Annotated in this window: 66 protein-coding genes (1 of these 66 running past the window's edge); 25 read left to right on the top strand and 41 right to left on the bottom strand. The window is 68.5% G+C overall.

Annotation, left to right across the window (positions count from 1 at the left end):
- Positions 1–653, top strand: the 3' portion of a protein-coding gene (locus ACFVVM_RS32690) for a DUF4238 domain-containing protein (RefSeq protein WP_387626230.1). The gene continues 466 nt to the left of window position 1, outside the view; 653 of the gene's 1,119 nt are visible here — the last part of the coding sequence; the start codon falls outside the window, past its left edge; its stop codon occupies positions 651–653.
- Between the two features lie 13 nt (positions 654–666).
- Here ACFVVM_RS32690 and ACFVVM_RS32685 read toward each other — a convergent pair whose 3' ends face one another.
- From ACFVVM_RS32685 to ACFVVM_RS32540, 30 genes are all read right to left on the bottom strand, one after another.
- On the bottom strand, positions 667–1,407 hold the full coding sequence (locus ACFVVM_RS32685; RefSeq protein ID WP_387626228.1) for a Fic/DOC family protein: 741 nt from the start codon (positions 1,405–1,407) through the stop codon (positions 667–669).
- A gap of 69 nt (positions 1,408–1,476) precedes the next feature.
- On the bottom strand, positions 1,477–1,710 hold the full coding sequence (locus tag ACFVVM_RS32680; RefSeq protein WP_387626226.1) for a hypothetical protein: 234 nt from the start codon (positions 1,708–1,710) through the stop codon (positions 1,477–1,479).
- Between the two features lie 83 nt (positions 1,711–1,793).
- Entirely contained in the window at positions 1,794–2,513 is a 720-nt protein-coding gene (locus ACFVVM_RS32675; protein ID WP_387626224.1) for a hypothetical protein, read from the bottom strand.
- Positions 2,514–2,529: 16 nt separating this feature from the next.
- The gene (locus ACFVVM_RS32670) at positions 2,530–2,859 is read right to left on the bottom strand and encodes a hypothetical protein (protein ID WP_387626222.1); all 330 of its coding nucleotides are present in this window, start codon (positions 2,857–2,859) and stop codon (positions 2,530–2,532) included.
- Positions 2,856–3,083: a glutaredoxin-like protein NrdH gene (gene nrdH, locus ACFVVM_RS32665; protein ID WP_387626220.1), complete on the bottom strand. Its 228-nt coding sequence runs from the start codon at positions 3,081–3,083 to the stop codon at positions 2,856–2,858. The genes ACFVVM_RS32670 and nrdH overlap by 4 nt, the downstream gene beginning before the upstream one ends.
- A 242-nt stretch (positions 3,084–3,325) precedes the next feature.
- Entirely contained in the window at positions 3,326–4,414 is a 1,089-nt protein-coding gene (locus tag ACFVVM_RS32660; protein ID WP_387626218.1) for a DUF932 domain-containing protein, read from the bottom strand.
- 496 nt (positions 4,415–4,910) lie between these two features.
- Entirely contained in the window at positions 4,911–5,444 is a 534-nt protein-coding gene (locus tag ACFVVM_RS32655; protein WP_387626216.1) for a hypothetical protein, read from the bottom strand.
- A 485-nt stretch (positions 5,445–5,929) separates the two neighbouring features.
- Positions 5,930–6,577, bottom strand: a complete 648-nt coding sequence (locus ACFVVM_RS32650) for a hypothetical protein (protein WP_387626214.1) — start codon at positions 6,575–6,577, stop codon at positions 5,930–5,932.
- A gap of 42 nt (positions 6,578–6,619) precedes the next feature.
- Positions 6,620–7,162 carry a hypothetical protein gene (locus ACFVVM_RS32645; protein ID WP_387626212.1) on the bottom strand — a complete coding sequence of 181 codons (543 nt, stop codon included), beginning with the start codon at positions 7,160–7,162 and terminating at the stop codon, positions 6,620–6,622.
- Between the two features lie 330 nt (positions 7,163–7,492).
- Complete coding sequence (locus ACFVVM_RS32640) at positions 7,493–7,903, bottom strand: hypothetical protein (RefSeq protein WP_387626210.1); 411 nt, start codon at positions 7,901–7,903, stop codon at positions 7,493–7,495.
- Positions 7,903–8,250 carry a hypothetical protein gene (locus ACFVVM_RS32635; protein WP_387626208.1) on the bottom strand — a complete coding sequence of 116 codons (348 nt, stop codon included), beginning with the start codon at positions 8,248–8,250 and terminating at the stop codon, positions 7,903–7,905. Before ACFVVM_RS32635 ends, ACFVVM_RS32640 begins: the two co-directional genes overlap by 1 nt.
- 24 nt (positions 8,251–8,274) lie before the next feature.
- Positions 8,275–8,928 carry a hypothetical protein gene (locus tag ACFVVM_RS32630; protein WP_387626206.1) on the bottom strand — a complete coding sequence of 218 codons (654 nt, stop codon included), beginning with the start codon at positions 8,926–8,928 and terminating at the stop codon, positions 8,275–8,277.
- Entirely contained in the window at positions 8,925–9,341 is a 417-nt protein-coding gene (locus ACFVVM_RS32625) for a hypothetical protein (protein WP_387626203.1), read from the bottom strand. The genes ACFVVM_RS32630 and ACFVVM_RS32625 overlap by 4 nt, the downstream gene beginning before the upstream one ends.
- 2 nt (positions 9,342–9,343) lie before the next feature.
- Positions 9,344–9,565, bottom strand: coding sequence for a hypothetical protein (locus tag ACFVVM_RS32620; RefSeq protein ID WP_387626201.1), 222 nt, complete (start codon positions 9,563–9,565; stop codon positions 9,344–9,346).
- A 424-nt stretch (positions 9,566–9,989) separates the two neighbouring features.
- A complete protein-coding gene (locus tag ACFVVM_RS32615; RefSeq protein ID WP_387626199.1) occupies positions 9,990–10,487 on the bottom strand; it encodes a hypothetical protein in 498 nt (165 codons plus the stop codon).
- A 183-nt stretch (positions 10,488–10,670) separates the two neighbouring features.
- Positions 10,671–11,024, bottom strand: a complete 354-nt coding sequence (locus tag ACFVVM_RS32610; protein WP_387626197.1) for a hypothetical protein — start codon at positions 11,022–11,024, stop codon at positions 10,671–10,673.
- 57 nt (positions 11,025–11,081) lie between these two features.
- Positions 11,082–11,492 (bottom strand): hypothetical protein, encoded by a 411-nt coding sequence (locus ACFVVM_RS32605; protein WP_387626195.1) that lies wholly within the window; start codon positions 11,490–11,492, stop codon positions 11,082–11,084.
- 82 nt (positions 11,493–11,574) lie between these two features.
- On the bottom strand, positions 11,575–12,330 hold the full coding sequence (locus ACFVVM_RS32600) for a hypothetical protein (protein ID WP_387626193.1): 756 nt from the start codon (positions 12,328–12,330) through the stop codon (positions 11,575–11,577).
- A gap of 447 nt (positions 12,331–12,777) precedes the next feature.
- A complete protein-coding gene (locus ACFVVM_RS32595; RefSeq protein ID WP_387626191.1) occupies positions 12,778–13,428 on the bottom strand; it encodes a hypothetical protein in 651 nt (216 codons plus the stop codon).
- Between the two features lie 42 nt (positions 13,429–13,470).
- The gene (locus ACFVVM_RS32590) at positions 13,471–14,253 is read right to left on the bottom strand and encodes a PP2C family protein-serine/threonine phosphatase (RefSeq protein ID WP_387626189.1); all 783 of its coding nucleotides are present in this window, start codon (positions 14,251–14,253) and stop codon (positions 13,471–13,473) included.
- A gap of 59 nt (positions 14,254–14,312) precedes the next feature.
- Positions 14,313–14,579 (bottom strand): hypothetical protein, encoded by a 267-nt coding sequence (locus ACFVVM_RS32585; RefSeq protein WP_387626187.1) that lies wholly within the window; start codon positions 14,577–14,579, stop codon positions 14,313–14,315.
- 49 nt (positions 14,580–14,628) lie between these two features.
- Complete coding sequence (locus tag ACFVVM_RS32580) at positions 14,629–14,784, bottom strand: hypothetical protein (RefSeq protein WP_387626185.1); 156 nt, start codon at positions 14,782–14,784, stop codon at positions 14,629–14,631.
- Entirely contained in the window at positions 14,784–14,969 is a 186-nt protein-coding gene (locus ACFVVM_RS32575) for a hypothetical protein (protein WP_387626183.1), read from the bottom strand. Before ACFVVM_RS32575 ends, ACFVVM_RS32580 begins: the two co-directional genes overlap by 1 nt.
- A 590-nt stretch (positions 14,970–15,559) precedes the next feature.
- Positions 15,560–16,201 carry a hypothetical protein gene (locus ACFVVM_RS32570; RefSeq protein ID WP_387626181.1) on the bottom strand — a complete coding sequence of 214 codons (642 nt, stop codon included), beginning with the start codon at positions 16,199–16,201 and terminating at the stop codon, positions 15,560–15,562.
- Positions 16,202–16,756: 555 nt separating this feature from the next.
- Entirely contained in the window at positions 16,757–17,305 is a 549-nt protein-coding gene (locus ACFVVM_RS32565; RefSeq protein ID WP_387626179.1) for a hypothetical protein, read from the bottom strand.
- A 35-nt stretch (positions 17,306–17,340) separates the two neighbouring features.
- Positions 17,341–18,006: a hypothetical protein gene (locus ACFVVM_RS32560; RefSeq protein WP_387626177.1), complete on the bottom strand. Its 666-nt coding sequence runs from the start codon at positions 18,004–18,006 to the stop codon at positions 17,341–17,343.
- Positions 18,007–18,547: 541 nt separating this feature from the next.
- Positions 18,548–20,245, bottom strand: a complete 1,698-nt coding sequence (locus tag ACFVVM_RS32555; RefSeq protein ID WP_387626175.1) for a hypothetical protein — start codon at positions 20,243–20,245, stop codon at positions 18,548–18,550.
- A gap of 139 nt (positions 20,246–20,384) precedes the next feature.
- Positions 20,385–20,798 carry a DUF6573 family protein gene (locus tag ACFVVM_RS32550; protein WP_387626173.1) on the bottom strand — a complete coding sequence of 138 codons (414 nt, stop codon included), beginning with the start codon at positions 20,796–20,798 and terminating at the stop codon, positions 20,385–20,387.
- Between the two features lie 436 nt (positions 20,799–21,234).
- Positions 21,235–22,332 (bottom strand): hypothetical protein, encoded by a 1,098-nt coding sequence (locus ACFVVM_RS32545; protein ID WP_387626171.1) that lies wholly within the window; start codon positions 22,330–22,332, stop codon positions 21,235–21,237.
- Between the two features lie 354 nt (positions 22,333–22,686).
- The gene (locus ACFVVM_RS32540) at positions 22,687–22,965 is read right to left on the bottom strand and encodes a hypothetical protein (RefSeq protein WP_387626169.1); all 279 of its coding nucleotides are present in this window, start codon (positions 22,963–22,965) and stop codon (positions 22,687–22,689) included.
- A 682-nt stretch (positions 22,966–23,647) separates the two neighbouring features.
- Here ACFVVM_RS32540 and ACFVVM_RS32535 point away from each other — a divergent pair.
- Positions 23,648–24,229 (top strand): hypothetical protein, encoded by a 582-nt coding sequence (locus ACFVVM_RS32535; RefSeq protein ID WP_387626167.1) that lies wholly within the window; start codon positions 23,648–23,650, stop codon positions 24,227–24,229.
- 176 nt (positions 24,230–24,405) lie between these two features.
- On the opposite strand, the gene ACFVVM_RS32530 is transcribed toward ACFVVM_RS32535, so the two are convergent.
- From ACFVVM_RS32530 to ACFVVM_RS32510, 5 genes are all read right to left on the bottom strand, one after another.
- A complete protein-coding gene (locus ACFVVM_RS32530) occupies positions 24,406–24,750 on the bottom strand; it encodes a hypothetical protein (RefSeq protein ID WP_387626165.1) in 345 nt (114 codons plus the stop codon).
- A gap of 59 nt (positions 24,751–24,809) precedes the next feature.
- Complete coding sequence (locus ACFVVM_RS32525) at positions 24,810–24,992, bottom strand: hypothetical protein (protein WP_387626163.1); 183 nt, start codon at positions 24,990–24,992, stop codon at positions 24,810–24,812.
- 19 nt (positions 24,993–25,011) lie between these two features.
- A complete protein-coding gene (locus ACFVVM_RS32520) occupies positions 25,012–25,437 on the bottom strand; it encodes a DUF6884 domain-containing protein (RefSeq protein ID WP_387626161.1) in 426 nt (141 codons plus the stop codon).
- Entirely contained in the window at positions 25,434–25,613 is a 180-nt protein-coding gene (locus ACFVVM_RS32515) for a hypothetical protein (RefSeq protein ID WP_387626159.1), read from the bottom strand. The genes ACFVVM_RS32520 and ACFVVM_RS32515 overlap by 4 nt, the downstream gene beginning before the upstream one ends.
- Before the next feature lie 94 nt (positions 25,614–25,707).
- Complete coding sequence (locus ACFVVM_RS32510; protein WP_387626157.1) at positions 25,708–26,613, bottom strand: hypothetical protein; 906 nt, start codon at positions 26,611–26,613, stop codon at positions 25,708–25,710.
- A 225-nt stretch (positions 26,614–26,838) separates the two neighbouring features.
- Between ACFVVM_RS32510 and ACFVVM_RS32505 the strand changes: the two genes are divergently transcribed.
- From ACFVVM_RS32505 to ACFVVM_RS32470, 8 genes are all read left to right on the top strand, one after another.
- A complete protein-coding gene (locus ACFVVM_RS32505) occupies positions 26,839–27,201 on the top strand; it encodes a hypothetical protein (RefSeq protein ID WP_387626155.1) in 363 nt (120 codons plus the stop codon).
- Positions 27,202–27,220: 19 nt separating this feature from the next.
- On the top strand, positions 27,221–27,841 hold the full coding sequence (locus tag ACFVVM_RS32500; RefSeq protein WP_387626153.1) for a hypothetical protein: 621 nt from the start codon (positions 27,221–27,223) through the stop codon (positions 27,839–27,841).
- Between the two features lie 125 nt (positions 27,842–27,966).
- Entirely contained in the window at positions 27,967–28,194 is a 228-nt protein-coding gene (locus ACFVVM_RS32495) for a hypothetical protein (RefSeq protein ID WP_387626151.1), read from the top strand.
- A gap of 72 nt (positions 28,195–28,266) precedes the next feature.
- A complete protein-coding gene (locus tag ACFVVM_RS32490; RefSeq protein ID WP_387626149.1) occupies positions 28,267–28,584 on the top strand; it encodes a helix-turn-helix domain-containing protein in 318 nt (105 codons plus the stop codon).
- 416 nt (positions 28,585–29,000) lie between these two features.
- Positions 29,001–29,327 (top strand): hypothetical protein, encoded by a 327-nt coding sequence (locus ACFVVM_RS32485; RefSeq protein ID WP_387626147.1) that lies wholly within the window; start codon positions 29,001–29,003, stop codon positions 29,325–29,327.
- A 62-nt stretch (positions 29,328–29,389) separates the two neighbouring features.
- On the top strand, positions 29,390–30,751 hold the full coding sequence (locus ACFVVM_RS32480) for a hypothetical protein (protein ID WP_387626145.1): 1,362 nt from the start codon (positions 29,390–29,392) through the stop codon (positions 30,749–30,751).
- Positions 30,748–31,644: a hypothetical protein gene (locus ACFVVM_RS32475; RefSeq protein WP_387626143.1), complete on the top strand. Its 897-nt coding sequence runs from the start codon at positions 30,748–30,750 to the stop codon at positions 31,642–31,644. The genes ACFVVM_RS32480 and ACFVVM_RS32475 overlap by 4 nt, the downstream gene beginning before the upstream one ends.
- A 355-nt stretch (positions 31,645–31,999) precedes the next feature.
- Entirely contained in the window at positions 32,000–32,758 is a 759-nt protein-coding gene (locus tag ACFVVM_RS32470) for a hypothetical protein (RefSeq protein WP_387626141.1), read from the top strand.
- A gap of 493 nt (positions 32,759–33,251) precedes the next feature.
- On the opposite strand, the gene ACFVVM_RS32465 is transcribed toward ACFVVM_RS32470, so the two are convergent.
- The 3 genes from ACFVVM_RS32465 to ACFVVM_RS32455 all read right to left on the bottom strand — a co-directional run bounded on the left by ACFVVM_RS32465 (position 33,252) and on the right by ACFVVM_RS32455 (position 35,866).
- Positions 33,252–33,539: a hypothetical protein gene (locus ACFVVM_RS32465; RefSeq protein ID WP_387626139.1), complete on the bottom strand. Its 288-nt coding sequence runs from the start codon at positions 33,537–33,539 to the stop codon at positions 33,252–33,254.
- A gap of 96 nt (positions 33,540–33,635) precedes the next feature.
- Complete coding sequence (locus ACFVVM_RS32460; RefSeq protein WP_387626137.1) at positions 33,636–34,553, bottom strand: aminoglycoside phosphotransferase family protein; 918 nt, start codon at positions 34,551–34,553, stop codon at positions 33,636–33,638.
- On the bottom strand, positions 34,553–35,866 hold the full coding sequence (locus ACFVVM_RS32455) for a helix-turn-helix domain-containing protein (protein ID WP_387626135.1): 1,314 nt from the start codon (positions 35,864–35,866) through the stop codon (positions 34,553–34,555). Before ACFVVM_RS32455 ends, ACFVVM_RS32460 begins: the two co-directional genes overlap by 1 nt.
- A gap of 188 nt (positions 35,867–36,054) precedes the next feature.
- Here ACFVVM_RS32455 and ACFVVM_RS32450 point away from each other — a divergent pair, with 188 nt between their 5' ends.
- The 8 genes from ACFVVM_RS32450 (at position 36,055) to ACFVVM_RS32415 (ending at position 43,673) form a co-directional block, all read left to right on the top strand.
- A complete protein-coding gene (locus ACFVVM_RS32450) occupies positions 36,055–36,513 on the top strand; it encodes a DNA-directed RNA polymerase subunit beta (protein WP_387626133.1) in 459 nt (152 codons plus the stop codon).
- Positions 36,503–36,928: a hypothetical protein gene (locus tag ACFVVM_RS32445; protein WP_387626131.1), complete on the top strand. Its 426-nt coding sequence runs from the start codon at positions 36,503–36,505 to the stop codon at positions 36,926–36,928. Before ACFVVM_RS32450 ends, ACFVVM_RS32445 begins: the two co-directional genes overlap by 11 nt.
- Positions 36,925–37,437, top strand: coding sequence for a hypothetical protein (locus ACFVVM_RS32440; protein ID WP_387626129.1), 513 nt, complete (start codon positions 36,925–36,927; stop codon positions 37,435–37,437). Before ACFVVM_RS32445 ends, ACFVVM_RS32440 begins: the two co-directional genes overlap by 4 nt.
- 374 nt (positions 37,438–37,811) lie before the next feature.
- Positions 37,812–38,360 carry a hypothetical protein gene (locus tag ACFVVM_RS32435; RefSeq protein ID WP_387626127.1) on the top strand — a complete coding sequence of 183 codons (549 nt, stop codon included), beginning with the start codon at positions 37,812–37,814 and terminating at the stop codon, positions 38,358–38,360.
- 558 nt (positions 38,361–38,918) lie between these two features.
- Positions 38,919–40,451: a coproporphyrinogen-III oxidase family protein gene (locus ACFVVM_RS32430; RefSeq protein ID WP_387626125.1), complete on the top strand. Its 1,533-nt coding sequence runs from the start codon at positions 38,919–38,921 to the stop codon at positions 40,449–40,451.
- Entirely contained in the window at positions 40,448–41,593 is a 1,146-nt protein-coding gene (locus ACFVVM_RS32425; protein ID WP_387626123.1) for a pyridoxal phosphate-dependent aminotransferase, read from the top strand. The genes ACFVVM_RS32430 and ACFVVM_RS32425 overlap by 4 nt, the downstream gene beginning before the upstream one ends.
- Positions 41,593–42,642, top strand: coding sequence for a hypothetical protein (locus ACFVVM_RS32420; protein ID WP_387626391.1), 1,050 nt, complete (start codon positions 41,593–41,595; stop codon positions 42,640–42,642). Before ACFVVM_RS32425 ends, ACFVVM_RS32420 begins: the two co-directional genes overlap by 1 nt.
- On the top strand, positions 42,639–43,673 hold the full coding sequence (locus ACFVVM_RS32415) for a pyridoxal phosphate-dependent aminotransferase (protein ID WP_387626121.1): 1,035 nt from the start codon (positions 42,639–42,641) through the stop codon (positions 43,671–43,673). The genes ACFVVM_RS32420 and ACFVVM_RS32415 overlap by 4 nt, the downstream gene beginning before the upstream one ends.
- A gap of 26 nt (positions 43,674–43,699) precedes the next feature.
- On the opposite strand, the gene ACFVVM_RS32410 is transcribed toward ACFVVM_RS32415, so the two are convergent.
- Positions 43,700–44,398, bottom strand: a complete 699-nt coding sequence (locus ACFVVM_RS32410; protein ID WP_387626119.1) for a DNA alkylation repair protein — start codon at positions 44,396–44,398, stop codon at positions 43,700–43,702.
- A 47-nt stretch (positions 44,399–44,445) separates the two neighbouring features.
- Here ACFVVM_RS32410 and ACFVVM_RS32405 point away from each other — a divergent pair, with 47 nt between their 5' ends.
- From ACFVVM_RS32405 to ACFVVM_RS32390, 4 genes are read left to right on the top strand one after another with little or no spacing between them, the layout of a single operon-like run.
- Entirely contained in the window at positions 44,446–45,744 is a 1,299-nt protein-coding gene (locus ACFVVM_RS32405) for a hypothetical protein (protein ID WP_387626117.1), read from the top strand.
- 10 nt (positions 45,745–45,754) lie between these two features.
- The gene (locus ACFVVM_RS32400) at positions 45,755–46,156 is read left to right on the top strand and encodes a VOC family protein (protein ID WP_387626115.1); all 402 of its coding nucleotides are present in this window, start codon (positions 45,755–45,757) and stop codon (positions 46,154–46,156) included.
- Between the two features lie 50 nt (positions 46,157–46,206).
- Positions 46,207–47,445 carry a cation:proton antiporter gene (locus tag ACFVVM_RS32395; RefSeq protein ID WP_387626113.1) on the top strand — a complete coding sequence of 413 codons (1,239 nt, stop codon included), beginning with the start codon at positions 46,207–46,209 and terminating at the stop codon, positions 47,443–47,445.
- 43 nt (positions 47,446–47,488) lie between these two features.
- Positions 47,489–48,679, top strand: a complete 1,191-nt coding sequence (locus ACFVVM_RS32390) for a hypothetical protein (RefSeq protein ID WP_387626111.1) — start codon at positions 47,489–47,491, stop codon at positions 48,677–48,679.
- 330 nt (positions 48,680–49,009) lie between these two features.
- On the opposite strand, the gene ACFVVM_RS32385 is transcribed toward ACFVVM_RS32390, so the two are convergent.
- Complete coding sequence (locus ACFVVM_RS32385; protein ID WP_387626109.1) at positions 49,010–49,171, bottom strand: hypothetical protein; 162 nt, start codon at positions 49,169–49,171, stop codon at positions 49,010–49,012.
- 545 nt (positions 49,172–49,716) lie between these two features.
- Here ACFVVM_RS32385 and ACFVVM_RS32380 point away from each other — a divergent pair.
- From ACFVVM_RS32380 to ACFVVM_RS32370, 3 genes are all read left to right on the top strand, one after another.
- Complete coding sequence (locus ACFVVM_RS32380) at positions 49,717–49,965, top strand: hypothetical protein (protein WP_387626107.1); 249 nt, start codon at positions 49,717–49,719, stop codon at positions 49,963–49,965.
- Positions 49,962–50,309: an IS3 family transposase gene (locus ACFVVM_RS32375; protein WP_387626105.1), complete on the top strand. Its 348-nt coding sequence runs from the start codon at positions 49,962–49,964 to the stop codon at positions 50,307–50,309. Before ACFVVM_RS32380 ends, ACFVVM_RS32375 begins: the two co-directional genes overlap by 4 nt.
- A gap of 65 nt (positions 50,310–50,374) precedes the next feature.
- Positions 50,375–51,226 (top strand): hypothetical protein, encoded by an 852-nt coding sequence (locus tag ACFVVM_RS32370; protein WP_387626103.1) that lies wholly within the window; start codon positions 50,375–50,377, stop codon positions 51,224–51,226.
- Between the two features lie 210 nt (positions 51,227–51,436).
- Here ACFVVM_RS32370 and ACFVVM_RS32365 read toward each other — a convergent pair whose 3' ends face one another.
- Positions 51,437–53,074, bottom strand: coding sequence for a hypothetical protein (locus ACFVVM_RS32365; protein WP_387626101.1), 1,638 nt, complete (start codon positions 53,072–53,074; stop codon positions 51,437–51,439).
- Positions 53,075–53,507: the final 433 nt, after the last annotated feature.

Genomic DNA, 53,507 nt, shown 5'->3' with positions numbered 1-53,507 from the left:
GGACCTTGGAGTTCACGCCCCACCAGAACGAGCACATCGAGCAGATCGGCCCGCTGGCCGAGGCGGTGGCGCGCGACCTCCTCGAGCGGCCGGTCTGTCTGATCACCCTCGACCGGCCGATGCTGTTGATCGGCGACGAGATGGTCATCATGATCACTACCGGCGGGCCCATTTCTCATCTGCCGGAGTGCGCGATGACCGAGCAGGAATGGCAGCGCGAGTTCAAGCGCTCATCGAAGAAGAAGGGCCGTCGACGGCGCCCGGTCACCCGGACGGCGCATGTGGTCTCGACCCAACGCCGCGGGATCTCCACCGCGGTGGAGATCGCGATGCCGATCAGTCCGCGCACCGTGTTGCTGTTCGGCCCCAAAGGCGGCGATGACTGGGGCGGTGTGGTGGAGCGCGATCAGTTCGCCGGAGCCGAGGCTGAGGAACTGGCCGCCAGGATCAATCACCACATCGTCGAGGACTCCCTCGACATCGTCGTCGGTCGCCTCGACGACGATGAGTTCCGTGCGCTCCCGATTCCCGAGCGCCGCCCGTTGTTGACGGTCTGCGGGTCCAGCGGCGCGGCCAAGGAGGCGCTCATGGCGGTGCCGAGACGGCTGCGGCCGAGCCGGATGGACCGTCATGCCGAACAGGTCAAGCCGTGACTGTGTCGACGGGTCAGAGTTCGTAGCCAGTGTCGCGTTGGGGCATCGGCGGGGTCACCTCGATCGAGGGCACCTCGGGCGCGGATCCGGAGCGGGCCGAGCGCGGTGACTGCGCGCGCAGAGCGGCTTGGACGCGGGCGATGTCGGCGGCGAGCTGAGGATCGTCGTCGCGTTCGACCGTCGCCTGCTCGGCGCGGTCGACGGTGATCGCGTCGAACACCGGCACCAGCGGGCTGTGGCCGGTGGGCATCTTGTAGTCCAGGTGCATCGTCGCCCGCGACGCTTCGTTCCACACCGCGGCCTCGACGCGGCTGTAGTCGCACTCGAACCTCGCCTCGCCGGTGAGCCGGTCGAGAAAGGCTCGCGAGGACCGGCCGTTGCCCTCCCGGAACGGGTGCGCGAAGTTCAGCTTCATGTAGGTCGCGGCCGCGGCGTCGACGAACTGGGTGCGGTCGAGCCCGGACCAGTCGATCTCGCGGGTTTCCCGCAGCGCGTAGTGCAGGTAGGAATCCATCGCGGTCGAGTTGAGGAACCGTTCGCCGGACTTGTCGATCTCGACGTTGCGGTACTGCCCGGCCCACTCGAACACATCTTGGAAGATGTGCCGGTGGATCTCGCGCCATTCCGCGGCGTCGCCGGTACGCGCGATGTCGACCTCGCCGGCTCGCAGCTCGTCGAGGCGCAGCGCGGTCGCGGCGTACTCGAGATCGTTCAGCTCGTCGGGATCGTGGGTGCCGAACAGATTGCGAAGCATGGCCCCCGAACCGTCGTTCGAGGGCCACAGGTAGGCCTGCCACTCCGCAGAGTCAGCCGGGTTGGTCATTCAACCCGCGGCGCGGACAACTCGGTGCTTGGAGGCGGACCAGGCCTTGGCGCGGCGCAGGTACTCGGCCCGGTCGATCGTGCCGGTGCGCACCGCGACCAGGTTCGCCACGAACGTCTTGTCCGGGGTCAGGCCTTCGAGTGCGTGGCTGGCCAGCGTGCCCTCGAGCGCGCGGGCCTGCTCGTCGGTCAGCTTCTTGAACTCGGCGGGGAACTTCGCTGCCCAGGTGGCCATGGCGGCTCCTCTCCTTCTTGGATCGATCATAGACGCCCAGCTCAGCGACGTGGGAGACGTCGCGGTGGTGGCGTCGGGTCGGGTCAGTGGTCGTCTTCGGGAGCGGGTTCGTCACGGTGTTCGCCGTGATCGTCGGCCTCGGCCTCGACGTCCTCGGGCGCCGGCGCCGGGGTGTGGGCGTAGCGGGCCTTGATCGCGCGCAGGCGGTGCCAGTAGCCGCGCCATTCGAGGACCGCGGCCGCGGCGACCTGCTCGATGTCCTCGGTATCGGCGGGGTAGTCCGCCATCTGGGTCAGCCGCAGCCCGGCCATCCCGAACGCTCGGCGGTAGGCATCGTCGACGACCTGGTAGGCCGTTCCCCACACGTCGACGCCGATCCCGGTCGTGTAGCAGTCGGCAACGAACTTCGCGATCGTCTCGAACCGGTTGGGGACCTCGGTGACCACCGTGGTCTCACCGCCGGCACCGCGGTGATCGGGGTTGCGGATCGCGGCGACCACCGCGACCGGATCCGGCGTGCGGCCGCTGGCCACGAGCTTGCGGATCACGATCAAGATGGTGCGGGCCAACGGTCGTTCGATGTCGTCGTCACCGAGTACTTCGAGCACCTCGGCGACCTCGCCCGCGGGCATGGCCATGAGCGCGCCGATCAGGTTGGTCTCCGGATCCAGCCGGACCGCGACGGTGCGCCGCTCGATCTCGTCGGCGAGCTCGGAGACCAGATCGACGTCGACGTCGGTATCGAGTTCGGGAACCGGCCGCAGTTCACCCGCGGCGGCCGCGGATCGCGTGTTCCTGGCCATGACCTGCACCCCTTTCTCAGATCTCGAGCGTGGTCGTGGCGCCCGCGATGTAGCGGACGCTGTTGTCGGATCGACGGTGGCGGGGTCCACTCCATTGTGTCGTGCGCGTGTACCCCGCGGCCACCAGCGCGGCGTCGAGCTCGTCGAGGGTCGCTCGCGCGGCGGGATCTTCCGGGCCCACCGGCAGCGATTCCCACCACGGGCCGACGGTCCAGCCGTAGATCGTCTCGTCGTCGTTGTAGTGCACCTCGTGCACGGCATGCAGGTCGATCCCGGCGCCCAGGTCGGAGCTGGTGAAAGCCGAGATGTACAGCTCGACGGTCTCGAGCTCGGTCACCGCGCTCATGCCGCGGCCAGCTTCTTGATCCGGTCCGGACGGAACCCTGACCAGTGCTCCCCGTCGATGGTGACGACCGGCGCGGTCAGATACCCCAACGACATCACATAGTCACGGGCCTCGAGGTCGGCGCTGATATCGATCACCTGATATTCGATTCCCGCTTTGTCGAGCGCCTTGTACGTGGCGTCGCATTGCACGCACGCAGGCTTGGAATACACCATTACCGGCATTTCTTCACTCCTCAGAATTTCCCCGGAATCGTCGGCAGTGAAGCGCGCCGAACTTTCCCTTATTCTACCTGATCTGACCGCTATTCACCAGCCGTAATAGGTGGTCGGTGCAATTGTCGGACAATGCTTCTCGGATTCTCTCGTACCGATTTGATGGTATTTGTTCAGGGCTTTGGCAGTGGCATTTCCAACCGTCCGCCCCGCACACGAAACCGGTCGGATCTCGTGTGCGAGACGCACCGTTAGGCCATGGCCAGGACCTTGTCGATCGCGGTGAGAACCTTCGCGTCCTCGACGGCGGTCTTTCCGGTCACGGCGTGGGACATGTTGCGCTCGACGCGGCTGGTGTCCTTGCGGATCGGCGCCAGGTGGTGACGCCAGGTGTTGGCCAGCTGGAGCAGACCGAACGCGGTGCCCTTCCACGGTTCGATCCGGCGATCACCGTGGTACGCCTCGTGCAGCTCGGCGCGCCGGTTGTGAATCCGAGTGGCCCCGGCCGGGGAAGCATCCGGCGGGATAGGGGCGATTTCGGCCAGGAACATCCGGAACTGCTGGTCACTGACCTCGATCCGGCACAACTCGGCGATGTCGGCAGCGAATCCCTCGGCGGATTCCACGATCAACCCCAGCGCCTCGCGAGTGTCCTTGATCTTGAACTGGGAGTTGCGGCTGTGGCGGATCTTGATACGGCGCCCCGATTCGCGGGCCTCGCTCAGCCCGATGGCCATCGTGTTGTCGCACACCACGATCGTGGCGACCGCGGCGAAGGTCGTCGACAGCGAACCGTCATGGCTGGAGGCGGCCAGCAGCGTCGGCCGGAAATCCACCCCCTCGGGCGTGGACACGTTGTCCGGGGTCTCGATCTGCACCCACGCCTGGCGACCCTCTCGCAGCACTCCGGCCGAACCGATGCCCAGCGATTCGCTCGTCACGGCCAGCCCGTCGGGAGTGATGATCTCGGCGAGCCCTTCCAGCAGCACCTCTTTGAACTGGTGGATCTCATAGCCGGGGCGGAAGGTGCCCAGATCGACCTCGGGCCGGTCGCTGCGCCAGATCACCTGATCGGTGCCGGTGATCGTGCGCACCGGACGCCCCTGGACATCCACTCCGGTGGCCTCCTCGACCGCGGCAGGCACGTCCCAGCGTTTCGGTGAGGCGATCGCGTCCCAATCGAACAACCGGCGCTCGACATCGGCGACCGGGATCGCGCCGGGATAATGATTCGGCTCCACGCCCTGGGAATCAGCGCGGTAGTGCCAGGCCATTCCCCGCTTGTCGGTATAGCCGATGAGAGTTTGGGTGTTGAGGGTCTCGTAGGTTTCCCGGCTCATGACTGGCTGGCTCCTTCGCGAAAAAGAAGGGGTTGACGTGGCCGCCAACTTTTTTTGCCCTTCTGGCGAGGGAGATTCAGACCGGCATCAGGGCCGCGAAAATGCAACTGTTCGGGGTCGGCAAATTCTCGGCAGCGAACCGGGGTGAGCACGAATGGAGAGAAATTGTCGCCGCCTGCCAGGGCCGAAGCGACAGCGCAGCCGAACGGTTGCATGCAGCGGGCCGCCGGTCATCATCGGACGGCCAGAAGGACAAAACAAAGCGAACCGCCTGCACCGGGTGCAGCTGGTGCACCCGGTTCCCGACAACCCGCCCTGCGGGCGGAACACCGGGCACGAACCGCCGGTGAGTTCCGCGCCCGTGGGGCCGGCGCCAGCCTCGGCTCCCGGGCACCCCGCCGCGCACGGCCAGGCCGTGCTCGATTCCGCCAGCCAGGTTCCCCCACCGGGCACCCGCGATCCTGCGATCACGAGGTGCCCGATGCGGGTCAGGGTCCTAGGTCTCGACCAGGTCGAACGTGAGTCGATCGAACCCGTCGGGCACGACCTCGCCCACGCTGATGCGGTCGCGCGCCCAGGTGCCGACCAGGGCGAAGTTGCCGGTGGTGTAGTCCTCGTGCAGGTCGCCGCCGCCGCGTTCGTTCCCCTCGGCGGTCAGCACCGACAGCGGGTGCACTGTCCACCCGTCCGCGTTCGCCGGAATCTGCTGCTTGTCCACGTACATGCCCCGGTCATGGTTGATCACGAACCGTCCCGACCGGCGCTGCGGGTCGTCCGGGCTGATCTTGCTGCCCCACCCTGCCATCGCGTACAGGGTCGCCACGGTGCCTGGCTCGGGATCGGCGTAGTCACCGGCCCACACCAGCCTGGTCGGCGTCGACAGCTGCGATTCCACCGCCGTCATGAACTCGTTGCCGACCCAGGAGTGCTCCATGAGCTTGGCCCCGTTGCCGTAGTCGTAGCACGACAGCCAACCTGTGATCGCGTTGCCCTGGTCCTCGAGGAAAACCGGCCTGTAGTACTGACCCATCGCTGCTCCCAAACCTCAATTGGCCTACCCGCCAATGCTTTTGCCCTTCTGGCAAGGGGAGAGTTCGGGCGGGCAATAGGCCGCCGGAGTGCAATGTCGTGGGCGGGAAATTTCCACGGCGCCGCATCAGCAAGCCTCGTAGTGGAAAATTGCCGAGCCGTCAGGCCACGCCAGTGCCTCGAGGTTGCGCGCAGGTGCGCCGCCCGGCCCAGAATCGAACGGCCAGAAGGGAAAAAGGCAACCCCCGGGCATCGGACCGCCGCACGGGGCGCCGATGGCGCGCCCGTGGGCCCGGTTCCCACGCCCCACGGGCGCAGACCGGCACGAACCCTCGGTGAGTTCCGCGCGCCGGGCGGCAGTGAAACCGCCCTGCCGGCGCCACAGGCAGCGCACGGTGGCCGCCGTGCTCGATTCCCGGCGCCCCGCGGGGCCGAGCACCGGCGCCCCGTGGTGAACGGGGAACCGGCCCACGGCCCGCGCGGGGATCAGTCTCCGTGGCGGCGCCGGTCGGGATCGGGTTCGTCTTCGCTCGGGTCCTGGGCGGTGATGGCCGCGACGATGTCGGCGATCGCGTCGGGAATCGGGGACTTCGGGATCGCGGCGACGACCCGGTCGATTTCGTCTTCGGTGAGCACGGTGCCGCCCCAACGCACGATTTGATCGAGGGTGATCAGGGGCCAGTCGCGCCCGAGGTCGTCCGGGTCGACGTTCACGTAGGGCCATTCGGGCAGGTCGGGGGCTTGAACGCGCGCGGCCGCGCCTGCCCGGGTGAGGTCGCTGACCTCTTGGCGGCGCAACTCGGCCAGGTAGTCCGCGACCTGATCGAGGTTGTGGTCCGCCTCGTCGGGGATCGCGTCATAGACCGCGCCGTCGTTGACCGTGACCCGGCAACGCCGCGACGGGTCGAGCGCACTGGTGTCGACGTGAACGAGCGCGGCCCCGTCGATCGTGCTGATACAGGCGTCGACGCTGATCCACCACTGGTCGGCCACGGCGAGCTCGAGCTCTGCCCCGGCGGTTCGTCGGCGGCCACGCCAACCGGTCAGCCCGACCCGCAGGGAACCGGCGCGAGCGCGCAGTCCGCGCGCACCCCGGTGGCCGCGTGCGCTGCGGTCAGTGATGGTGTTGTTCATCGCGTAACTCCTTGCAGTAGAGGTGGTTTCAGGAATTGCGGGTCACCGTTCGGGGATCGCGTCGAACACCGGACCGGAGTTGACGTAGACCCGGCACTGGCGCTCGGGGTCCAGGCCGTAGGTGTCGACCTGCACCACCACGGCGTTGTCGGCCTCGCTGATCCCGGCCGTGACGATGAGGTTGTCGTCCTCGACGGCCAGGTCCAGGCGCGCGGGCGCGGGCGGTGCGAGCAGCAACTCGACGTGGCGGGCGAGTTCGGCGATGAGCTTGTTCCAGCTCGCGGCCTTGACCTCGAGGTCACGGTTGTAGGGGCTGGCGATGATGCGGCTGTCGGGATCGATCACCGCCGCGATGTCGTCGGGACCGCGTACGACCTGGTAGGACTCGGGCATCAGCGACCACAAGGTGTTCCAGGTCAGCTGGTCGCGGGCGAACGCCTCGACGCTCAATCGCCAGTACTCGGGGTAGGAGTCGATCCGCAGCTGGTAGCGCAGCGGCACGCCACGGTGCTCGGCGTAGAGGGTGACCTGGTTGTCCCCGGCCTTTCCGACGATGTCGCTGGCCTCGATCTGCGGCACGGTCATGGTGTCCTCCCTGCTTCCCTCGGCTGGATCACCCCGACCGAACTTCTTGCCCTTCTGGCAGAGGAGAACTCGACCGGCACGAGCCGCCCGGAGTGCAACCCGCCCGCCAGGGCCGCCAGCCTGGGGGTTGCGCGCAGGACGGCGCCGGTCAAGATCGGAGAGCCAGAATGGGCAAGAACTCCACCAGGTGCAGCAACCGGCGACGCCGGGTTTCCGAACTCCGCGCCGCCGGCGCGAACACCGCGCGAGCACCGCGAGCTCCGCCGGGCGCCAGCCCGCGGGCCCGCGCGGGGACGACCGCGGGCCCGGAGCACATGGCCCTACGGGTGGCTAGCCGGTCGAACCCGGCGCGTCCCAGAACGTCATCTGCGTTGGGGCCTCGGGCAATCCGGTGCTCGACGGGCGCTGATCGTGGCGGGCGTCCAGCTCGACCGTCGGCCCGGCGGTGATGATTCCGGCGGCGGCGTCGGCCGCGCGCTGGGCGTCCTCGGCGGCCTCGACCGCCTTCACCTGGGCCCAGTACCGGCGATTGCAGGCCACCGTCCACCGGCACACGACCGCGGCACCGTACTTACCGAGTGAGCTGGCGTAACTGCCGCGTTGTTCCCACTCTTCTAGGTCGCGCTGGAACTGGGGGATGAAGTCGCGGGTTCCTTTGCGCCCGCAGCGATTGCACTTGTGGCACCAGAACGTCGGATCCCAGGTGCTGTTCTTGCCCTGGCCGGGCACACGCCGCGCCATCACCGGACCTCGCCATCGCGGCCGGGTGCCGGGCGGTCGCGGTAGGTGGTCGGCTCGGGCAAGGTATCGCACAGACACCAGCCCGAGCAGGGCAAGCACGAGCAATCGTGAATACAAGCGCCGCAAGTGATCTCGTCACACAACCGGCGGGCGTCGCGCAGGTTGCGGCGCATCGGCTCGATGTGGATGCGATATCCGGCCAGCGCGTGGATACGGCCGTCCTCGGCGATCCGCCACGAGGGCTTGGGGTGCCAGTGCGGATTCGACGTCACCGGGCCCGGCTCGTCGTCGCGCCGCGACGGCGCGGCGGTGGCGGGCGTTGGGTCGGGCGGCGGGCTGGCGATCATCGGCGCGGTCTCCCTTCTCGACGGTCAGCGGGTGGACAGGCGGGCCAGCGAGTGGCGCAACCAGGTCGGCAGTTGTTCACCGGCTGCGGCGCGGTGCAGCGTGGCCAGGGTGTGGCGGGCTTTGCTGAGTTCGGCGACCTTGCGATTGATCGCGTGCTCGGTGTCGGTGATGACGCGCTCGGCACCCTTGATCCGGGCTTTCGCTGCCTCGACACAGTGGGCGTGGTGCAGCTCGTGCAGGTCCGCACGGGCCAGGTAGTCGGCGGTGATCGCGCCGATGGTCGCGCTGGCGCGCCGTTTGACCGCGCCCGTGGCGACTCGGCTTCCATCCCCGGCAGCGGGTTCGCGGCACAGCAACAGCGGGTTGTCGGTGATGGCGGCCAGCCGGTGAACCGACACCCGCGCCCCAGCGATGAGGGTGACCCGGTGCACGACCGGACGCGCGAGCAGCAGTTCCCACGCTGGATGTAGGGCGGCGAGGGCACCGTCACAACCGAAGATCACTTCGGCGCCCTCGCCCGGCTCGGATTCGAGCGGGTCGAGGGGGCGCAGCGTGAACGCACCGTGCAGGTGCGGCGCGCGCACGTGGTAGACGACATCGATGCCGACCCTGGTGATCGTGGCGCGGGCGCGCCCGAACTCGGCGCCCAGGTCGAACGTGCGGATATCGAGGCTCATCGGGTGTACTCCTGCCGGATTCCGCCGTGAGGGCGGTGGCTGCTGGTCCATGCGCGCTGCGCCATGAACTCGGTGTCGGTGACCGTCGAGGTGGCCAGGGCGGGATTGACGGTGCTGGGCACGGTCGTGCGGGCGGTGACGTGGCGCTCACCGCACCGGCACAGCAGCACGGTGTGACCGACGCGGCCGACCCCGTCCAGATCGGTGGGGTGCAACGCGGACTCGGGGTGGCGGATCAGGTGGCGCAGCACCTGCGAACGCAACCGGGCCCGATTGAGGTATCCGGTGATCTCGATCCCGGAGATCGCCTCGGCACGCGCCCATTCGGCACGGTCGGGCCGCTCGGTCGGCGAACCGGGGAACTCGTGAGCGACGATCGCGCGCAGAGCGGGAATGTAGTGTGCAGCAGTCATTTTCAGTCCTGAGTGAGCGCGCGGGCACGGTGGGTGTGGTCGGGGTCGTCGAACTCCCAATCGCCGTGCTCGGCGCAGTAGGCGGTCGAGAGAAACCGCCGCATTCCCCTGCGTTCCATGTCGATCCAGCGGGTCGCGGGTTGCCCGCAACTCATACAGCCGATCCGGCCGTCCTCGCGTGTGCGGTAGTGGGTCGCGCTGCTGGCGGTGCTGCCCTTGCCCATCGGTGTCTCCTCGAAGTCCGACCGTTCTTTCTGCCTTCTGGCAAGGGAGAGACCGACCGGCACAGGGCCGCGGAGTGCATACCCGTGAGCGGAGAAGTTTCCGGCGCGGCCGCCGCAGGCGCGCCTTGCTCGGAGCCGGAAAGTTGTTCGCGCCCGCCAGGGCCCAGCGCAGCGCCGTCACGGGTTGCGCGCAGCGGACCGCCGGTCACGCTCGGACGGCCAGAAGGCAGAAAACCCGCAGGGAAACCAGGCGCAGCATCCGGCTCGCCCGGATTCCGCCGGCCCCGCCGACGGCGGATGGTCTGGCGCGAACTCGGTGAGCTCCTGGGCGCGCAGCGCCGCGGTGAGCGTGGCCACGAACGGCAGTGAGTTCCGATTCCGCCCCTGCGGCCGGGCCGGGTGGATGCCCGGTCCGGCCTCTGGCTCAGGGTTTGGTGCCCTCGTCGCGGTGCTGCTCGAGGTAGTGGGTCAACGACGCGACCGCGCGGATGCTCGGCCACGGCTCACCCTCGTAGGGCCAGCACTCGGTATTGATGCCGAGGTTTTCCCACAGTTCGTGGGCATCGGCGACGAGCTGCTCGACCGGCACGTCGACCCCGTTGACCCACTCGCACAACTTCGGACAGAAATGCTCGCTGGCCCAGCCCGTCGCGATGATCACCGCCTCCTCGCGGCTGAACGGCGGCCGCCATTCCTCGGCCGCCCACAACCGCAGCGCGATGCGTGCGTAGTCGTCGACGAGGAACGTTCGTCGTTTGCCGGTGTCCTCGTCGACCACGGTCACACCGATTTCGGTGTCGGTGTGGCCGTGAGCCGCCAGCGCCAGATGCCCGGCCTCGAGCGGGCTGTCCCCGTCGACATGACGGACTTCGGTTTCGATGTGACTGCCCTCGATCGACCAGGTCACGGTGTATGTGGGCATAGGTGTCCTCCAGATGGTGTGAGAGCTCGGGGAACCCGACGCACCGGGGCGACGGGTTGACCGGATCGCGGTGTCGGGCGGTGGTGCTGGACTACAGATCAGCCTTATCGGCGAACCGGGCGGCGGCGCAGGTTCCGCTTCCCGCCGGGCGCGCACAGGTGTCCGGGCCCGGCGTTCGCTGATCTACTTGTTGCTCGGGGTCTCGGTGGTGTCGCTCCCGGCGATGATCTGGGCGACGATCCGCTGTTCGTCGGTGGTGAGCTGGCGAACTCGCGGATCGGTGCTCTCGCCCAGGTACCAGGCGCGGTTGTCCTCCCAGGTCCGGCGTTCGGTGCTGTCTTCGATGGCGGCGCGGGCGGCCTTGCGGGTGGTCCTGCGGGCAATCGTCGCGCCGCGGTGGTCCACGACGGCCCATCGCCGGGTATCACGACGCACCACGGTCCATTCACTCGGCGGGTGCAGCAGGTGTTCGCGGGCCGCGGCCTCAAAGGCCTGCATCCACGGGGGCGGGGCGGTCACGTGTTCGGTCGGTGACATGGGGTTCTCCTGAATTCGGTGTGAGATTCGGCCGGACAGCTCGGTGGGGGGAGCTGGCTACAGGTCCGCTTCGGCGGCGGCGCGCACGTCGGCGCAGGTGCCGCAGTAGCCCTCCCAGCCCTCGCCGTCGTCGAGCAGGTTCAGGCAGTCCTCGGTGGCGCAGTACTGCTTTTCGCACAGCGCCTCGAGCTCGGGGACCGGGCCGTCGCCGGGGCGGGCGGTCCCGTCGGTGAGGGTGCCGTCGTCGTCGACCACGCACACCGTGGTCCAGACCTTGCGATAGGAAAGCGACAACAGGTCGGTGGGCAAGGGCAGGGCCCGCCCGGCGCTGAGCGCGACTCGGCCCCCGCGCGGTTCGAGCTCTTGGCCGTAGTCGTCGTGGTCGAGCATCTTGCGTGCGGCGGCTTCACTCGGCGCGGTGATCTCGACGGTCACCACGGCGTAGAGGTCAAGGGTGTAGCGGGGCATCGGGATTCCTCGGGTTCGGGCCCGGTGGCCGCCGGGAGCGCAGGACTCGACCGGCGGCCACCGGGGGACAGGGGCGGAACTGTCAGGCGGCGTGGGCGTGGTTCCACAGCTGCGGGCGAACACCGTGGCTGGCAGCGGCATCGAGCCCGACAGCGGCGTCGACGGCCTCCGCGAGCAGCTCGGCGTGGCGGTCGACGTAGGTCGCGGTGGCCTGGGCGTCGTTCTCGTTGGCCGGGTTCGCGTGGTAGTCGGCCGCTTCCTGTTCGATCTCGCGCAACGTCTCACGGAACTGGGCGAGCAGCTGGTCGGGATCACCGGCGGCGTTCGTGGTGTCGTCGAGGTGGGCCACCAGCGTGTAGCCGTAGTGTTCGGCGAGCATGTCGAGCAGCTCGCGCGCGGTCGGAATCGGCACCGCACCGGCCCGGTCGAGTTCGGCGCGCCCCTCCGCGCTGCGGCAGACCTGGCACATGCGCCGGTTGCCGTAGGTGCACTCGATCTCGTCGAGCCCGTCGAGGGGATACCCGTCGAGACTGGCCGAGTCCAGCCGCCAGGTGTTCTCACCGGGCCCGAGGGAGAAGTAGATTTTGCCGTGGTCCTCGAGCCGGTGTTCGTCCTCGTCCACCACAGCGGGTTGCGGCTCCGGCGGTGTCCCAGCGGGTTCGGGAGCGGCGATGGATGCCCAGGTGTCGCCGTAGGTGGCGATGTCGGCCTCGATCGCGGCCTCGGCTTGGGCGCGGGTGTCGTGGCGGGTGAACCCGCCGAACTGGTTGGTCGAGTACCAGTAGCCGAACCGCTCCTCGATGTGCCAAATGCGTGGTGCGCGATACTCGTTCGCCATCGTGTCTCCCTGCGTGATGTTGAGGCGATAGCCGCTGCTCTTGGCGTGGCGACCACTCGCTGTGCCCTTCTGGCAGGGAGAGAGACGACCGGTGCAGGCCCGCGGAGTGCACACCCCTGGGGGCCGGTGTTTTCGCCCGCGGCCGCCGCAGGTGGCCAGGCTCGAAAGGGGCGAAAACACTGGTCCGCCCATCGGGCCGTCAGCCAGGGGTTGCGCGCAGCGGGCCACCGGTCAAGATCGGAAGGCCAGAAGGCACAGCACCCCCGAAGGGGTAGACCAGCATCCGGCGCGCCAGCGCGGATTCGATCTCCATCCGCCGGCGGCGGAACACCGGCACGAGCCGACAGGCGAGTCCCGCAGCGCCCGACCGCGCGGAGGGCCGGCCACCGTGGTGGCCCACCCCCGTGCCCGGCCGAGATGTCGTGCGGGACCCGCCGGGCCCGCTGCTCACCGGGCGTTGAGCAGCTCGACCGGGTTGCCCTCAAGCGGTCCTCCGGTGGCGATCACCTGCAAGGTGGCCAGCCGGGACAGGACCCGGCGGCGCGCGGCCTGGCCCTCGCGCAGGCGCTGGCCGATCATCTCCAGCTCACCCTCGGCCTCCTCGATCGCGGCCAGGGCCTCACCGGCGCATGCCCGCCGGTGCAGCTCGGCCAGGTCGGGCCGGGCGAAGTAGTCGGCCAGGATCGCCGCGACCACCGCGCGGGTCTTGGCGGTCGCACCCGCCGGGGCGGTGTCGCGGCCGTAGTGGTTGTTCGCCCCGCGCATCGGGTTCAGCTTGTCGCTGGTGGCCAGCCTCGGCACCGCGTCGACGGTGACCAGGTTGCTGCCGAGCAGGACGACCCCGTTGACCTCGGGACGCTCGGTCCACAGCGCGGGCGCCCGGTCGCTCACGAGGCCGTAGGACACGCGGACCTCGATGATCGAGGGCGCTTCGAGCGCGCGGTGCGGGCGGACGGTGAACGCGCCCGTGACACGCGGCCCCGCGACCCGGTACACCACGGCGTCGCTGCTGTGGTGTTCGGCGCGGGCGGTCACGGTCCCGATGCCGGGCAGGTCGACAGCGAGGTTCGTGGCGGCGGTGGGTTCGGTGTCGGTCATCGTGAGCCTCCTGAGCGTGGGGAATGGGGTTGTGGTGCTGCGCTAGTCGGTTTCGGGCAGCTCGAGAACGAGGGCGGTTGCGTTGTCGGCGCCGCGCCCGGCGTCGCGTACTGCCCACTCGGTCAGCCAGGTCGCGGCCTGCTTCGGGCTCTCGGCGTGCAGGAGTACCTCGCGGATGTATGCGGCGCTCATGACGTCGTGTATGCCGTCGCTGGTGAGAACGACGTGGCGCGGCCGGTGCGCGCTGTTCGCCCCGGGGTGCCAGTGGGCGTTCTCGGGTTCTCCGCGCACGAGCGATCGGGTCAGCCTGGTGGGATCCCAGGGTTCGTTGTGGTCGGAGGTGAGCTGAATCAGGCGCCCGTCACGCAGGTGCACCCACGCCCGGCAGTCACCGATCCAGCCGACATGGATTTCCCCGGTCGCGGCCTCGGCGGTGGCCACGACGATGGTCGTGTTCGGATACGAGCCGTCGAGGTCACCGAACTCGTGGTCGTAGAACACATCCGAGATCTCGCTGGTGGCGTGCGCGCCGTGCAGGGTCATCGTGATGCGGGCCAGCTCGATCACGTGGGCGGGATCGTCCTGGTACTCCGGGCGCGCACCGAAGGCGACCGCTGCCCGCGCGGCCGCCTCGGCGATCACTTCCGAGCGGGCCACCGAACCGACACCGTCCGCCACGGTGGCCACGACGTACCCGTTGTCGGTGATGCGCCAGTCGTGGGCGTCCTGCTGCACGTCTCGGCCCCCGATCAGGCTCGCCGCGGCGACCAAGATGGTGGCACCGGCGCTCGCGGTGTCGGCGGTCTCGGTGTGGGTGGCGTTCATGCGGTCCTCCTGAGAGTCTCTGGAATCGGTTGCGGTCCAACGGAAGTTGTGACGGTGGGTCAGTCGCGTAGTGGCGCGGTGACCGTGAACGGGGTCTCTTCGCTGCGGGTGCCGTCGTCCCACGCGATCAGCCAGCTGCCCGTCTCGGTGACGGCGTCGACGACACCGGTCCGGTCCTCGAAGTGCGTGTGTCGCACTCGGCCACCGGCGGCGCGGACATTGGCGACGGTGTTGCTGATCAGCCAGCGCGCCTGACCGTCGATCAGGCCGTACTCGTTGAGCGCGTAGTGCGGGTAGGTCTGCCACTGGGCCTCGGTGACGGCCACGCGAACCTCCTTGTCGCGAATCGGGTGATCGGCTGTGTGACAACGGTTTTCAGTCGGTCGGCAACTCCTCGTAGCCGTTTTCGGCGTCGAAGATCGCCGTGACCTCCCCGCCGCACGCGCGGGCGAGCTGCTCGGCCTGGACGTAGACCTGTTCCTCGGTGCCGAAGAAGTTGGTGCGGACCTCGATGCGGTACTCGTGGCTCATCAGCGGCCCACGTTCACCGGCGTGAGAAAGGGGCCGGTCTCGAGGTGCCAGTGCTTGCCGAGCCAATCCGGATGGGTCTTCTTCCACGCGGCCACGGTGGAATCGGCCAGAGTGGCAACGGTTCCGGCGTAGTCGTGGACCTTCTTGGCCCGGTAAGTGGCGCGGTCGATCGTGGTGACAGCCATCGCGGGGTCCTGTCTGCTCGTGGCCGACCCGGTGGTGGAGCCGACCGTTGTTTTGCCCTTCTGGCAGGGAAGAGATCGACCGGCATCAGGGCCGCGGAATGCACACCCCTGGGACGGGAAATTTCCGGCGCGGCCGCCGCAGGCGCGCCTTGCTCGAGGCCGGAAAGTTGTCGTCGTCCCACCGGGGCCGAAGCCAGGGGTTGCGTGCAGCGGACCGCCGGTCACACTCGACAGGCCAGAAGGAAAAACATGCTCTGAACAGGGCTGCATCCGGGCTGTGCCCGGATTCGAGGGAGCCGCAGGCGACGGGAACAACCTGCGGCGAGCAGTGCGAGCTCGATACCGGCGAAGGTCGAGCACACCCGCGCCGAGCGGGCGTTCCACCGCGGCGAGCCGGTGTGTTCGGCGCGCCGCGCCGGATCGGGGTGTGACCGGCTGTGCCGGTGTCGATGTGGCGCCGCCCGCCAGGTAGCGGCGGCTACCGGGGGAGCGCGAGCCGCCGGCGAGCTCCGGTCCGGCTGGGGCACGGGCGCCCTTCGGTCAGGGTGCGCCCGTGCCGGGGTTACCAGGTCAGCGTGTAGCGCCCGCGCTCAGAGCAAGGCCAGCTGCTCGGCCGGTCCGGTCGGGCACACAGCGGCGGCCTCCAGAGCGCGCGGCGCAGGCTCGGGCTCGGCGAAGCGGCAGTGGACGGGCTCGCCGTTGTGCTGGCCGCAGCAGATGATTCGCTTCTCAGCAATGCGGTCCTCGCGGCGGATACGGCGACGGACTTCGGCCTCGTGCTCGTCGATCTGAGACCCTGCGATCGCCTCGTAGTGGGCGAGGTCGGGGACCTGGCCCTCGGGGTCGATCTCGGGCAATCCGGCAGCCCTCCACATACGGAAATACAGACCGGCGGCGGCGGTGGTGAGTGGCGCTACCAGGCTGGTCTCCCGCATCACCATCAGAACCTCGATAGCGGTTCCGGCGCGGGTATCGCTGCCGGTGGCGACCCGGTCGAGAATCTCGCGGCAGTGCGCGCGGTACACGGGCTCCCGAGCCATGAGGTCGTTGGTGGGCCGCAACAGCGGGAAGCTGTGCCAGATCTCATCGGCGCGCTCGGGGTGACGTGCCTGGGCGGCGGCGATCTCCTCTTCGCACCAGCTCATCTGCTCGAAGATCGGGCCGAGCATCTCGGTGACCTCGCCGAAGATCGACTCGACGGTCTGCTCGATCACATGGGTTGTCTCGGTCATAGCGATCGCACTCCTCACCGGGGAACGGGACCTCTCGGTCCGCCCGTTGTTTTGCCCTTCTGGCAGCGAGGAGTCCGACCGGCGCCAGGACCGCGGAGTGCACACCCCACCGGGCGCGAAATTTCTGGTGCGAACGGCAGTGAGCGCGCTGTCCAGAAATTCGCGAGCCGAAGGCCACCCGTGAGGTGCCTGGGGTTGCGCGCAACGGGCCGCCGGTCACACTCGATAGGCCAGAAGGAAAACATGCTCTGAACAGGGACTGCATCCGGGCTGTTGCCCGGATTCGAGGGAGCCGACGGCGACGAAGAATGATCCGGCGAGCACCGCGAGCTCGATACCGAGGGCAGGGGTGCACGCCCGCGACGAGCAGGCGTTCCACCGCGGTGGGCCGGCGCTTTCCGGCCCACCGCGCCGAGTCGGGGTTGTGGCCGGCGTGGCCGGTCTCGACGTGGATCCGCCGGCGGCGGGAAGCACCGCACGAGCCAACCGGCGAGTTCCGGTTCCACGCCCGGCCACGGGCGCCGCCCCGACGGGAGACGCCCGTGGTGAACCGGGTTACCAGGTGAGCGTGTAGCGCCCGGCGTCGTCGCCGTGGATGTGAATGTGGGAGGTGTCGGGCAGATCGAAACGTGAGGCGGCCGCGTCGAGTACATCCGACGCGGTGTAGCCCCAGATGTCGACATCGGGACCGGTGACCTGGGCGATCACCGTGCGCGGCGCGGGTGCGTGCGCGGTACCCGAGCACAGCAGGGCGACGTACCGGGCACCGGCGTTCATGCTCGCCCAGTCCGAGGGGTGCTGGTTGTCGGCGCACTCGCGGAACCGCGCGTTGACCGCGACGGCGATTACCTCGGCCGCGACGATGCTCTCGACCCCTGGTGCGGGCAGGCGGGCATCGAGGTGGCGGCGCACGTCGGCACGCAGCTGCGCCAGGGTGGCCCACTCCCGCACGCCCTGGCCGCCGCGAGTGTTGGAGGCATGGAGGTCGATGATCGCGGCAGCGGCGGCGTACTCGCCCTCGTGCGGCTGCTGGTCACCCGGACCGGGTAGCAGGCTCTCGGCGAGGTGGACGGCGGTCATCAGCGGCTCGGAGATGGTGTTCACGGTCGGGCTCCTCGTGGTCGGGGTCGGCGGGGTGCTCAGGACAGGTGTCGGAGCACGTTGGTGGGGGAGTCGGGCAGCTCGGCGTCGCTGGCGATCAGTTCCAGGGCCGCGACGTAGGCGCGCGCGTCGTCGCGGTCCTTCTCGGCGGCCGCGATGGTCCGGGTGTAGTCGTCGACGATGTCGCGGCGGCCGGGGAGCAACTCCTGGGCGGCCCTGCGGGCAGCACGCCGCCACATCTCTGCCAGGTCGTCACGGGCGGCGAAGTCGCGCACCACGAACTCCAGCACCGCCGTGGTCCTGATCCGGGTCGCGCTCGGCACGGTCTCGGTGTGGCCGTAGCAGCCGCTCCGGCGAACCTCGACAGTGAAACCGTCCGCGTCGCGCGCGGTGTCGGACAGTACGACCGGGTTCGATGAACTGACGAGTTCGATGCCGTTGACGGTCAGCCGGTCCGCCCAGTAGCGCGGATAGGTGTCGTCGCCGGGGTCGATGCCGTAGCCGATGAACGCCGTGGTTGGCGCGTCGGAGTAGAGGGCGTAGCCGATGCTCATGCTGACCGAGCCTTTGATCCGGTGCCCGCGCAAGCTGTAGACGACGACCCCGGCCGGTGAGGCAGGGGAGATCTCGGCGCGCACCTGGCCGACGCCGGGAACCGTGAACTCCCGCGAGACGGGGGTGTCGATGATGGTTGTCTCGGTCATGCGGTGAGGACTCCTTCGTACCGGGGAACGGACCCTCGGCCCGCCCGTTCTTTTGCCCTTCTGGCAGAGAGGAGTTCGACCGGTATGAGCGCCGCGGAGTGCATACCCCGGTCGGTGCGAAATTTCCGCGCGAACGCCGTGAGCACGGGTGCGGAGAATTTCGTGAGCCGCCGGCCACCGCCAGGTGCGAACCGGGGTTGCGCGCAGCGGCGCGCCGGTCATACTCGACAGCCAGAAGGGAAAAGCACTCCTGCGCAGCAGTATTCGGACTCGGCAGCCGGTAGCGGCGGCGCTGCAGGTTTCCGATTCCCCCGCCGGCCGGCGGCGGGAGCATCGGTGCGAGCACCGCGAGCTCGACCGCGGCGGGCAGGCAGTTCTGGCCCGCCGCGTGAGCACGGTCACCGGCGGGTGCCGGTGTCGATCCGGCGCTACGGGCGCGCCCAGGGCGCACCGGCAGGCTGCACGAGCGCAGCGAGTTCCATTCCCTCGGCCGGGTGCGGGCCGGGCCTGATGGCTCCGACCCGCACGGTGGGCAGGGGACTTAGTTCGCTTCGGCGGCCTTGGTGGCTTCGACGGCCATCAGTTCCTCGAGGGTCATCTCTCCCAGCACGTAGGAATCGATGTCATCGAGGGTGTGACCGAGGTCGGCCAGCAGCCGCAGGTACTCACGCAGCCCGGTGGTGTCGCTGGGATAGTGGTACGCGCCGGGGTAGCTGGTGGAGTTGCGCCAGTAGTCCGGGTTCGCCACGCGTGGCTGCATGATCGCTTCCATCGCACCGATGGCCAGCCCGACCAGCACGACACCGGCCCGGTTGTCGGTGGTGTCGTCGTCCAGCTCGCGGGTATCCATCTCGAGCAGCTCGGCGGCGATGGTTTTGGCCGCCGCCTTGTTGAGCATGTCCGGGTTGGCCAGCAATGTCCGCGCCGCCCAGGTCATCGCGCCCTTCGGGACGGTCTTGCGGGCACCGAGGTGCTTGGTGGCCAGGAACGTGCGGCGGCCCTCGGTCGCGGCCCGCGCGGCGGTGTTGCACACCTTCGTGCGGTTGCGCTGCGCGCTTTCGGCTTCGAGGCGTTCGGTCTCGCGGCTTTCGGCCTCGCTCGGATCGGAATCATTTCCGGTCGCGACCGGGTCGGGGAAATGCACCCCGGCGGCGTCCAGGTCGCGGCAGAAGTAGGAGGGAGACCAGTCGATGAACTGCTCGACTCGATCGGGATGCACGAGACCGGCATCGGGTTCGGCGTCGGCCTGGTCCTCGATGTCCCAGTCGATGCGACCGATGTCGATCACTTCCCCGGACTCGATGACCCGCCACCGTTCGGGCCCACGCAGATACACCGCCCACGCACCGGGATCGGTGATCGCCTCGACCGTGGCCTCCTTCCCGTCTGCGGTGACCAGCCGTGACATCGGGATGCAGACATCGCGCTTCTCGTTGAAAGTCGGTTCGCAGTTCAGCATCACGAATCCGGCTTCGGCCCAAGGGGTTCCAGCTTCGGCGCGGGCGGCATCGAACACCCGGCGTTCCCGAATGCGGGCGGCGGTGCCGTCGAACTGGCCGCGATCGGCGGCCAGCAACAGCGCTTCCACGTCGCCGGGGATGTCCTCGAACTCGGTCAGCACCATCGCCTGCTCAAGGGAGAGCTGTCCGGTGAGGTGCAGGTCGCGGGCGGTGTCGGATTTGGCGACCACCCGCACGGCCTTGGCCTCGTCGGTGTTGCTCAGGCCCAGCTTCTTCGATGCCTTGGTGACCGAATAGCCCAGGTTGAGCAGCTGCTCGATGCCGTTGAGCCGCTCCTCGGCGGTGAGGCGTTCGGTGTGCTCGTTGGCGTTGAACTGGGTGATGATCCGCACGGCTTCGGCCTCAGCCTCGGCGAGTTCGCGCGAGGGGTGGATTTCGACCTTCGCCCGCGCCACACCGCGCTTGATCATGCCCAGGGTGCGGCGCTGCCCGTCGACCACCTCGATGACACCGTCTTCGCGCCGATAGGCGATGATCGCGACGGTGTTGCCGTTCTCGGCCAGCGAGTCAAGGAACCCCTTGGGCAGGTTGACCTTTTTGCGGATGTTGTCACCGATGTAGAGGTCGGCCGGGTCGATGTAGTCGATGATCGGGCGATCGGCGGCGGCGAGTTCGGCCAGCGGCGCGGCCTGCTCGGTCACCGTCGCGTCGACGGTCTCGGTCGCGGTGTCGTTCACCGTCTCGGTGCTGGTGCTGGCGGTGGTGTCGATGGTGCTCATGAATGGGTGCCTCTCGGGTTAGAGTTGCCGGTGAGAGGCACCGGGCAGCTAGAGACTGTCCGGTGCCTTTTCGCGTTGGCGAGCAAGGGGATTGGTGAGCGGGCCACGGTGGGCGGGCCACGGGCGCGCGGGGTGGCGGTCAACGCGACTGCGGGGCGAGTCCGATGGTGAAGACGGGTTCGCCGTTGTCGCCGGGCCCGAGGTTGATCACCAGGGCGGTCCTGGTCGGCGGGGTGTCGGGTGCGGTGACGCGGAACAGGGTGTAGGCCAGTGGGCCGGAGTTGGCGCCGTTGGCGATGGCGCGGCGGATCGCGCACAGGGCCATGTAGAGCACGTCCCACAACCGGCCGGTCTCGTCCTGGCTGGCGTCGTCGTGGTCCCAGGCCACCGCATCGGCCCACGCGGCAGCGGTCAGGGCTACGGGGTGTTTGAAACCGGCTTCGGCGGCCAGCTCGCCCGCGTCGCGCAGGGCACCGTCAGCGAGTGCCTCGGCGCGGGTGTGGACGTGGATCGGTTCCCCGAAAATGCTGCTCAGGTCCTGGATTTCAGGCATTGGCGACCTCCCTGGTGAACGTGGCCGCCCGGTTCGTCGCGACCACTGTTTTGCCCTTCTGGCAGGGAGAGATCCGACCGGCACGAGGGCCGCGGAGTGCAACTTCCGGGCCGGGAAGTTTTCGCCCGCGCCCGCCCCGCGGGCCTGCTCGAGAGGCGAAAAGTTCTCGGCGCCCGCCAGGGCCAAGCGCCAGCGCCGCCGGGGGTTGCGTGCAGCGGACCGCCGGTCAGACTCGAAGGCCAGAAGGCAAAATGAACTCCCCGACGGAGTCAACGAACACCGCATCCGGCCGGGGAGGCCGGATTCCGCTGGGACACAGCTGCGCACGGAGCTCGCCGTGCTCGATGCCCTGGGCCGGGTCACCGCCCGGCCGCCCGGTTCGACCGGGCTGGTGGTGCGCCGGCGCGGAAATCTCCGGCCGGGCACCGGCCCACTGTCAGCGTTCGTCGGTGTGGGCGTAGTTGTGTAGGCCGTCGCGGGTCAGCCCGGTGGTGGGCATGATCGTCGGCGCGAGCTGCCAGCGCGCCGGATCACCGGGGTTGGTGGGCGCGTCTGGGTCGGTGGTGGGCAGGGTCAGCCAGGCGAGCAGCTGTTCGTCGCACGCGGCCAGGTTGATCCCGGCCTCGGTACGGACCTCGATGTAGAGGTCGCTGTCGCCGCCGAATCCGGTGTCGTCGATGTAGTCCCACACGCAGACCACCCGGACCCCGAATCGGTCGCTGATCAGGCCGAACGTGTCGTTGACCTGCTCGGGGGTGTAGCCCTGGTGCATCGATGCGCGCAGTCGATCGGGCAGCTGTCGCGGGCTCGACCGCAGCGGTTCTCGGCACTCGGCGATCGTGGTGACCAGCTTGGTGATCACCGCCGGCAGCACGGTGGTCCGTAGCAGGGTGCTCAAGCCCGCGAACTCTCGCGGCGACAGGCAGGTTCCCTCGGCCCAGTGCGCGATCTGTTCGGCGGTGATGACCAGCCGATCCGGCAACGCCGGGGCGAAGGTGTGGTGTCGGGCGGGGTAGATCCCCGGTGTCGTGCCGGTGCCATATTCGATGCTGGCCAGGGCGCGGTTGGCTTGCTCGCAGACCTGGTCGAGGTAGAAGGAGACGATGCTGACCATGTCGAATCGCGACGGGACCTGATCGGCGTCGGCGTCGTGTAGCTCCAGTTCGGTCCAGCCGGTCGACAATCCGGTCGCCGCGCCGTTGTGTCCGGCGCTGCGTACGAGGATGTAGAAGCCGGGCCCGGCGTCGTCGTCCTCACCGAAGACCACCAGGTCGATCCAGCGATCCCCGTCGAGCACGCCGAGGTCCATGGCGTCTTCCACCAGCGCGGCCAGTCGCGATCCGGGGCGTTCGTCGTCGACCGAGGGAAGATCGGGGAAGCGGCCGGTGTTCTCGTCGAGCGTTCTGCTGACCCATCGGACCAGGGCGTCGTCGTCGATGCGGAACGGCGCCGGTGCGAGCGGGCTGACGATGCGGAACGTGGGAACGACCGGTGTCCCGGCTCCGGCTTGGGTGGTGATGTCGTGCTTGGTCATGGATGCTCCTCGCCGATCGTGGTTGATGCCTGCTGGCAGAGGAGATTTCGACCGGGCCAGCGTGACGGCGCGCCACACCCCGGCCCCGCTCTTGGCCGCCCGTGGGTGGCCGGGCCGGGGTTGCGCGCCGGTGCGCGCCGGTCACAATCGGAGAGCCAGAAGGCACCAACTTCTCCACCCGCGCCAGCGGGAGAAGGCCGACGGCGCGAACGTGTGCGCTCGATCGGGCACCGTGTCGACGGTGCCCCGCAGGTCGGCTGTGCAGCAGTCGGACCCGAGGGGTGGGGTGCGAGCTGTGCGAGCTCCGCGTGCTGGAGCGGCGGGGGCCGGGCCCCTGTGGGCCCGGCCCGCCGGCTAGGTGACGTCGGTGCCGCATCCGAGGCAGAGCAGCAGGTCACCTTCGAGGTACCAGGCGGTGGGGATCTCGTCGAGCCCGTCGAGGGGATACCCGTCGAGACTGGCCGAGTCCAGCCGCCAGGTGTTCTCACCGGGCTCGTAGGGCCATTCGTGGTCGGGGAAATTCGCCCGGCCGACCTGGACGGGGTGACCGAAGGCGCAGTCGGCGACGGTGACGGTGGTCCAGGTGCCGCCGAGGCTGGAGAGGTCGGGGAGTTCGCGCAGCGGGTAGCTCATGATCGGGTGCCTTCCTGCCGGGGTGGTTTGACTGAGGGCGTCTCGAGCACGGCTGCGGTGGGTGTCAAGGGGTGCGGAGCAATCACGTAGTGACGCCTGCAGGGCGCTCTTGATGCCCACCGTGGTTGTGCTAGCCCTCGGATCAGTCAGACCGCCCCGGCAGGAAGGTGCCTGGGCGACCTGCGTGGACTCCCCGACCTCGGAGGTGGGAGCGACCACATGACGCAACCGCGGTGAGCGACCCGCGCGGCAGGGGTTGGCCGGCTCCCCGACCACGAATGGCGCTGCGCGCTGGGCCCGCTCGGGCTCAGCGCCGGGGGCCTCGGCGGCGAGGTGGCCGGCTGTTGCCGGGCGGGTCGTCGTCGAGGGGTGTGGTCCGGGCTGTGCCCGGAGTCGATAGCGTGGTTTCGGTTCCGCGCTGGGAGATGATCGACGCGGGAGCTGCGTTTGTCGGGGACGGCGCGATGTCGCGGCAGCTCTGATCGTGTTGGTGTTCATCGCTATCCGGTGAGGGTCTTTGCCGACTACCGTGGTGGGAGATCGGATGCGTTGTGGGGGGATACGCTTCGCTGTCTACCCCTTGGCGTTGTCGCAGTAGTTGTCGCGATGGGTGAAGGAGGACGCGATGCCCAAGCGGATGGTCGGCGCGAAAGTCACCTCGGTGCCCGAACCGGTGGATCCGGTGGAGCTGCAGCAGCAACTGCTGGACCTGCTCGAGGTGGTGCGGGGCACGGTTTTTCTGGATCGTGCGCGCAAGGCTCATGAGCAGGTGCTGGGTTTGCGCGATGTGGTGCAGCGGCTGGACACCTCGGATCCGCGGGGGCATGCGGCGTCGCGGTTGTTCGACTACGTCGTGGCGGTGAGTCGGTCTCGTGTGCGTCTGCGGGCGCAGCGGTTGACGGTGGCGCAGCGCGGTCTCGAGGAGGATCTGCTGGTGGTGCTGGGTGAGATCCTGGATCGTCGTGTTCGTCTCGCTGATCTGGCGGGCCGGTTGGACAGGATCGGCGAGCAGCTCGACCGGCTCGAGGCGTCCGGATCGCGGTACCGGGTCGTGGCGACGTTGTTCGAGTATGTCGCGCGCACGCACGCGTTAGCTGAGGTCGGTGAGCGTGAGGAACGTCGTCGGGTGATCGCCGATATCCAACGCTCCTCGGCGCCACCGATGGGACGTTCGCGTTCCGTGGCGTCTTCACCGGAGGTGTCGCAGCCGTACCGGCGGCCGCCACGGATGCCCTCGCGGGGCCGGACCGGTTTCAGCTTGTAGGCGCAGCCGGGCGCCCTGATCAGTTGGGGCGCGCGAGCCCCGGCCTGCGCACAGCAACGTGCTGAGAAGACCGCTTATCAGCGCCCAGCCTTCTCAGCACGTTGCGGGGCGGCAGACCGATCAATCCGGAGCGAATGTCGCTGCGGTGCCGGAGATTTCTCCTGTGGCTGGTGTGATCAGAACGGGTAGTCGTTGACCAGCGGTCGTTCGTCGAGGACCGGGAGCATGACGCCGTCGTCGATGTGGTCGGCGGGGCGCAGCGGCTCGGGCTCGGGGTCGGGACCGAAGAATGCCTGCCAGACAGGCGTCCCGTCGAGCTCGGCCTGGTGCTCCCGCAGATAGCCTTTCAGCTGCTTCTCGACGCCGTCGATCGCGGGCCCGTAGTCGGACTCCTGCACGTCCTCGGCGTCGGGGTAGAGGAACTCGACCGGCGTGTTGTCCATGCGCATCAGCCGGTCGAACTCTGCGAGCAGGGTGCGTACGCGGGGATGGGCGTCGAGGGTCGGGTCGTTGTCGAACATCAGGCTCCTTGCAGGCGGATTCGGTGGATGCGGGATACGGCGGCCGCGGCCGCTGGGGGCTAGAGGGCGGCGGCCTCGTTGAGGATGCGTGCGAGGCTGCCCGGGTTGAGGGGCAGGCTCATGCTGGGTCCGAGGCCGTGAGGTTCGTGCTCGGCCGGGTTGACCGGGGGGATGTGGGGGAGTTGCGGTGGCACAGCGACCTTCCGTGCTCTGGTGCTCGCGAGCTCGGAGTGATCACCCACCGGGCCCAGGTTGATGGTGTCAGGTGCGGGGAGGACCCGCGGCGATGATTCCGGCGAGGTAGCGCAGCTGGTAGCCGATGCCGCCTTGTCCGGCCAGGGGCGCGACGGCATAGGGCCAGACCTGGCGGACCAGGGTGGTGTACTTGGCGCCGCCGAACACGATCACGTCCCGACCGAGCAGCTGGTGCTCGGTCGCCTGCTCGTGCAGTTCGTCGGCGGTGATCGCGTCCGGGTCGGTGATCGCGGTGTCGTAGGGATCGAGGACGGTGGCGAGTTCGACGAGACCGTGGCGGGCGGAGACGATCCGGACCTGCTCGGCCGGGGCCAGGATCAGCGCGGCCTGCAAGCACATCCGGGTGTAGGAGCCGGTGTAGAGGTCGCGGGCGGGCCTGGGGTGGTCGGCCTTGCGGGCGCCGCACGCGACCAGGACCAGCGGGCCGGTCACGGCATGACCAGCAGGTAGACCTCGCCGAGGGAGATGACCGTGGCGGCGGCGACGGCGCACGCGATCACGTAGGTCGGGGCCGAGACCGGCGCGGTGTCGGGCTCGTCGAGCGCGGACCGGTAGCGGGTGGAGGTCGGCCGGGTGGCGTGTTCGGGGCGGATCTGCTGAATCGTCATGGTGTCCTCGGCTCTTTCGGCGATGGCGGAGTTGGTGGCCGGTGGCCGCCGGGAGGGTCTGCACCGGCGGCCACCGGGGATCAGGAGGTTGCTGCTAGGTGGTGTGCAGCGGGGTGACGCTGGTCAGGCGCCGGTGCGCGTCGATGTAGCCGAGGGTGAGGATCGCCCAGGTCATCGCGGTGTCGGCGGCCTCGACGACCGCGCCCAGGTCGGCCTCTTCGATGTGCCCGCGCGGGACGCCGCGTCGGCGCCATGACTCCGCGGCCGTCGCGCCGGCGCGCAGGAACACAGCGGCCGGTGCGATCGTGGTGTCCACCCCGACCGCACCGCCGTTGTACAAGAGGGTGTGCGCGCTGGTGGCGAGGTAGTCGGTCAGTCCGCGGATCGCGGCTCGTTCGGCGTCCTCGAGGCAGATGCTGTTGCGCGCGGTCAGCCGGTGCAGTACGCGCAGGGCGGTGCGGTTGGGGTCGTGCGGGTGCAGGCGGGCGATCTTGGCGAGGAGTTTCCACAGGCACAGCCCGGCATCGCCGGGCGTCGGGGCCGGTTCACCGGCAGGCGGTGCGACGCGGGCGATGGCGGCGTTGATCCGCATGCGCAGCGGTTGGACGTCGGTGACGGAGTCGGCGCACGCGGCCTCGTCGACGAGTTCGGCGGCCAGGACGTAATCGCCTTGCTGGCACCAGCGTTCGGCCTGGTCGAGGACCTGGCGCGCTTCTGCTGCCCGGTGGGCACGTTGGCGGTGACGCTCGTTCTCGGACCTCTCGAGCAGCGGGGTTTCGCCGCTGATCAGGTGGGTGATCAGCGCGTACACCTCTCCGGCGCGGTCGATGCCGGAGAGGTGGTTGACCAGCAGGTGGTTGGCGACGTCGGCCTTTCCGAACACGCCGTCGTGGTAGTAGGTGGCCGCGTGGTCGGCCAGCGCGTGCTCGACCTTGCTGATCTCGATCGGGGTGAGAGTGGTGTGGAAGTGCACGACAGCCTCCGGGGCAGGGGTGTGCACCAGCTCGATTGAGCATGGCGAAGGGCGACAGGTCCGCCGTGTGACGGCGAAAACTACTGGTAGTGAGGATGATTCGCGTCTCAGCGCGTTGACTCAACTCTATCAAACTTACGAGACTTACAAACCTTACAAGATGTGACCTGCATCACTATTCTTGAGATTGGGGCGCGCGGGAACTTGTAAGACTCGTCAGGTCTGGACCCGGAAGGTTGTACCCTTCACAACGTGGAACGAGTTGAGCTGCAACGCCTACGCGATGGGTTCCGCAGCTATGTCCAGCTCGCCGCTGCCGATGAGGCCTTCGAGATCACCTATCGCGGCGAGGCAGCGCTGGTGCTGATGTCGCTGGCGAGCTGGCAGCTGGGCGCCGACGAGGCTGCGGTGCCCGCCGACAGCATCGTCGACCTCGCGATCTCCGAAGGGCGAAAGTTGTTGGGCACCCGCCGGATTGCCGCCCAGCGCGACGCCGAGCACACGCGTATCCTGTGGGGATACAGCGGCCAGCCACTGGCGATGCTCGCGCCGGTGTCGTGGGCCCGCAGCACCAAGGCGCTCAGCCCATTGTTCGACGACACGAATCCCGACTGACCTCCCGGAGAACTCGACGATGACCGGTTACAGCACCGACAACGGCAACAGCGAGAGCAATACGCCCCGGATCGCGGTCGCCGATCATCTGGAATCGACTGCCACTGATCACCGCCGGTTCGCCGAATCCGCGGAACTGAGTGGGCCTGCCGCGCAGGGGTTCTACGCCGCAGCAAAGGCCGCGGCCACCCATTTGCGTGCCGATGACAGCTGCCACCCCGACCGCGGCCAGGTTGCCGCCGCGCTCGACTTCGCGGCCGCCGCGCACAGCATCAGCCCGGACACCACCACCACCTCCTGGCTGCACCGCGTCGCCGTCGCGGCCTCGGCACTGCTGCGATCGCCGGTCTCGGAGCACGCGCACCAAAGCCTCGGCCAGCTGCAACCGGTGTTCTGGCTCAACGGTTTCGGGAGTGGAGAGCCGATCGGGATCGTGCGCGGCGAGGTGATAGGCGAGACCGTGCCGCGTGGGCTCGAGGACTCGTGGCGGCCCGAGTCGTTGTCGCGTTGCTACGAACTGCTCATCGAGGCCCCATGGGGGGTGACACCGCACGTCGTCGATGCCGCCGAGCTCGTCGCGGTCCCGGCCCATCTGGTTGGCATCGTCGAGCTCGATGTCAACTACCGCGCCGCCGAGTAGGGCACCGAAGGCTCACACGGGGCATCCCACGTACCCCAAAACCCTTGTAACACACCATATTGGTGTGTTATGCTTGTTTCAGCGCAAGGGACATCAGGTCCCGGCCAGACGGATTGGGATCCGAATTGAACGACTCCATGATCATCGCCGAGCTCAAGAACCTCCCCAAGCCCGCCGATGTCGTCGCCTCCAGCATGATCTACGCGCAGGGCTACACCCTGACCACCGAGGAGCGCGCGCTCATCATCGCCCGCGCCGATCTCTTCGAGGCCCTCGGCCTGCACCGCCGGGTCACCGTGACCGTGCGCAACTTCGCCGGCGCGGTCATCGGGCGCATCGCCTACAACATCTGATCCACTCCGGGGGTCGCGGCATAGCCTGCGGCCCCCGGCCTATCCGACAGGAGCCAGTCCACCATGACAGCCATGAGACCTGCGGAGATCGCCGCAACGCGCCACCTCATGGGCTTGTCCCAAGCCGAGCTCGCCGCAGCGCTCGAGGTGAATCGCCACGCCGTGAAGGATTGGGAATCCGGCCGTTTCCAGCCCCGATCAGGCGTGGTTCGAGACCTGTTGACCCTGCGCGCCGAGCATGACGCCGAGCTGGCCACGCTGGTGGAACAGACCAGCGAGAACGAGGTGGAAGTGCCGGATGGGCCGCGCCCGCGCGGCTGGTACCTCGCCCTCGCCGCCCGCCTGATGGATCGGGTTCCGTCTGCTCGGATCGATTGGCCGTCAGCGTGAACCGCTATTTGCTGGGGCGTCGGGGCCCACATCTGCTGTGTGGGCCGATCCGCCCTGACGCGGTGCTCGGGCATGATGAGGCCGGCAAGGGGATGGGCTCTTCTCGGCCAAGGCTCGGTCAGCAATCACCTACCAAGATCATGTAGATTGTTGCGGCACAGCGCATTCAGTGAATTTGCTACAGGACTCACGATCGTCCGGAAGCTTCCGTCTCCGATGGCCCCGGACAGAAGAATGGCTGCCGCACCGGCTTCGCCGGATTGCCCTCGAAAGCGATCGGCGCCGGTCTCGCCCGCGCCCGCCACGATTGGCGGCGACACCCGCGCCCTGGCGTCGCCGATGGCCCGGAGCCGGATTATGGTAATGAAGGAAATTCGTGGTCGGAGTAGACATTCCGACGATCCAAGAGGGGGATCATGGCGACATTTGCATTCGACCCGGAAGCGGCGGCGACCTACCTGCAGGCCGCCCAGAATGTCAGCGGCGAACTGGCCTCGGCCGCGGCGACGCTGTCGGCGGCACTGCCCAGCGAGGCTGCCGCGCTCGGGCTCGGGACCATTGCCAATGAGTTCGCTGCCGAACTGCTCAGCGTGCTCACCGGCCACCTCGGCGCGCTCCAGGGCGCCGGCGCCGACGTCGGCAGTTACGCCGATGGCCTGCGCCGCTATGACACAGCCACCGGCGATGTCGATGGGACAACCGCCGAGGGCCTGACGCGCGCAGGATCGGAGATGCAGGCGTGAAGCGATTGCGATCCCAGCAGCCGCAGGTACCCGCACAGCAGCCAGACCAGGAACATCCTGCGGTGACGTTGCTCGCGAAGCCGCTGGTGGACCTGCGGGCGAGCCTCGGCTCCTCGACCGCCCTGGTGCAGACACTGATCGACGCGTTGCGCACGGCATCAACTCAGACCGGCCACACCGAGCTGCCGCACATGCAGGGCGTGCACGCGCTGGAGTCGACCTGGCTGTACTCGGCCAGCGCCGATGTCGCGATCCCGGCGATGCGCACCACCCAGGCCGCCATCGGCCAACTCTCCGACGCCGCAGCCGCTTACGCCACGACAACCGAGTCGGCGGCGACGGCGATCACCGCGGCCGCCACCGCGGTCGATGCACGGATCGGCCGATTTCGCACCGAGGCCAAGGACCTCATCGCCGCCGCGCAGTCAGCCTCGGCCGACACCGTGCTGTTCGACTTGGCCTCGGCGGCCTACCGCGATGTGCTCACGACCGTGTCCGGCGCGCAGACCGAGCTCGGTGACCACACCCGGGCACTTCGAGCTGTGTCCACGGCGCTGCCGGAAACGGGGAACCGTCCAGGCGCCGCGGGCACCGACACTGACCACCAGGGAAGCCGACCGGCGATTGTCGGCGACAACGTCAACGACACCGGTGGCGCCGCGACCACTCCGGCTTCGGCGACTTCTCCGGCCTCGGTGACAGGCCAGCCGGTGACGAATCCGGTGACCACGACACCGACGACCACGACGCCCGGCACGACGCAGCCGGTGGTCGTGAATCCGACGATGACCCCGACCACTACTGCGGCGCTCACCCCTCAGCAGCAGGCCGAACTGGCGCTGCAGAAGCAGATGTGGGCTGCGGCGACGGCGGTGGGGACTGCCGGCATCGAGGCGGTGGCCGGGGTGATCGAGCACGGCATCACGACCGCGGCCGGGACGCTCGAGCACGGAATGGACAAGGTGGCGGGCCTCGGCGAGAAGGGGATCGACGCGCTGGCGGCCCAGGCGGAAAAGACGATCACCGCCTCGACCGGGGGCGGCGCGGGCACCGATGGCGCCACCTCGGGCGCGGCCGCGACACCCGGGCAGCAGCCTGGCTCGTCGTCGGGTGCTCCTGCGAGCGGAAACGGTGATCAGCAGCCCAAGCCGGCCACCGAGAAACCGGCCACCGACCGGCCGGTCGTCAACCAGCCAGCACCGGCGCCCGCCGCGCCGCCCGCGACGACGCCGAACCAGCCCGCTCCGACGGCGGCCGCGCCGGCTCCGGGTGGAGACGGGACTCGCGCGCCGCAAGCGCAGGCGCCGGTCGCCGTTGGTGGTGCGCCGACCACGGCACCGGCACCGGCACCGGCACCGGCGGATTCTGAACGCCGTCCGCGCAGCCAGTTCGGTTCCCGGGCCACGACCGGCACACCCGCGTGAGCGATCAGCCTTCGGTCTCCCTTGGGTTGCCGATCGCGCCGGTCCCGACCCCGCCGGAGCGACCGAAGCGGTCCCGGGGTTCGGCGCGGGCTGCGAAGGGCGACGGGGAAGCCGGTTGGCGCGAGGCGGTCGACCCGAGGGCGGTAGCCATCGGCAGCACAGACCGCGTCACCGAGACGTGGGAAGGCAATATCGATGCATGGTTCGAGCCTGAACCCGCAGCGGCGTCCACTGATTCAGGTGATTCAGGATCACAAGTCAAACCGGAGAACGGCTCGATCAAGCGGCCGCGGAAGGTGAGTACGACCGGCGGGCGGCGCAAGGTTGACAGGTTGTCCATCCTGCTGCTGGTCGGCGTGGTTTTCGGCGTGTGCATGGTGGTCTGGGTGAGCAGCACGTCGGGATCGACGCAGCAGGCCCGGACCGATGCCACTCCTTCGGCGACGAGCCCGATATCGGAGGCCTCCTCCACGTCCACTCCGGTCTTGGCCGCTTCGCCGCAGTTGATCATTCCCCGCTGCAAGCACGTCCGTACCGCCGAGCTCGTGTCCGGAACTGGGGTCGGCGGAACGGAATCGGCTGTAGGCGCGATCCTCGGCTTCGAGCATGCCTTCTACGAACGCCGCTCCGGGGCCGCTGCCCACGCCTTCGTCGTCGAGGGCGCACAGGTACCGCCGGCGGAGGATCTGCAAGGCTTGATCAACGAGATCCCGGCCCAGACGCGCTACTGCGTCAGGATCACCCCGACCGAGGATCCGAATCTGCATCGGGTCCGGCTGCAGGAGCAGTGGCCTGGCCAGCCCGTCGATGATCTCTTCGAGCAGCTCATCACCACCCGCACAGTCGATGGCATCACGAAGATCACCGCGATCACCGAGGTCCCCGCCAAGTGAACCGCGCCCCGACCACCTGATCAGCTCAGTTCCAGCTCGGTCGACCGCACCACAGGCGGTCGACCGAGCTGGAACTGGACGTCGGGCACCTGGCTGGAGGAGAAAGCCGGGGACGGCTCCCGACGTGCCCCGCACTGTTGGGGTGAAATCCCAACCGGTGCGGGGCATCGCCGGAACAGTGGCGGCCACGTCGACACCGACCGGACACCAGATCACCTGTGTCCCGCTGATCGCTCGCTCGGCAGGGCCACGCCCCTGGTCAGGGTGAGAACCCACCCGTTCGTTGCTGTGACGACACGCCATCAGCAGACAGGTCGCGGGCTACCCACCCTGCAAGATGTGCGAAAATTCGAACATGCATTCGAACGACTCGGCTACGGCTGACCCGGCGGAGCCCGACCTCGCCGCGTTACCGCTCGCCGATCGACTCGCGCAGTTGCGCCAACGGATGGATGCTATTCCCGCCCGTGCCGGACTTCCCGCACGGGCGGAGGTGCCCGGACATGACGTCCTCCCTGTCCCGGGCCCGCTCGGCGATCTGCTGCCCGATCACGGTTTGACGCGCGGCACGGTCGTGGCGTGCCCGCGCGGTGCGGTCCTGTGCGGGCTCCTGGCGGCGGCGACCGCTGCCGGTCGCCACGCCGCGGTGCTGTCCTCGGCGACCGGTCCGCAGATCGGCCTGCTCGCCGCGTGGGAGATGGGCGCCGACCTCGGCCGTCTGGCGTGCATCCGCACTCCGGACGACAGCGCAGCCGAAGTCGTGGGTGTCCTCGCCGATGGCATCACCGTGATCGTTCTCGATCTCCCTCACGCCCATATTCGTCGGTCCGCGATGGAAACGCTGCGGGCGCGTCTGCGGAGCAAGGGAGCGGTGCTGCTCGTGACCAGCACGGACTGGGCCAGGCAGGCGCACCTCGACATCGGCATTCAGCGACGCCCGAACTATGGGCTGGGTCGCGGCCGCGGTCGGGTTACCCAGTACGACCTCGACATCGACATATCCGTCGGCGGCCGCCGGGTCCGCCGTGGCCGGCTCGTGCTGCGCGGCGCGGGCGGGCGTACCCGCTGGCATCATCCCGACGCCGCTCCGCTGACCCTGGCTCACACCGGATGACGGCATCCAGCAACCCCCACATGATGCGCTGGCTCGCGACACCTCGGCCGGTGGAAGTCGACCCGTGCGCTGTAGTTGTTCTGCCCCGATCCTGGCCGCCGAACAACCGTCGAGCGCTCGGCGTCACCGCCGGTGGCCTCGACCTACGTCTCGATCAACCATGGCTCCCCGCCACCCTGCATCGCTGGATCCGAGTAAACCTGGGCTTCTGGCTGGGCGAAGTAGAAATCCACTACACCAGCCGCAACAGCACGATCCAAGTACCGATCCGGCAGTGGGTGATCGCGGACGGGATACGACCATCCCCAGGAAATGGACGAGCCGCCGAAGCCTCGGGGGGGAGGTGAGGCCTCGGCGGCCCGATGGTGGTGTAGGCCGACGCGGACGTCACCTACACGGTCGGACCGATGGGGGGAGATCGGTCCTCGCGGCAATATTACGCCTCATCCAGCAAACGTGAAGCACACATGCTTGAACTATGTGACCGGCCGTACTACGGCGTTTGAGTCGGGTCGGTGAGCTCAACGGCCGCGCTGCGGGCGGCATCGAGGAGTTCCAGCACCCGATGTATACCCGAGTTCGCTTGTTCGAGCAGCTGGCGAACTTCCTTCACCGCCCGCACTTCCGGGGGTAAGGAATCGGCTGCGGCCTCGGGGAAGATGTCGTGCAGCGCGTACTGCTTGTCCAAGGCCAGGATTTCACGCAGCGGTGCATGCAGGTCGCCACGCAGGTCTTCGATGCGCGAGTACAAGGTGTTCGGATGGATTGGTTTCTCATGCATTGAGATGCGCCCTTCGCGTCTAGTCTCGCCGCCTGCGGGGAATTCACCAGTAGATTTCCGCGCGGGACTCGATACTGCGGATTGCGGAGCCGGTTTCTAGGAGGTGTATTGGCTCCACGATCCAGATTCGTCTCCGGCGAGGATGCCGGCGACCCTCTGCCGTAGTCGTGCTGCGTGGTCAGGTGAGGCGGCTGCGCGTCTAAGTGGACCGCTGACCTGAACGAGGTCACGCATTCGACGGAGAGCCTGGAACCCGCGGGCGAATTCGCACAGGTCGTAGCCATATTCGCTGATGAACGCGTCGATCCATCCACGGTCGCGGCCGAACCGGATCGTGGCGTGCCAGGTCGGGATCAGGTCGACTTCGAGAGGGCCAACGCTGGCCCAGTCCCAGTCTCCGAGGATGGGCACGAGTTCGGATCCTGTGTCGCGCCAGAGCAGGTTTCCGGCCCAGGCATCGCCGTGGAGGAGCCCTTCGCCGAGGGGCCAGTCGATGCTGGTGATCTCCTGGCGGACTTCGCCGACCAGTTCGAGCAGACTCCGCCGTTCGTTCGGGCTGAGGTGCTCGGTGTCGGTACGTGGGTCGGTCAGGGCCGCGTACAGGGACTCAAGCGGGATCCATCGCGGGAGTTGCACATGGTCAGGGACAGGGATGGAGTGCAGCCTGCGCAGCAGCGCTCCGAGCTCGCGTGAGGTCGGAGCGGCCTTCTCTGGTGGTTGCGGGTAGTAGGTCCAGAAGCTGACATCGTGACCGTCGACGACAATCGGTGTCGCGCCGGATAGCGGTTCGGTCGCGCCGAAGCCGCTCTGGGTCAGCGATTCGGTGAGCGCACGGGTTCGCAGGGCTCTGGGGAGGTCTGCGGCGCCAGTAGAGATTCGCGCGACGGCTCTGTGTTCGGGGAGTACGAACACGGCATTGCTGGAGTGGTGGATGAGCTGCGCTCCAGCTGCGGACAGGCCGCGAGTAGTGCAGGCGGTGCGGAGGGTGGCGTGGAGGCTGGTGGTTGTGGTCATCATCCGATCGGGACCATGGCCTCGGCGAAGTCGTGTTCCACTTTCCGCACGAGGTCTCGTTGGGCGTGCGGGGCGAGCTGTCGGCGCACGGCGTTGATCGCGTCGAGTCCGCGGCTGCTCACGACGGTGCTGGCCGCAGGCAGCGCTTCGATGAGGATCTGCGCCGCGTGGTCGACGTCGGCCTCACGGGCATCTGCCATGTGAGATCCGGCCAGGGTCGACGAGGCCAGAACGTAGCGGCGCTCCATCTCGCCAGTCGAGCTGAGAACGAGTGGGGCGTGGTGCTGCACGCCGCGTGCATCGCCGTGGTCGGCGGCGACGTACATGGTTTCGGCTGCGAGCTGCTCGTGGGTGAAGAACCTGATCCACGCTGGCTCATCGTCGGGGTGTGCGTGATCGAGCTGCTGTTCGGCGGCGGCGAGTGCGCGCGCGGAGGCAGCTCGGTCGCCGGCTAGGGCATGGGCGCGGGCGAGGAGAGCGCTGCTGCGAGCGATGGTCGATGGAGAGCCGGACTGTCGTGCTGTTCCGACGGCGGTCTCGGCGAGGGTGATCGCATCGGCTCGGCGGCCGGTGTGGTGCGCCTGCATGGCCATGTCGGCGAGGATATGCGCTCCGAGTTCGAGGTTGCCAGCGGCCTTAGCCAGTGCGAGGGCGGTCCGGTACCACGCGATGGCAGCGGCTTGTCTGGCGGTGTCGAAGGACATGAATCCGGCCAGGTCCGATAGCCGGGCGCTGACGGTGTTCAGTTCGGCAGCGATCGATGCGTCGTAGGTTCCGTGCAGGGCGGGCGCGACCGTCCTGGTGAGGAATTCGGTGAGGGCATCGCGGGCGTAGCCGCCGCCGAGGTGGCGGTCGGCGTTGGTGAGGGTGTCGCACATCGACCACATGATCGCGATGTCGGCTTTGCCGACTCGGCGGCGGTTGCTCCCCGCCTGGCCAATGGTGGGGGCTTCTCCGCTGTGCCACTCACGCAGCAACTCGGGCAAGGGCAGTGCGGTCCACGGGTTGTCCGGGAGCACGATTTCGGCCGCGTCGGCGGTGTCGGTGCTGGTGTTGGCCGCGGCCTGTTCCATGCGCCGCCACATACGTTCGAGCGCGCCGCCGGTGTCGAGTGCGGCATCGAGCCGCTGGGCGAGTTCGAGGTGGGCGGTGCGCTCTGCCTTCTCGATCTTGCTGATAAGCGGGCCACTGTATTTGGCCAGTGTGCCGAGGGATGCCTGTGACAGGCCGCGCAGGGTGCGCCAGTGGCGCAGCTCGGCGCCGAACACCTGGTGCGGTGTTTCGACGGTCAGCTCGCGCATCTGCTGTGGCATCGCTTGGCCCCCTTGAGATTCGGTGACCGATGCGTACAGATTTTTGTCCGCATCGAAGCTCTTGGGCAAGCCTAGGCCGCCGCGCAGACTTATTAGTAGTGACGGGCCGAAATAGTTACCTGGATCCGATTCCGTGAAACGGGAATTCGCTGCGTCGCTTTCCGAACCGACCGAAACAGGGGGCTGCGATGGAAGAAGATGCGGCGTTGCAGAGTTCCCGGTACTACCGGATGACGTGCGGATTGCCTGCCTTGGTGCATCCCACCTACACCGACATGGTTGTGGTGAAGACGGGGTCCGTCATCGGCATCACGATGCCCAGTTCCTTGGGCGCAGAGGTCATCAGGGAAATGCGCGACCAGGAGTCCGCTGTCGGCGCGATCGTGGGCCATCACCGATCCGGGCGGTGGACATTCATCGTTCGCGCGGACTTGACCACTGACGATTCCGACCACATCGCACTGTTCGCCGAGCTCTATCGACTGGATGTCTGGGTGGTGCGCGACGGCGCGGAGATCGCGTTGCCGATCTCGCCTAGCGACGTATTCCGGCACTGGGTCGAGGAGCCGCGGGACAAGTTCCGGCCCGCGGCATCAGTTGTCGTGAGTGCCGTCCGCCGAGTGCGGGAGAAGAGCAATGCACCGTGAAGAACCGAACGGTCCGCTCCCGCTATGGCACGAACTCAGCGTCGTGTGGGTCGGCGGTCTCGCGGTCGAGCACCCGCTCATCCGGTTGGTATGTGCGCTGGCGAAACTGCATCGAAAACGTCGCTGGGCGCGCAGGCCGTTAGTGGCGGATCGCAGGCGGAGAGCTTTGCTCGACGAGATCGATCTGTGGGTGGCGACAAATGTTGGCGCTGCGGTCGTCCCGCCTGTGGCTGCCCTGATTGAAGAGATGGCCCGCGCCGGTACCCGTGCCCGGCGGCTGCTGGCTACCGATGACCCCGCCGGCGAAGCGGTGCATATGGCTTGGACGTCGTTGGCCGCACTGGCTGATCAATGGTCCGAACTAGTTGCGCATGCACATGTCCCCTACGAATATTCGATTGCTGAGGCTCGATGATGCGGCCCGATATCCGCTTGATACTGCCCAGCCCGCAGACCGTGCTGGAAGCCTTCGCCACCCCCGAAGCGGTGATTCCGCACCGCCGACCGGAGCTGATCGCCGGGTTGCATCGGCTACATACCCTGCACCGCGCCTACCGCGCGGCCTCGACCGATGTTGCGACCGAGGGACTTCCGGAATCGGTGCTTCGAGACGCGTCCGCATCTGTGACCAGTCTCGGCGCTGACATCGAGCACACCGTATTCGAGATCGACGCCGAGGTCGCGCGACGGCTCGATGCGCACGGTGGCGCATCGTTCGACGCGCCACTGCACACCGAGTCCATCGGCGCGATTCTGTCGCGAGTCGCGCTGCTGTGGATCGAGGTCGATGCGCACCGCGAGGGGACACAGGAACTGCCCGCGGCGGTCGAACTGTTCGAGCTGATCGGCGCCTACGGCTCGCTGCGTGAGGCCATCGCTTCCGGGAATCGTCAACTGCCGACGGTCCGGCGCCCATGTTCCTGACGACGCCTCCCTCGAACTGGCTGTGCGGCAGCGGGTTGCGACTCCCACGCAGACCACGACCCACGGTGCTGCTCCCTGTCGCATCTAGCTCGGACGCCCGCCATCGCAAATGGCCATGTGCAGGATCTGACCTTGCAGTGCTGGTGCTTGAGGGCACCCCGGCCCCGCCCGGCACTGCTTCATCGCGTGCGCGATCGCGGCTCAGTGCCGAGCCTCGGGCGCACGCAACACCTCTCCCAGTGCGCAGGGAGAGACCGGTGCCGGTGGGAAGGCGCCTCTCGCCCTTCCCACCGGCACCTTGTTACAGGCGCGGGCCGCGCCATCGACCGCCCCTGTGCTGTACCGCAGAACCAGATCACTTAGGGATCCTCACGATGACCATGAACCTGCCCGGCCCTGCCCTGCTCGAACGTGCATGCCGGGGATGGCCGCTGATCGCTACCGGCCTGCCTGTCCTGGACTCCGTCGTCGAGCTGGTCGGCGAGCTCGGCGCGCTCCATCGGGATCGGCTCATGGAGGTGAGGCTCGACTCGATCGACCGGCGCCGGATCATGAGCGCGGGCGCCCTCGACACTCTTGTCACCTGTGAGCTGCCTCCTCCCGGAAGGGGCGCTCGCGCACACACTGAGACGATCAGCAGCGTCGTCGACCGAATGGCCAGCTGGTGCGCAGTCCTGCACACCCCGGTCGCCACCTGCCTCACCGCCTCCGAGGTCGCCTTCGCCCGGCAGCGGGTGGCCGAGATACGGCGAGGCTACGGCGCGCTGCGTGAAGAGCTCGTCCTCGGCATGTCTCGCCTGCCGCAGCGAACCACACTGGCGCCAGTCAGTTTCGCTGGACTTGACGTCATTCTGCGCCGCGCAAAGTCGATCGAATTGCACGATCAGGATCGAACTCACTGCCACAGGCTCTCCGAAGCCTGAGTGCAATGAGCGATGCCGAGGAACTACAGCTGCCGCAGCGAGAAGTACAGGAAATTCCACCACCACTGGGTGACTGGGAATTCACGAAGGATTCGACCCTGATTAGCGCGGTGGCGACACGGGCTCCGAGCCTCTTTGAATTCAGAGACCGAGCGAACCTAGTTCAGTAAGTAACGGCAGCGACAAATTTTTCCAACACGTTTCAGGAGTCACTCTTCGTGAGGTCCTGGATGACTTCCTGCGCGTGAAAGGGCTGGTGGTTCAAGCGATCTGACCTGCATATTCGCCGCACAAACAATGCAAACTTGGGCACGCGAAATATACCGACAGACCGGTTCGGCGAGTACGCCGAACCGGCTTCCGGCGTGAGTGCCGCTGTTTGTGAATCATCAAGTGCCACAACAAATTTCATGACAATTGGGCTGACATTCGCAGGGGTTGTGTGCCACTATCAATGGGGTCCGAGCTCGGCTAGATCGATTCGGAGGGAGGTGATCCTGATGACCAAGTGGGTCGCGGGCGGAGCCTGATCTATGGGCCGGTGACTTTCCGGTCGAGATGCAATGTCCTGTCGGCGTCCGTGCACAATCGCCGGGCGCCGACAGGGCGTCAGACGAATTCCATTGCCACTCATTAAGATACCAATCGAGGTTTTCGATGCTTCCGTTCGAGTCATTCAGCTACCCGTTTTTCGACCTCAGCACTTCGGCGGATCATCGGGCACTTGTCGCGGCGCACCTGTCGACACCTGACGTCCCGATCCTCGGTGATCACACCCGCGGTTTGAAGGCGCTGTACGTGCACATCCCGTTCTGCGACAGCCTGTGCACGTTCTGCCCGTTCGTGAAGTGGGTCGGCACGCCCGAGCGCATCGCGGCCTATCTGGCGGCCTTGCACGTCGAGCTGGAGACCCTCGGGGCGACACCGCGGATGCAGGGGTGGGAGATCGACAGCGTCTACATCGGCGGTGGCACGCCGTCGGTGCTGAACGAGGAGCAGATCGCCGCGCTCATGCGCGGGATCCGCGCGAACTTCCGCCTGGCCGCCGATGTGGAGATCTCGTTCGAGTTCGAGGTCAAGAGTGTGACGCCCGAGAAGTTCGACGCCCTGGCCGAGCTGGGCGTCACTCGCGTGTCGTTCGGGGTGCAGTCGTTCGATCCGGAGATTCGGGACATGGTGCACATCACCGCCACCCTGGACCAGGTCTACAACGGGATCGGTTGGGCGAGTGAGCGTTTTGCGAATACGAACATGGACATGATGACGGGGTTCCCCGGTCAGGACACCGCGCACGCGCGCCGCGACGCGCGGTTGGCCGCGGAGTCGGGTATCGCGTCGGTGTCGATGTATCCGGTCGACTACGTGATGACCTTGCCCGGCTGGCAGGAGCGGATCCGCTCCGGCGAGCTGCCCCGGCCGGCGATGCTCGATGACCGCTCGCGGATGTTCCACGAGGCCCGCGCCGCGCTGCTCGAGACGATGGGCGAGCAGAACATGTACTGCTTCGGTGACAGCACCGCTCCGGCAACGAGATACATGTTCTCGACGCTCTACGGCGGCTACCGCGACGAGGCCGTCGGCGTGGGGCCGGGTGCCTACAGCTTCATCCGGGGCTTGGCCTGGATGAACGACGCCGACGAACGCCACTACAACGCGACCGCGAGCTCTGGCCTGCTGCCGATCACCCAGTCGTCGAGCTACCACGCCTACGAGAAGGGCCTGGTGTTCTTCCCCAAACGGCTCACCTTCGACATGCGCGACCTCAAGGTGCTGAGCCTGGACACCGTCTATGCCGAGCGGATCGACCGGATCGTCACCGCCGGGCACGCCGAGCTGGTCGGCGACACTCTGCGGCTGACCGAGCCGGGCAAGCTGGTCTACAGCGAGCTGATGGCGCATTTCTTCGCCGACCCCCAGCAGCGGCTCTACCACCGTGTCGTCAATCGGCTCTCCGAGCAGGTCGGTGTCATCGACGAGACCGAATGGAAGGCCGGCGCCGACCGCGTCGCCGCGATGGGCGCGACCAACGCGCTGCCCGGCGCCTCGAGCCGGACACGCCACAAGCGCCTTCCCCTGATCACAGCGCGATGATCGGCGACCCGTTCTTCACCCGGCTCCTGGACGCGCTCACCGCGCCGGGAGCCGGGTACGCCCGGTCGAGCACCGCGCCGGTGGAGCCGGGCCTGGACTTCGGGGTGGGCGAAGCCCGGTATCCGATGCCGGGCGCCGTGCGCGAGGCCCTCGCTGCCCGGCTGGCCGGGATGGATCGGCTCTGGTACTCCGATCCGCGCGGGGAAGCCGACCTGCGCGCCACCTACCTGGACCACCTGCACCCCGACACCGCCGCTGATCCGGCCACGGTGCTCGTCACCGCCGGTGGCAAGGAAGCCGCTCTCCTGGCGGTGCGCTTCGCCCTGCATCAGCAGGGCGGGGGGCCGGTGTTGGTGCCGGTGCCGGGGTGGGAGCCCTACCAGCTCTGGGTCGAGGCGGCCGGTGCGGGCGTGCTGGGCTACGACCCGTCGGCGCTCGCGGCGGATCCGGGGCGGCTGCGAGCGTTGATCGCCGAGTCCGCGCCGCGACCGCGGGTGGTGGTGCTCAACTACCCGCACAACCCGACCGGCACCGAACTCACGCAGGCTGCGATGGACGAGATCATCGCCATCGCAGCAGATTTCGGGGTGAGCGTGGTCTCCGACGAGGTGTATCGCGTGTTCGGGCAGACACCGGTGAGCGCCGCGCGGGCGCCGGCGTTCGATCCGCGCCACCACTTCGTCGTCGACTCGGTGTCGAAGTCGCTGGCCTCGGCAGGGCTGCGCGTCGGATTCGTGCACGCCGACCAGCGGGTCATCGACGCGCTCACCGCGTTTCGCGGCGCGTATGCCTCGTGCACCAGCGTGGTCACCCAGCAGCTCGCCGTCACCCTGCTGGCCGATCCGGGCGCGAGCACCTGGCTCACGACTGTGCGGCGCACCGTCGCCGTCGACCGGGCGGCGGCCGCGGCCGCGCTGACCGAGGCCGGGATCGATGTCGTCTCCCACGGTGGGCTCTACCTGTGGTGCAAGACCCCCGACCCGGCCGCCCTGCCCAGCCCCGGACCGGCACCGGTTGGTGCGCGGGTGACCGCGGGCGCCGGATTCGGTGCGCCCGATCACTTCCGGGTGTGTACGGCGCGCGCGGACCTGGACCCGGTCGCCGCGGCGGCCGCGGTCGTGCAGACGGTGAGGGCCTGGTGATGTTCGATCATTTCGCGCCGCCTCCGGTCACCGCGACCGAGCCGCTGGCGACCCTGCTCGATGTGACCTTGCGTGACGGGGGTTTCGAGGTCGACTTCCACTGGCCCGACAGCCATTTCGCCATGGTCGCGGCCACCGGCCACGCCACCGGGATCGACATCGTCGAACTCGGCTACCTCGGCGGGGTTCCCCTCGAGCACAGTGTCGCTCGCGCCGGCGTCGGCGCCTACCTCACCCCGCGACACGTCAGCGCTGCCCGCCGTGACGGGCTCGCCCTGGCCGCGATGGTCCATCCCAGCGCGGTCACCGCGCCACCGGATCTCGGGCCCTATGTCGAGGCCGGGCTCTCGATGGTCCGGTTCGTCTACCACCCCCGCTGGGCCGACGCGATCGCCGCGCTGGCCCTCGATGCGCGCCGTCACGGCTTGGCCGTCGCGGTGAATCTGGCGCTCGCCTCGCGCTACACCGCGACCGAGCTGGTCGATCACGCCACGAGGATCGTCGAGGACATGGCGCCCGATGTCGTCTACGTCGCCGACACCTGCAGTGCGCTGGGCCCGGACCAGGTCGGTGACCTCGTGCACCGGCTACGGGCCGCGGTCGAGGTCGAGGTCGGGTTCCACGCCCACGATTTCCTGCACCTGGCCTACGCGAACGCGCTGGCCGCCGTGGCGGCCGGGGCCTCCTATCTGGATGTCTCGCTGCTCGGGCTGGGACGGGGTGGGGGCAACCTCGCCGCCGAGCCGCTGCTGCTGCGCCACCGCCTCCCCGTCGCCGACCCCGCCGCGGGCCCGCTGCTGCAGGAGTGCCGTACCCAGCTGGCCGCGACGACCGGCCGCCGGGCCGGGTCGCTGACGGCTGCAGTGTGCGCGGTGCTGAACCTGACCCCGGTCGAGGAGGCCGCGATCCGCGAGTTCGCCGCGCTCGAGCAGATCGGTGACGACACCGCGGCGTTGTGGCTGCTCACCCAGGCATCGCGGGTGGCCACGCTGCGCCCGCAGGATCTCCGAGCGCACTGGCACGACCACGGCCTGGTCGTGGGCCGATGACCGCGACGATCAGCCACCGGGCCACCAACCTTGTCGCGCACAGCTACGACGACTTTCCCGTCACCGCCGGGCAATTGGACCTGCGCGGGGACAACTCGCCGCCGCTGTCGGCCGAGTTCACCCGCCCGATCGCCCTGCCCACAGCCGAGGCCGCCACCTACGGCGACATCCGGGGTGAGCTGCGCCTGCGCACTGTGCTGGCCGAGCTGTTCGGGGTGGATCGCGACCAGGTCGTGGTCACCGCGGGTGGCAGCGAGGCACTGTGGCTCGCGCTGACCTGCGTCACCGACCACGGCGACGCGATCCGGATGCCGCGCCCGGCCTTCCCCGGCTTCGAGCAGCAGGCGCGGCTGCTCGGGCTGCGGGTCCTGCCCTATGGCGCCGCCGCCGCGGTGCCGCGGCGGGGGACCATGCCGGTCCTGATCTGCACCCCGCACAATCCGACCGGCCTGCTCACCCACCCCGACGGTGCGGGGCGGTCCGGCGGGTGGGTGATCTGGGACCTGTCGCACATGACGACCTCGGGCACCGGATTGGCCGAATTCACCACGGGATTCGGCGCCCAGGACATCGCGGTGTTCAGCCTGTCAAAGATGCTGCGGCTGCCCGGCGCGCGGGTCGGGTGCCTCATCGGCGCCGACCCCGCACTGCTCGACGCGGTCGTGCGCGCGAAAACCCATGTGGCGATGTCGACGAGCTGCCTGGCCCAGGACCTCGCACTGCGCGTCCTGGCCGACCCCGCCGCCCGGCACGAACTGACCGTGCGCACCACGTTGTTCGCCGAGCACCGGGCCCAGTTGCTCGCGGCCGTGGACGCCTCGTCGACGCTGCGCGCGGTCGCGGCCGCCGACGGCACCCACCTCTACGTCGAGGCCGTCGACGGCGCCGACGCCTGGCAACGGCTCGCCGTGCGCGGGGTTGTCGGTATCCCGGGCCCGGTGTTTCACGGGACCAGCCGGGAGGTCCGGCTCTGTATCGCCCAGCCGCAGCAGGTGATCGACGACGCGGCCGCGCGGGTGCGTGCACCGTGACCGGCCAGGTCACGACCTGGCGATGGTCAGGCCAAGGCGGCGTCGAGGATGCGCACAATCGGTCTCGGATCGGTGCCGGGCACCAACCGACGGAACTGCCCGGCTACCTCGGCATCGCGGGCCTTGATCGCTTCGTTGATCAGCCAGACGCAGGCCTTGCGGATCGTCGGGTCCTTCTCACCCATCAGGGCGGCGAGTTCGGGCACGTCGGTGGGAGACAGTCCGGCTTTGACCGGCCGGATGAGGGCCACGACGTAGAGGCGGCGTTGCCACACCGACGGCGAGATCGCCAGCGGGTGCAGCTGGCGCAGCAGGGCAGGGTCGGCGACCAGGGACATGCCGACGACACCGCCGAGTTCGTCGACCGACAGCCAGTTGTCGAGCAGCAGTGCCCATCGCAGGATCATCGACGCCGGCATGCGGGTCTCGGTGAGGCGCAGCATCATCGACCCGGCCAGCTCGGCTTCATGCACTTCGCCGTGCCACAACGCCTCGGCCGCACCGAACACCGTCGCCGGATCCGGGGTTCTGCCGGTGATCCCGGCGTTCTTGAGGCCGGTCTTCACCGTGGCACGCAACAGCGGAATCCGCACCCCGAGAACGGGTTTGCCCGGGTGACGGGCCGCGACGGTCCCGGCCACGTAGTCGGGGTCGGCGTGGGCGGCCAGGCCCTGCTCGACATCGGTCACCAGCGACGAGATCCGCTCCGCGATCACTGCGTCCATCCGCTGACCATACGACCCAGCACCGACAACTTCGGCAGGAGTGAACAATGACCGGCACCGCCTTGGACATGACCGGACCGCGACCGAACGCCGCGAGCCCGGTCTACGCCGTCTACGGATCGTTCGACCCGCGCGCGCTCACCCTCGCCGCAGCCCGCGAGTCCGGCACGATCTACCAGCAGATCCCCACCGACGTGCTGATGGCCCTCGAGACCGGGGAGCCGAGACTGCGCGAAGAGGCGCTGACCCGCCTGCGGATCGAGTTCGGCGAGGCCATGATCGGCGCGGTCGGGTTCGACGACTGGTGGAACACCGCCCTCGAGGCCCTGAATCCGCGCTGGACTTTGGCCCGCGCACGGGCACTGGTCACCGACAAGGCCCGCCTGTATCAGGTGCTGGCCCAGCGCGGCGTCGCCGTCGCGCCCCACCACACCGGGTCGCTCTCGACACGGCTGCTGCGCTTCGCCCTCGAGCACCTGGGCCCGCGCCCGATCCTCAAGCCGGCCACCGGCGCCGGATCACGCGGGGTCTACCGCTACCGCGCCGACCTCTCCGTCGAGGAGAACCTGGCCCTGTATCAGCAGATCCTCCGTGTCGGTCACATCGACACCGCTACCCCGGTCATCGTGGCGCAGTACCTCGGTGACGACGACGCCGCCGTGGAGATCAGCGTCGATGTGACCGTGTGCGACCGCCGCGTCGCCCACGCGGTCGTCCACGAGAAGTGCACCGCCACCGCGGTTCCGCCGTTCGTCGACGGCATGATGATCAGCCCGCCGACCGACCCCCGTATCGACGCCGAACTGGCGCAGCTGCCCGCGGTGCTGGCCGGGATCGTCGGGGCCTTGGGCCTGGCCGACGCGGCGCTGCACATCGAGCTGCGCCTGCATCAACGCCGGTGGCATGTGCTCGATATCGGCGTGCGGCCCGGGTCCGGTCTGGTCGCCCACGCCGCCGCCGCGCACACCGGGGTCGACCCGCGCATGGTGCACCTGGCCGCCAGCATCGGCCGCCCCCTGCACCCGGCCGCCGTCAGGGCCGCCCACGGCACCCACCCTGCGACCTGCATCGCCTGCTGCTACGTCGCTCCGGATCGGCGCGAGGAGATCACCCTGCTGCGCCACAGCGAGCTGGCCGATCAGCTCTACGGGTCCGCCGACGTGTTCGGCTGGCACCTCAACACCGCCGAAACCGACGACGACCTCTACCGGCCCGATGCCGGGATCTCGGTGGGGATCGGCGCGCCCGACATGCCCACCGCGTGGGCGCGGCTACGGTCGCTCGTCGAGCCGTTCGACTTCACCACCCAAACCCGCGACACCACCGAAACCGTTGTCGCCCAATGAAAGGACGCCCGTGCTCACCTTGCATCATCTCGCCGTCACCACCGCCGACCAAGCCAAATCCCGCCCGTTCTACGACGCGGTGTTCGGCCTGCTCGGATACACCCGCGGCTACACCTCCGACAAGTTGTGTACCTGGGACGGGCCGGGCCCGGAGCTGCTGCTCTACATCGTCGAAGGCGACGACAGCGCACCGCACACCCACGGCCGACCCGGCTGGCAGCACGGCGCTTTCTCCGTCGAGGACCGCGCCACCGTCGACGCCGTGCACACCGCAGTGCTCGACGGCGGCTGGACCGTCGTGCACGAACCGCGCGAATACCCCGACTACGGGGCGGGCTACTACGCGGTGTTCGTCGAGGACCCTGACGGCATCCGCTGGGAAGTCGCCCACATCCCCACCGCCACACACTGACCCGCCGACCTGGGCACGCCCGGCCTCGGCGAAACTGATCGGAGCCGTTCGTGCCCAGTAGCACCCTCGTCATGGTCCTGGTCGACCTCGTCATCATCATGATCGCCGCCCGCGCGCTCGGCCGGCTGGCCGAAAAGCTCGGCCAACCAAGGGTGATCGGGGAGATCACCGCCGGAATCCTCGCCGGGCCCACGATCTTGGGCCCACACCTGTCGAACCTGCTGTTCCCCGCCGACGTGCGCCCGATGCTCAGCGTGCTCGCCAACCTCGGCGTCATCGCGTTCATGTTCATCGCCGGACTCGAGGTCGACCGCGGCGTGCTCACCGGTCGCCGGGCCGTGGTTCCGACGATCTCGGCGGCGGCCTACGCCGTGCCGTTCGCGCTGGGCTGCTTGATCGCGGTCGTGGCGCTCTCCCGCCACCACACCGGCACCGACACCGTGGCGTTCGCGCTGTTCATCGGGTGCAGTTTGGCGGTGACGGCGTTCCCCGTGCTGGCGCGCATCTTGGTCGACCGGGACCTGATCCGGACCCGGGTCGGGCAGCTGAGCTTGGCGTGCGCGGCCGTTATCGATGTGCTCGCCTGGATCGCGCTGGCCGCGGTCCTCGTGCTGGTCGCTCCCACCGGCAGCTACTGGCGATGGGCACTGCTCATCCCGATCGCCGCGATCATGTGGTGGGGCGTGCGCCCGCTGATGGCCAAGTTCGCTGCCACCAGCACACCGCAGCAGGTCGTGTTGCTCGCGCTCGGCAGCGCCCTGCTCCTGGGCGCGCTCACCGAGTGGATCGGCCTGCACGTGATCTTCGGCGGGTTCGCCGCCGGTCTCTGCTTCCCCCGCGCCCAGCGCGCGGCCGCCGAGTCCGGTGCCAACGTTCTCAGCACACTGTTGCTGCCCGCGTTCTTCGTCGTCGCCGGGCTGTCGGTCGACCTGGGCATGATCGACACCACCGGTGTCGGCGAGCTCGTGATCATCGTGCTCGCCGCGGTCGGCGGGAAGATCGGCAGCGTCATGCTCGCCTGTCGGCTCACCGGCCTGGACACGCGTACCTCGGCCGCGCTCGCCGCGCTGCTGAATACCAGGGGACTCACCGAGTTGGTCATCCTCCACATCGGCCTGACCGCCGGGCTGATCGGCACCGGCCTGTACTCGCTGCTGGTCGTGATGGCCCTGGTTACTACCGCGATGACCGAACCACTACTGCGCTGGATCAAGGTTCCGCGCACAGTGACTCACGACATGAACACCGCGGGACGCCGTGGCATGGTGGTCAAGGCTGCCGCGGACTGACGCACACGTCCCGGCCCGCCTTCCCAGCTCGGGGATGCCGCACTTGGTCAACCTGTTCGACATCTCCGGATCGGCGCGCTGGGCACCGTCGACAACAGCGGAACAGGATCGCGTCGGCGGAGTTCCGCTGGGGGAGCATGACGCACTTCTGAACCCCGGTCCTGCCGCTGACCACCTGGCGATACAGTCATCAACCTCGGAATTTTTGATGTGCCCTGGAGAGGCGAGAAAAAGGTTTCCCGTGGACAACGCTTTCGGTTCATATTTCATCGCATCGCACTCCCCACCACCCCCGACTGCCCGTCCCAATCCGGAAGGGAAACGGCGGCGCCGACGCCGCCGTGAAGCCGAGCCTCAAACCATCGGCAAGAACCCGGAGACCTGGCCGCTACCGGAGACTGAGCCCGACGACACCCCAGTCGCCCCGCTCCCACCCGTGGCTAGCGATGCCGAGGGATTCGTCGGCAGCTGGATCGATTGGAACGAACCGGCGGCGACCGATGCACCAGAGAAGACGAACGTTGTCGACTGGAACGATTGGGCGACATCGACGACGACCGAGCACAGCGGTGAGCGCTTCACGATGCCGGCGACCCCACGGCTCAAGGACTTCGGTGGTGGCGGTCCGATCTCGCGCCGACCCCGCAAGACGTTCGACGACCGTGCTGATCCGGGCAGGACCTGGGCCGCGACCGCACTCAAGATCGTGGCTGGTGCCGCCGTCGCCGTCGCCGCGATCGGTGTTGCGGCCAGCTTCATCGTGTCCCGGCCCGCCGACATCGCTGGCGACCAGGCCACCACTTCTTCAGCAATGTCTGCTCCCCAGGGCGCCCCTGCCCCTCTGCCTGTGCACGCGGTGCACGGGTGCGACCCGGTGGACAGCGTCGCGATCACGACCAGCGCCGGACCCGGTGACACCTCGACGCCGCGAGGCGCAATCCTCGGCTTCGAGTACAGCTATTACGTCGAACGTGATGCAGCCAAGGCTCGCAGCTTCGTCACTGCCGACGCCCATGTCGGCGACGAAGCGGCTCTCGCTGCGGGGATCGCCCGGTATCCGCTCGGGGTGCGGTACTGCGTGCGCATCCGTCCCACCACCGAGCCGAGCGTGTGGGATGTCGACGTGGAACAAGAGCTGCCAACCATGCAAGCCAAAACCCTCGAGTACACGATTCACACGACCGAGGTGGCACCCGCGTCGTTCCGGATCAAGAGCATCAACTACCGGAAGTGACGAGCCTTGCGCGTAGCGCCGATGTTCTTTCGGGCCTGATCACGATGGTGACCGCGCTGTGTCCCTGGGAACTCCGCAGCCTGGATGGTCATCGGGGCCAGCTGCGAGAGGTATCCGAGCCCTACGCCAACCGCGGCGCGAGCCGCCTGTCCCGGGTGTACGTCTCGGCCGACCTACAGCCGCACCCCGGCGGCGAGACGGCGACCGTGGTGAAGGCGACACGCGTTCGGGAACTGCCACCCTCCGATGGCCGAGCCCTGCCAGGCACGAGCGGACGGCGGCGTCACCGATTCCGTTGACGCCGCTCGCCGGGGCATACGGCATGGCTTCTCATTCGTTGGGGTAGCTTCCCCGCTCGCGGTAGTAGCCGAAGATGAAGTGCTCCTGCTCGTCGACCGTGGGTATCAGGACTTTCAGGGTGAGCGGGGCCAGGTCACCCTCGATGTCGAGCAACATCTCACGCAGTTTGGTCGTGCGGGGCGTGTCGGGCATCTCGCGGAGCCGCCGCCGCACCGGCCTCAGCGACAACGACCAAATGGACACCGGCCGTGCCCAGGTCATCTTCAACGCCGCGCTGGCCCGCGCGCGACAGACCGTCATCGACTCCGAGGGTGCGCGATTGGCCGCTGCGGACCGATCGTGAGGCTCGTAGTCCTCCGGCCGGGTTGCTCGCCCGGTAGGATGCTGGGTACGCGGCCCTTCTCGGTCGCGTCCTCATCGCCCCTTCCAGGGTTGGCTCCTATTTCCCGCGCGCCGCACTCGGCGTGCTCGGTGCGTAGACCAACGAAAGGGGTGTCGTGGTGGTGCGGTTGTGGAGGTTCCATTGGTCGGGCTGCCCGCCCTTCGCGGCGGAGAGTGCCTGGTCGGCGTTGTGGGGCACCGAGCGGTCGGCCGACGGTTCACAGACGCGCTGCCCGTGCGAGGGCCAGCCACAAGGTGATACCCGCACGTGCAGGGATTGCATCGGCGGCCTGCGCGAAGACGATGTGGTGTGTCGGACCTGCGAGGGGGCCGGCAGGATCGATATCGGATGCGTGATGTGCGACGGGACCGGCTGGCAGGACGCGGTGCCCGGATATTCGTGCTGGCGCGACCCTGATCAGCTGATCGCCTACATGCGCGAGCGCGTCGGCGTCCTCGACGACGCCGACGGCGTGGTGATCGAGTTCGACGGCGAGATCGTCGACAGTGGTTTCGACGGCGAGCCGACCGCGATCCCGCACGAGGTGATCCAGACGATGGTGTGGTCGCGATTCATCGCCGACCGACGAGCCTCGACACCGTGAGCGGTGCGGGCGCGGTGGCGTTCGCCGACCTGGTGGAGCGGGTGTTCACCGAGTTCGACGGCCGGTACGGTGCAACCCGGATCGCCGGGGTGCTCACCGAGCGTGGTACTCCCACCAACAAGCAGGCCGTCGCCAGGGTGCTGCGGGCGCGCGGGCTGAGCGCTCGGCGGCTTCCGCTTCCCCGCGCCGAGCTGAACACGCGCGTGGTCTCCCTCTTCTTCGCCCATGACTGCGCGTTCGGCGCCGAACGCATCGCTGTCGTGCTCGCGCGCCAGGGTGTGGCCGTCAGCGAATCGACCGTGGCGAACATCCTGCGCGCCAACGGATTGCGGGCGGACAGGTGAGTCGCCACCCCGCCACACAGCGGCAGAATTTCTAGTCGGAAACGTCAAGATTTCTGGTCGAGATCGTGGCCGCACTCGGCACCCGGCGACAGGCCATGTTGCTCCGGGTGCCGCCGAACTGGGCGCTGAGCGAAGTCAGCGCCGACACCCTGCTGCAGGTCAGTGCCGAACACGGGCTCGAGGGAATCGTGGTCAAGCGTGGGGATTCGATATACCAGCCGGGCAAGCGCTCGACGGCCAGGACGAAGGTCGTCTTGCGATCCACGACCGAGGCGATCGTGGCCGGCGTCGTCCCTGGCCGTGGCGCCCTGTCGGGCACTGTCGGGTCCTTGGTGCTGGCCGCCCATGACCCGTCGGGTCGGCTGCGCTGGATCGGGACGGTCGGCAGCGGACTCACCACCGCCCAACGGCGCTGGTGGTGGGCCGAGCTCGACGCGATCCGCTGTGATACCCGTCCTATCGCGGTGAGCGGCTCGATCGATCCATCGAGGAAGTCCAGCTGCCCGGCCCAACAACGGGGTAGGTGGTCACCCGGCAGCGTGTCGGTGTGCTTGTCGGCAGGCCCGGCAGTGTCCGTGGTGGAAACGTCGACCAGCCGGTGTGCCGCAGTGCGCACCAGCGGGGCAGGTCTTGCCGAGGATCTTCTCCAACGCGGTGCCGAACCTGGGGTCTCGGCGGGCTCTCCCCCACACCTGGTGGGTGGTGATGGCGAGCTGGGATGCGGCCTCGGACACGGTCAGTCCCTCGCGCAGCAGGTCGAGCAGCCGCTGGCGCTCATCCCGGCTGAAGGCGGCGTCGGCCAGCGTGCGCCGCCAGGCGCGCGATGCCGCAGTATGAGCGGTGCGGGCCCGCTGATCGCGTGCACCACGGCGGTAACGGGTGGTGTTGTTCTGACTCCGCACGACGCTCCTCGATGATCCGGACAGGCAGGGACGCGGCGATGCTCGACGGCCCCGAATGGCATCCCCGCTCGCGCGGGGAGAATGTCGGATTGCGGATCATCCCCGCCAGCGCGGGGAACCAGTTGTGCTACAAGCACATCCCCGCTTGCGCGGGGAACACGAGCGGCATGAAGGCCGCCGGGGTGCCCAGGTTAGCAGAACCGGTTCCCGCGCGCGGGGCCTCGCCTACAGCTCGTCGCGGGCCTTGAGGTACGCGGTCTTCGCGCTGTCGTGACTGGTGTGCAGGGTCGTGCGCTCGTAGCTTTCGCCCTCACCGCCGACCATGCCGCCCTCACTGATGTCGAGCTGCCACCAGGTGAGGGTCGTGCCGTTGGCGAGGGTGTACTGGTGGCGGGTGATCGTGTGCTCGGCGCTCCACCGGTGCGAGTCGTGTTCGTAGTGGTCGACGCGCTCGGCGTGGTGGTGAGTCGCGGTGAGCACCGGTGACCACAACGCGGGGTCAGCGAGCAGACCCTTGTTGTGGTCGGCGGCGGCGAGTCGGGTCAGTGCGTCGCGCGCGGGCTCCGACAGTCCGGCGTCGGGCCGGGCGGTGTCGCCGTGCCAGTGCGCAGCGATGAGTTCGAGTGCGCCGGAGGTGGTTTCGCAGACCGACCACGTGCTGTCCGCGTGCAGGATGCGGGCATCGTCGGCCACCACCAGGCAGTCCCACTCGTCGGCGTGGGTGTCGAGGTAGGCCTGCGCCGCGGCGGGGTCGTCGGTGATGAACGGTGTTCCCCATGCACTACGTTTGGAGACGAGGTGGATGCGGGTGGCGGTCGCCGGGATCTGCGGTGCGCGCGCGGCGAGGATGTCCTCGACGCTGTGGTGGCCGCTGCGGGCACGGTCGGCCGCGTCGTGGCAGGTGATTCCGGCCTCGCCGAGGCGGACGGCGTCAGCGGGTGAGAAACGCGGGCCGTAGGAACCGTGGTAGGGATCCCAGCCCAGCTCACGCCACTGTTCGGGGGTGCGCGCCAACAACTCCCGGGCCTCGTCGGGGGTGCCGACGCGGATACCCGTCATGTACATCGGCTTGTCGATCGCGCTCCACCCGGCAGCGATGAACACCGCCGCGGTCTCGGCGTCGTAGCCGCCCTCGAGCCAGTTCTCCAACTCGTACTCGGTGCGCAGATCGGCGACCAACGCGGCCCGTTCCTCGGTCAGCGGCATCCGCCACACCCGCCAGGCCGGCACGTTGTTCACCGACCAATCATCCCCATCCCGACCGTTGTACTCCTGCAACCAGAGCTGCCGGTTGACCGGGTCGATACGGATCGCGCCGTCGAAGTTGCGATCCCGCCGCGGCACCACGGTGAGGTTGCCGAATCGCGCGAGCGCCGGGTCGTCGGCAGCCGGGTACTCCCGATCCGCGACCGGGCCGCTGATCAGATTCCGGATACGGGCTTCCAAGTGTTCGCGGCGGCGGTCCCGAGCGGCGCGTTCGTCATCGCGGTCGTCGGCCGCGTTCTCCGCCTCGGTGGCGGCCACGGTGACACCGGTCACCCACACGAACTCGCCCGCATCGGGTTCGCCGTCGGGGGCAAGGGTTTCGTCGTCGACGCGGTCCTGGTCCCAGGTCTCGACCTCGCTCGACACGACCATGATCCGGTCGCGGCGACCCACTTTCAGGATTACACCGGGCGACGGGGCACCGAACAGGATCACTTCGTCCCAAGGCATGGAGCCGCCGGAGATCCGGAACACCGCACGCCGCAGGCGGGTGTCGGTGACAGGGCGGATGCTGCGGTCGATCGCGGCCTGCTCGGCGGGGCTCGGCGCGCGGTCGGCGTCGGGCAGCAGGCGGGAGTAGCGGTTCATACTGGACATCGGAGACCTCGTTTCTCCGTCAGGGCTGTGGCCGGTGGTCGAGCACCGGCCACAGCCGAACTTGTCGGGCGCGGGCGCGCCGGATTCGGCCGCACAGTCATCTCGGCGGCCGGGAACCCCACTGGTGCAGGGAGATCACCCGCAGTTGCGGGTCCGAACCCGGTGAGCTACCAGAGGCCCACCAGGTATCCCCGCTCGCGCGGGGAGCGCGCCCCGGGACAAGTCCGGAGGCTGCGATCACGCTACAACGCGGCACCGACACGGGGAGCGGTCTCCACCACCAGCCAACGTTGTATAGCAACTATACCACAGTGGTATAGTTGCTATACAACAGTCGAGGAAGGGTGGTGGGCATGTACGAACGTTCCGCAGAGGCCGAGGCGCGGGTGACCGGGCTCCAGTACGCGGTCGAGGCGACGAGCCAGATCGAGGC

Origin of the sequence: Nocardia sp. NPDC058176, assembly GCF_042883805.1 — a bacterium.
GTDB lineage: Bacteria > Actinomycetota > Actinomycetes > Mycobacteriales > Mycobacteriaceae > Nocardia.
Note: the sequence above shows the minus strand (reverse complement) of the source record. Positions and strands in the feature narration are given on the sequence as shown.

Excerpts from the sequence above, each read along its gene's own strand:
- ACFVVM_RS32540 (WP_387626169.1), bottom strand. The coding sequence starts at position 22,965 with ATGAGCTACCCGCTGCGCGAACTCCCCGACCTCTCCAGCCTCGGCGGC.
- ACFVVM_RS32645 (WP_387626212.1), bottom strand. The coding sequence starts at position 7,162 with ATGACCGTGCCGCAGATCGAGGCCAGCGACATCGTCGGAAAGGCCGGG.
- ACFVVM_RS32660 (WP_387626218.1), bottom strand. The coding sequence starts at position 4,414 with ATGAGCCGGGAAACCTACGAGACCCTCAACACCCAAACTCTCATCGGC.
- ACFVVM_RS32445 (WP_387626131.1), top strand. The coding sequence starts at position 36,503 with ATGCACCGTGAAGAACCGAACGGTCCGCTCCCGCTATGGCACGAACTC.
- ACFVVM_RS32365 (WP_387626101.1), bottom strand. The coding sequence starts at position 53,074 with ATGTCCAGTATGAACCGCTACTCCCGCCTGCTGCCCGACGCCGACCGC.
- ACFVVM_RS32620 (WP_387626201.1), bottom strand. The coding sequence starts at position 9,565 with ATGGGCAAGGGCAGCACCGCCAGCAGCGCGACCCACTACCGCACACGC.
- ACFVVM_RS32670 (WP_387626222.1), bottom strand. The coding sequence starts at position 2,859 with ATGAGCGCGGTGACCGAGCTCGAGACCGTCGAGCTGTACATCTCGGCT.
- ACFVVM_RS32485 (WP_387626147.1), top strand. The coding sequence starts at position 29,001 with ATGGCGACATTTGCATTCGACCCGGAAGCGGCGGCGACCTACCTGCAG.
- ACFVVM_RS32675 (WP_387626224.1), bottom strand. The coding sequence starts at position 2,513 with ATGGCCAGGAACACGCGATCCGCGGCCGCCGCGGGTGAACTGCGGCCG.
- ACFVVM_RS32595 (WP_387626191.1), bottom strand. The coding sequence starts at position 13,428 with ATGACCGACACCGAACCCACCGCCGCCACGAACCTCGCTGTCGACCTG.
- ACFVVM_RS32590 (WP_387626189.1), bottom strand. The coding sequence starts at position 14,253 with ATGAACGCCACCCACACCGAGACCGCCGACACCGCGAGCGCCGGTGCC.
- ACFVVM_RS32385 (WP_387626109.1), bottom strand. The coding sequence starts at position 49,171 with ATGCCCGACACGCCCCGCACGACCAAACTGCGTGAGATGTTGCTCGAC.
- ACFVVM_RS32430 (WP_387626125.1), top strand. The coding sequence starts at position 38,919 with ATGCAATGTCCTGTCGGCGTCCGTGCACAATCGCCGGGCGCCGACAGG.
- ACFVVM_RS32610 (WP_387626197.1), bottom strand. The coding sequence starts at position 11,024 with ATGTCACCGACCGAACACGTGACCGCCCCGCCCCCGTGGATGCAGGCC.
- ACFVVM_RS32555 (WP_387626175.1), bottom strand. The coding sequence starts at position 20,245 with ATGAGCACCATCGACACCACCGCCAGCACCAGCACCGAGACGGTGAAC.
- ACFVVM_RS32435 (WP_387626127.1), top strand. The coding sequence starts at position 37,812 with ATGACCATGAACCTGCCCGGCCCTGCCCTGCTCGAACGTGCATGCCGG.
- ACFVVM_RS32560 (WP_387626177.1), bottom strand. The coding sequence starts at position 18,006 with ATGACCGAGACAACCATCATCGACACCCCCGTCTCGCGGGAGTTCACG.
- ACFVVM_RS32635 (WP_387626208.1), bottom strand. The coding sequence starts at position 8,250 with ATGATCGCCAGCCCGCCGCCCGACCCAACGCCCGCCACCGCCGCGCCG.
- ACFVVM_RS32440 (WP_387626129.1), top strand. The coding sequence starts at position 36,925 with ATGATGCGGCCCGATATCCGCTTGATACTGCCCAGCCCGCAGACCGTG.
- ACFVVM_RS32600 (WP_387626193.1), bottom strand. The coding sequence starts at position 12,330 with ATGGCGAACGAGTATCGCGCACCACGCATTTGGCACATCGAGGAGCGG.
- ACFVVM_RS32615 (WP_387626199.1), bottom strand. The coding sequence starts at position 10,487 with ATGCCCACATACACCGTGACCTGGTCGATCGAGGGCAGTCACATCGAA.
- ACFVVM_RS32500 (WP_387626153.1), top strand. The coding sequence starts at position 27,221 with ATGACCGGTTACAGCACCGACAACGGCAACAGCGAGAGCAATACGCCC.
- ACFVVM_RS32415 (WP_387626121.1), top strand. The coding sequence starts at position 42,639 with ATGACCGCGACGATCAGCCACCGGGCCACCAACCTTGTCGCGCACAGC.
- ACFVVM_RS32530 (WP_387626165.1), bottom strand. The coding sequence starts at position 24,750 with ATGTTCGACAACGACCCGACCCTCGACGCCCATCCCCGCGTACGCACC.
- ACFVVM_RS32640 (WP_387626210.1), bottom strand. The coding sequence starts at position 7,903 with ATGGCGCGGCGTGTGCCCGGCCAGGGCAAGAACAGCACCTGGGATCCG.
- ACFVVM_RS32680 (WP_387626226.1), bottom strand. The coding sequence starts at position 1,710 with ATGGCCACCTGGGCAGCGAAGTTCCCCGCCGAGTTCAAGAAGCTGACC.
- ACFVVM_RS32575 (WP_387626183.1), bottom strand. The coding sequence starts at position 14,969 with ATGGCTGTCACCACGATCGACCGCGCCACTTACCGGGCCAAGAAGGTC.
- ACFVVM_RS32455 (WP_387626135.1), bottom strand. The coding sequence starts at position 35,866 with ATGCCACAGCAGATGCGCGAGCTGACCGTCGAAACACCGCACCAGGTG.
- ACFVVM_RS32490 (WP_387626149.1), top strand. The coding sequence starts at position 28,267 with ATGAGACCTGCGGAGATCGCCGCAACGCGCCACCTCATGGGCTTGTCC.
- ACFVVM_RS32460 (WP_387626137.1), bottom strand. The coding sequence starts at position 34,553 with ATGACCACAACCACCAGCCTCCACGCCACCCTCCGCACCGCCTGCACT.
- nrdH (WP_387626220.1), bottom strand. The coding sequence starts at position 3,083 with ATGCCGGTAATGGTGTATTCCAAGCCTGCGTGCGTGCAATGCGACGCC.
- ACFVVM_RS32580 (WP_387626185.1), bottom strand. The coding sequence starts at position 14,784 with ATGAGCCACGAGTACCGCATCGAGGTCCGCACCAACTTCTTCGGCACC.
- ACFVVM_RS32425 (WP_387626123.1), top strand. The coding sequence starts at position 40,448 with ATGATCGGCGACCCGTTCTTCACCCGGCTCCTGGACGCGCTCACCGCG.
- ACFVVM_RS32685 (WP_387626228.1), bottom strand. The coding sequence starts at position 1,407 with ATGCTTCGCAATCTGTTCGGCACCCACGATCCCGACGAGCTGAACGAT.
- ACFVVM_RS32605 (WP_387626195.1), bottom strand. The coding sequence starts at position 11,492 with ATGCCCCGCTACACCCTTGACCTCTACGCCGTGGTGACCGTCGAGATC.
- ACFVVM_RS32465 (WP_387626139.1), bottom strand. The coding sequence starts at position 33,539 with ATGCATGAGAAACCAATCCATCCGAACACCTTGTACTCGCGCATCGAA.
- ACFVVM_RS32410 (WP_387626119.1), bottom strand. The coding sequence starts at position 44,398 with ATGGACGCAGTGATCGCGGAGCGGATCTCGTCGCTGGTGACCGATGTC.
- ACFVVM_RS32405 (WP_387626117.1), top strand. The coding sequence starts at position 44,446 with ATGACCGGCACCGCCTTGGACATGACCGGACCGCGACCGAACGCCGCG.
- ACFVVM_RS32470 (WP_387626141.1), top strand. The coding sequence starts at position 32,000 with ATGCATTCGAACGACTCGGCTACGGCTGACCCGGCGGAGCCCGACCTC.
- ACFVVM_RS32625 (WP_387626203.1), bottom strand. The coding sequence starts at position 9,341 with ATGACTGCTGCACACTACATTCCCGCTCTGCGCGCGATCGTCGCTCAC.
- ACFVVM_RS32420 (WP_387626391.1), top strand. The coding sequence starts at position 41,593 with ATGTTCGATCATTTCGCGCCGCCTCCGGTCACCGCGACCGAGCCGCTG.
- ACFVVM_RS32655 (WP_387626216.1), bottom strand. The coding sequence starts at position 5,444 with ATGGGTCAGTACTACAGGCCGGTTTTCCTCGAGGACCAGGGCAACGCG.
- ACFVVM_RS32380 (WP_387626107.1), top strand. The coding sequence starts at position 49,717 with ATGTGCGACGGGACCGGCTGGCAGGACGCGGTGCCCGGATATTCGTGC.
- ACFVVM_RS32545 (WP_387626171.1), bottom strand. The coding sequence starts at position 22,332 with ATGACCAAGCACGACATCACCACCCAAGCCGGAGCCGGGACACCGGTC.
- ACFVVM_RS32630 (WP_387626206.1), bottom strand. The coding sequence starts at position 8,928 with ATGAGCCTCGATATCCGCACGTTCGACCTGGGCGCCGAGTTCGGGCGC.
- ACFVVM_RS32550 (WP_387626173.1), bottom strand. The coding sequence starts at position 20,798 with ATGCCTGAAATCCAGGACCTGAGCAGCATTTTCGGGGAACCGATCCAC.
- ACFVVM_RS32570 (WP_387626181.1), bottom strand. The coding sequence starts at position 16,201 with ATGACCGAGACAACCCATGTGATCGAGCAGACCGTCGAGTCGATCTTC.
- ACFVVM_RS32515 (WP_387626159.1), bottom strand. The coding sequence starts at position 25,613 with ATGACGATTCAGCAGATCCGCCCCGAACACGCCACCCGGCCGACCTCC.
- ACFVVM_RS32450 (WP_387626133.1), top strand. The coding sequence starts at position 36,055 with ATGGAAGAAGATGCGGCGTTGCAGAGTTCCCGGTACTACCGGATGACG.
- ACFVVM_RS32650 (WP_387626214.1), bottom strand. The coding sequence starts at position 6,577 with ATGAACAACACCATCACTGACCGCAGCGCACGCGGCCACCGGGGTGCG.